The 57,671-nt window shown below is 33.7% G+C and carries 55 protein-coding genes (2 of these 55 running past the window's edge); 43 read left to right on the top strand and 12 right to left on the bottom strand.

Features of this window, described 5'->3' with window-relative positions; all coding sequences use genetic code 11:
* The 13 genes from Q2T46_RS05690 to hisIE form a co-directional block, all read left to right on the top strand.
* Positions 1 to 3,125, top strand: partial view of a GH36-type glycosyl hydrolase domain-containing protein gene (locus tag Q2T46_RS05690; protein ID WP_311062357.1) — the 3' portion only. The gene continues 5,434 nt to the left of window position 1, outside the view; the window shows 3,125 of its 8,559 coding nt (coding positions 5,435-8,559); its start codon lies off the left edge, out of view; the stop codon is at positions 3,123 to 3,125.
* A 132-nt stretch (positions 3,126 to 3,257) separates the two neighbouring features.
* Entirely contained in the window at positions 3,258 to 3,638 is a 381-nt protein-coding gene (locus tag Q2T46_RS05685) for a GntR family transcriptional regulator (RefSeq protein ID WP_303263890.1), read from the top strand.
* 13 nt (positions 3,639 to 3,651) lie between these two features.
* Positions 3,652 to 4,755: a DUF1648 domain-containing protein gene (locus Q2T46_RS05680; RefSeq protein ID WP_303263891.1), complete on the top strand. Its 1,104-nt coding sequence runs from the start codon at positions 3,652 to 3,654 to the stop codon at positions 4,753 to 4,755.
* A 22-nt stretch (positions 4,756 to 4,777) separates the two neighbouring features.
* Positions 4,778 to 5,548 (top strand): YhfC family intramembrane metalloprotease, encoded by a 771-nt coding sequence (locus Q2T46_RS05675; protein WP_303263892.1) that lies wholly within the window; start codon positions 4,778 to 4,780, stop codon positions 5,546 to 5,548.
* Between the two features lie 179 nt (positions 5,549 to 5,727).
* Positions 5,728 to 6,888, top strand: a complete 1,161-nt coding sequence (gene hisZ / locus Q2T46_RS05670) for an ATP phosphoribosyltransferase regulatory subunit (protein ID WP_303263893.1) — start codon at positions 5,728 to 5,730, stop codon at positions 6,886 to 6,888.
* The gene (gene hisG, locus Q2T46_RS05665) at positions 6,881 to 7,513 is read left to right on the top strand and encodes an ATP phosphoribosyltransferase (protein WP_303263894.1); all 633 of its coding nucleotides are present in this window, start codon (positions 6,881 to 6,883) and stop codon (positions 7,511 to 7,513) included. The genes hisZ and hisG overlap by 8 nt, the downstream gene beginning before the upstream one ends.
* A 63-nt stretch (positions 7,514 to 7,576) precedes the next feature.
* Positions 7,577 to 8,863 carry a histidinol dehydrogenase gene (gene hisD / locus Q2T46_RS05660; RefSeq protein ID WP_303263895.1) on the top strand — a complete coding sequence of 429 codons (1,287 nt, stop codon included), beginning with the start codon at positions 7,577 to 7,579 and terminating at the stop codon, positions 8,861 to 8,863.
* Positions 8,860 to 9,915: a histidinol-phosphate transaminase gene (gene hisC, locus Q2T46_RS05655; RefSeq protein WP_303263896.1), complete on the top strand. Its 1,056-nt coding sequence runs from the start codon at positions 8,860 to 8,862 to the stop codon at positions 9,913 to 9,915. The genes hisD and hisC overlap by 4 nt, the downstream gene beginning before the upstream one ends.
* The gene (gene hisB / locus Q2T46_RS05650) at positions 9,912 to 10,496 is read left to right on the top strand and encodes an imidazoleglycerol-phosphate dehydratase HisB (RefSeq protein WP_303263897.1); all 585 of its coding nucleotides are present in this window, start codon (positions 9,912 to 9,914) and stop codon (positions 10,494 to 10,496) included. Before hisC ends, hisB begins: the two co-directional genes overlap by 4 nt.
* 19 nt (positions 10,497 to 10,515) lie before the next feature.
* Positions 10,516 to 11,118, top strand: coding sequence for an imidazole glycerol phosphate synthase subunit HisH (gene hisH, locus Q2T46_RS05645; protein ID WP_303265801.1), 603 nt, complete (start codon positions 10,516 to 10,518; stop codon positions 11,116 to 11,118).
* A gap of 26 nt (positions 11,119 to 11,144) precedes the next feature.
* Positions 11,145 to 11,852 (top strand): 1-(5-phosphoribosyl)-5-[(5-phosphoribosylamino)methylideneamino]imidazole-4-carboxamide isomerase, encoded by a 708-nt coding sequence (hisA, locus tag Q2T46_RS05640; RefSeq protein ID WP_303263898.1) that lies wholly within the window; start codon positions 11,145 to 11,147, stop codon positions 11,850 to 11,852.
* Positions 11,852 to 12,616, top strand: a complete 765-nt coding sequence (gene hisF, locus Q2T46_RS05635; RefSeq protein WP_303263899.1) for an imidazole glycerol phosphate synthase subunit HisF — start codon at positions 11,852 to 11,854, stop codon at positions 12,614 to 12,616. Before hisA ends, hisF begins: the two co-directional genes overlap by 1 nt.
* 17 nt (positions 12,617 to 12,633) lie before the next feature.
* The gene (gene hisIE / locus Q2T46_RS05630) at positions 12,634 to 13,302 is read left to right on the top strand and encodes a bifunctional phosphoribosyl-AMP cyclohydrolase/phosphoribosyl-ATP diphosphatase HisIE (RefSeq protein WP_303263900.1); all 669 of its coding nucleotides are present in this window, start codon (positions 12,634 to 12,636) and stop codon (positions 13,300 to 13,302) included.
* A gap of 16 nt (positions 13,303 to 13,318) precedes the next feature.
* Here hisIE and Q2T46_RS05625 read toward each other — a convergent pair whose 3' ends face one another.
* Positions 13,319 to 14,749: a PIG-L deacetylase family protein gene (locus tag Q2T46_RS05625; RefSeq protein WP_303263901.1), complete on the bottom strand. Its 1,431-nt coding sequence runs from the start codon at positions 14,747 to 14,749 to the stop codon at positions 13,319 to 13,321.
* A gap of 150 nt (positions 14,750 to 14,899) precedes the next feature.
* Between Q2T46_RS05625 and Q2T46_RS05620 the strand changes: the two genes are divergently transcribed.
* Together Q2T46_RS05620 and glyA are read left to right on the top strand one after the other, a co-directional pair.
* On the top strand, positions 14,900 to 15,835 hold the full coding sequence (locus Q2T46_RS05620; RefSeq protein WP_303263902.1) for a dipeptidase: 936 nt from the start codon (positions 14,900 to 14,902) through the stop codon (positions 15,833 to 15,835).
* A 306-nt stretch (positions 15,836 to 16,141) separates the two neighbouring features.
* A complete protein-coding gene (glyA, locus tag Q2T46_RS05615; RefSeq protein ID WP_303263903.1) occupies positions 16,142 to 17,374 on the top strand; it encodes a serine hydroxymethyltransferase in 1,233 nt (410 codons plus the stop codon).
* A gap of 24 nt (positions 17,375 to 17,398) precedes the next feature.
* Here glyA and Q2T46_RS05610 read toward each other — a convergent pair whose 3' ends face one another.
* Positions 17,399 to 18,484, bottom strand: coding sequence for a GerAB/ArcD/ProY family transporter (locus Q2T46_RS05610; protein WP_303263904.1), 1,086 nt, complete (start codon positions 18,482 to 18,484; stop codon positions 17,399 to 17,401).
* Between the two features lie 60 nt (positions 18,485 to 18,544).
* Positions 18,545 to 19,477 (bottom strand): Na/Pi cotransporter family protein, encoded by a 933-nt coding sequence (locus Q2T46_RS05605; RefSeq protein WP_303263905.1) that lies wholly within the window; start codon positions 19,475 to 19,477, stop codon positions 18,545 to 18,547.
* A 131-nt stretch (positions 19,478 to 19,608) separates the two neighbouring features.
* On the opposite strand from Q2T46_RS05605, the gene Q2T46_RS05600 reads away from it, so the two are divergent.
* From Q2T46_RS05600 to Q2T46_RS05555, 10 genes are all read left to right on the top strand, one after another.
* The gene (locus Q2T46_RS05600; RefSeq protein ID WP_303263906.1) at positions 19,609 to 21,954 is read left to right on the top strand and encodes a sugar phosphate nucleotidyltransferase; all 2,346 of its coding nucleotides are present in this window, start codon (positions 19,609 to 19,611) and stop codon (positions 21,952 to 21,954) included.
* Positions 21,955 to 22,062: 108 nt separating this feature from the next.
* A complete protein-coding gene (locus tag Q2T46_RS05595; protein ID WP_303263907.1) occupies positions 22,063 to 22,332 on the top strand; it encodes a hypothetical protein in 270 nt (89 codons plus the stop codon).
* Positions 22,329 to 22,901 (top strand): CRISPR-associated protein Cas4, encoded by a 573-nt coding sequence (gene cas4 / locus Q2T46_RS05590; protein WP_303263908.1) that lies wholly within the window; start codon positions 22,329 to 22,331, stop codon positions 22,899 to 22,901. Before Q2T46_RS05595 ends, cas4 begins: the two co-directional genes overlap by 4 nt.
* Before the next feature lie 67 nt (positions 22,902 to 22,968).
* Complete coding sequence (gene pdaA, locus Q2T46_RS05585) at positions 22,969 to 23,919, top strand: delta-lactam-biosynthetic de-N-acetylase (protein ID WP_303263909.1); 951 nt, start codon at positions 22,969 to 22,971, stop codon at positions 23,917 to 23,919.
* A gap of 14 nt (positions 23,920 to 23,933) precedes the next feature.
* Positions 23,934 to 24,968: a lysylphosphatidylglycerol synthase transmembrane domain-containing protein gene (locus Q2T46_RS05580; RefSeq protein ID WP_303263910.1), complete on the top strand. Its 1,035-nt coding sequence runs from the start codon at positions 23,934 to 23,936 to the stop codon at positions 24,966 to 24,968.
* A gap of 87 nt (positions 24,969 to 25,055) precedes the next feature.
* On the top strand, positions 25,056 to 25,343 hold the full coding sequence (locus Q2T46_RS05575) for a helix-turn-helix transcriptional regulator (protein ID WP_303263911.1): 288 nt from the start codon (positions 25,056 to 25,058) through the stop codon (positions 25,341 to 25,343).
* Positions 25,344 to 25,494: 151 nt separating this feature from the next.
* On the top strand, positions 25,495 to 25,701 hold the full coding sequence (locus Q2T46_RS05570; RefSeq protein ID WP_014758088.1) for a ferredoxin family protein: 207 nt from the start codon (positions 25,495 to 25,497) through the stop codon (positions 25,699 to 25,701).
* Positions 25,702 to 25,766: 65 nt separating this feature from the next.
* Positions 25,767 to 26,138, top strand: a complete 372-nt coding sequence (locus Q2T46_RS05565; protein WP_303263912.1) for a heterodisulfide reductase subunit A-like protein — start codon at positions 25,767 to 25,769, stop codon at positions 26,136 to 26,138.
* A gap of 279 nt (positions 26,139 to 26,417) precedes the next feature.
* Positions 26,418 to 27,503 (top strand): glycosyltransferase family 2 protein, encoded by a 1,086-nt coding sequence (locus Q2T46_RS05560; protein WP_311062356.1) that lies wholly within the window; start codon positions 26,418 to 26,420, stop codon positions 27,501 to 27,503.
* A 13-nt stretch (positions 27,504 to 27,516) separates the two neighbouring features.
* Entirely contained in the window at positions 27,517 to 28,152 is a 636-nt protein-coding gene (locus Q2T46_RS05555) for a glycerol-3-phosphate acyltransferase (protein ID WP_303263913.1), read from the top strand.
* 51 nt (positions 28,153 to 28,203) lie between these two features.
* Here the strand turns inward: Q2T46_RS05555 and Q2T46_RS05550 are convergent, their stop codons facing one another.
* The 3 genes from Q2T46_RS05550 to Q2T46_RS05540 are packed head-to-tail and all read right to left on the bottom strand — an operon-like array spanning position 28,204 to position 30,046.
* On the bottom strand, positions 28,204 to 28,614 hold the full coding sequence (locus tag Q2T46_RS05550; RefSeq protein WP_303263914.1) for an arsenate reductase ArsC: 411 nt from the start codon (positions 28,612 to 28,614) through the stop codon (positions 28,204 to 28,206).
* 3 nt (positions 28,615 to 28,617) lie between these two features.
* Complete coding sequence (gene arsB / locus Q2T46_RS05545) at positions 28,618 to 29,685, bottom strand: ACR3 family arsenite efflux transporter (RefSeq protein ID WP_303263915.1); 1,068 nt, start codon at positions 29,683 to 29,685, stop codon at positions 28,618 to 28,620.
* Position 29,686: 1 nt separating this feature from the next.
* Positions 29,687 to 30,046: a metalloregulator ArsR/SmtB family transcription factor gene (locus Q2T46_RS05540; protein WP_303263916.1), complete on the bottom strand. Its 360-nt coding sequence runs from the start codon at positions 30,044 to 30,046 to the stop codon at positions 29,687 to 29,689.
* A 204-nt stretch (positions 30,047 to 30,250) separates the two neighbouring features.
* Here Q2T46_RS05540 and Q2T46_RS05535 point away from each other — a divergent pair, with 204 nt between their 5' ends.
* The 16 genes from Q2T46_RS05535 (at position 30,251) to Q2T46_RS05460 (ending at position 48,920) form a co-directional block, all read left to right on the top strand.
* Complete coding sequence (locus Q2T46_RS05535) at positions 30,251 to 30,820, top strand: glycerol-3-phosphate responsive antiterminator (protein WP_303263917.1); 570 nt, start codon at positions 30,251 to 30,253, stop codon at positions 30,818 to 30,820.
* A gap of 77 nt (positions 30,821 to 30,897) precedes the next feature.
* Positions 30,898 to 31,632, top strand: a complete 735-nt coding sequence (locus tag Q2T46_RS05530; RefSeq protein ID WP_399388255.1) for an MIP/aquaporin family protein — start codon at positions 30,898 to 30,900, stop codon at positions 31,630 to 31,632.
* Between the two features lie 46 nt (positions 31,633 to 31,678).
* Positions 31,679 to 33,169, top strand: a complete 1,491-nt coding sequence (gene glpK, locus Q2T46_RS05525) for a glycerol kinase GlpK (protein WP_303263918.1) — start codon at positions 31,679 to 31,681, stop codon at positions 33,167 to 33,169.
* Positions 33,170 to 33,363: 194 nt separating this feature from the next.
* Complete coding sequence (locus tag Q2T46_RS05520; protein ID WP_303265804.1) at positions 33,364 to 34,845, top strand: NAD(P)/FAD-dependent oxidoreductase; 1,482 nt, start codon at positions 33,364 to 33,366, stop codon at positions 34,843 to 34,845.
* A gap of 3 nt (positions 34,846 to 34,848) precedes the next feature.
* Entirely contained in the window at positions 34,849 to 36,117 is a 1,269-nt protein-coding gene (locus tag Q2T46_RS05515; RefSeq protein WP_303265805.1) for an NAD(P)/FAD-dependent oxidoreductase, read from the top strand.
* 1 nt (position 36,118) lies between these two features.
* Entirely contained in the window at positions 36,119 to 36,484 is a 366-nt protein-coding gene (locus Q2T46_RS05510; RefSeq protein ID WP_303263919.1) for a DUF1667 domain-containing protein, read from the top strand.
* Positions 36,485 to 36,586: 102 nt separating this feature from the next.
* Positions 36,587 to 38,218 carry a sigma 54-interacting transcriptional regulator gene (locus Q2T46_RS05505; protein ID WP_303263920.1) on the top strand — a complete coding sequence of 544 codons (1,632 nt, stop codon included), beginning with the start codon at positions 36,587 to 36,589 and terminating at the stop codon, positions 38,216 to 38,218.
* Between the two features lie 173 nt (positions 38,219 to 38,391).
* Positions 38,392 to 39,393 (top strand): dihydroxyacetone kinase subunit DhaK, encoded by a 1,002-nt coding sequence (gene dhaK, locus Q2T46_RS05500; RefSeq protein ID WP_303263921.1) that lies wholly within the window; start codon positions 38,392 to 38,394, stop codon positions 39,391 to 39,393.
* 26 nt (positions 39,394 to 39,419) lie between these two features.
* On the top strand, positions 39,420 to 40,058 hold the full coding sequence (gene dhaL / locus Q2T46_RS05495) for a dihydroxyacetone kinase subunit DhaL (protein WP_311062408.1): 639 nt from the start codon (positions 39,420 to 39,422) through the stop codon (positions 40,056 to 40,058).
* A 22-nt stretch (positions 40,059 to 40,080) separates the two neighbouring features.
* On the top strand, positions 40,081 to 40,473 hold the full coding sequence (gene dhaM / locus Q2T46_RS05490) for a dihydroxyacetone kinase phosphoryl donor subunit DhaM (RefSeq protein WP_303263923.1): 393 nt from the start codon (positions 40,081 to 40,083) through the stop codon (positions 40,471 to 40,473).
* A 155-nt stretch (positions 40,474 to 40,628) separates the two neighbouring features.
* On the top strand, positions 40,629 to 42,497 hold the full coding sequence (locus Q2T46_RS05485; RefSeq protein WP_303263924.1) for an MBL fold metallo-hydrolase: 1,869 nt from the start codon (positions 40,629 to 40,631) through the stop codon (positions 42,495 to 42,497).
* Positions 42,498 to 42,578: 81 nt separating this feature from the next.
* Complete coding sequence (locus Q2T46_RS05480) at positions 42,579 to 44,198, top strand: Hsp70 family protein (RefSeq protein WP_303263925.1); 1,620 nt, start codon at positions 42,579 to 42,581, stop codon at positions 44,196 to 44,198.
* On the top strand, positions 44,185 to 45,765 hold the full coding sequence (locus tag Q2T46_RS05475; protein ID WP_303263926.1) for a HEAT repeat domain-containing protein: 1,581 nt from the start codon (positions 44,185 to 44,187) through the stop codon (positions 45,763 to 45,765). The genes Q2T46_RS05480 and Q2T46_RS05475 overlap by 14 nt, the downstream gene beginning before the upstream one ends.
* Entirely contained in the window at positions 45,762 to 46,727 is a 966-nt protein-coding gene (locus tag Q2T46_RS05470; protein WP_311062355.1) for a hypothetical protein, read from the top strand. Before Q2T46_RS05475 ends, Q2T46_RS05470 begins: the two co-directional genes overlap by 4 nt.
* 15 nt (positions 46,728 to 46,742) lie before the next feature.
* Positions 46,743 to 48,233 (top strand): hypothetical protein, encoded by a 1,491-nt coding sequence (locus Q2T46_RS05465; RefSeq protein WP_209453677.1) that lies wholly within the window; start codon positions 46,743 to 46,745, stop codon positions 48,231 to 48,233.
* 3 nt (positions 48,234 to 48,236) lie between these two features.
* On the top strand, positions 48,237 to 48,920 hold the full coding sequence (locus Q2T46_RS05460) for a TIGR01906 family membrane protein (RefSeq protein WP_303263927.1): 684 nt from the start codon (positions 48,237 to 48,239) through the stop codon (positions 48,918 to 48,920).
* An 11-nt stretch (positions 48,921 to 48,931) separates the two neighbouring features.
* On the opposite strand, the gene Q2T46_RS05455 is transcribed toward Q2T46_RS05460, so the two are convergent.
* Positions 48,932 to 50,344 carry an ATP-dependent metallopeptidase FtsH/Yme1/Tma family protein gene (locus Q2T46_RS05455; RefSeq protein ID WP_399388547.1) on the bottom strand — a complete coding sequence of 471 codons (1,413 nt, stop codon included), beginning with the start codon at positions 50,342 to 50,344 and terminating at the stop codon, positions 48,932 to 48,934.
* Between the two features lie 237 nt (positions 50,345 to 50,581).
* On the opposite strand from Q2T46_RS05455, the gene Q2T46_RS05450 reads away from it, so the two are divergent.
* Positions 50,582 to 51,568 (top strand): acyl-CoA dehydratase activase, encoded by a 987-nt coding sequence (locus tag Q2T46_RS05450; protein ID WP_209453680.1) that lies wholly within the window; start codon positions 50,582 to 50,584, stop codon positions 51,566 to 51,568.
* 38 nt (positions 51,569 to 51,606) lie between these two features.
* Here Q2T46_RS05450 and Q2T46_RS05445 read toward each other — a convergent pair whose 3' ends face one another.
* Positions 51,607 to 53,361: a cell division protein FtsA gene (locus tag Q2T46_RS05445; protein WP_303263929.1), complete on the bottom strand. Its 1,755-nt coding sequence runs from the start codon at positions 53,359 to 53,361 to the stop codon at positions 51,607 to 51,609.
* A 141-nt stretch (positions 53,362 to 53,502) separates the two neighbouring features.
* Here Q2T46_RS05445 and Q2T46_RS05440 point away from each other — a divergent pair, with 141 nt between their 5' ends.
* Complete coding sequence (locus tag Q2T46_RS05440) at positions 53,503 to 54,507, top strand: YafY family protein (protein ID WP_209453682.1); 1,005 nt, start codon at positions 53,503 to 53,505, stop codon at positions 54,505 to 54,507.
* Positions 54,508 to 54,511: 4 nt separating this feature from the next.
* Here Q2T46_RS05440 and Q2T46_RS05435 read toward each other — a convergent pair whose 3' ends face one another.
* The 4 genes in view from Q2T46_RS05435 to Q2T46_RS05420 are tightly spaced (at most 12 nt apart) and all read right to left on the bottom strand, a layout consistent with a single transcriptional unit that may run on beyond the window.
* Positions 54,512 to 55,405 carry a DUF4340 domain-containing protein gene (locus Q2T46_RS05435; RefSeq protein WP_303263930.1) on the bottom strand — a complete coding sequence of 298 codons (894 nt, stop codon included), beginning with the start codon at positions 55,403 to 55,405 and terminating at the stop codon, positions 54,512 to 54,514.
* Positions 55,402 to 56,784, bottom strand: a complete 1,383-nt coding sequence (locus tag Q2T46_RS05430) for a GldG family protein (RefSeq protein ID WP_303263931.1) — start codon at positions 56,782 to 56,784, stop codon at positions 55,402 to 55,404. The genes Q2T46_RS05435 and Q2T46_RS05430 overlap by 4 nt, the downstream gene beginning before the upstream one ends.
* Before the next feature lie 12 nt (positions 56,785 to 56,796).
* Positions 56,797 to 57,504, bottom strand: coding sequence for an ABC transporter permease (locus Q2T46_RS05425; RefSeq protein ID WP_209453685.1), 708 nt, complete (start codon positions 57,502 to 57,504; stop codon positions 56,797 to 56,799).
* Positions 57,470 to 57,671 carry the 3' portion of an ABC transporter ATP-binding protein gene (locus Q2T46_RS05420; protein WP_303263932.1) on the bottom strand. It continues 782 nt past the right edge of the window, so only the last 202 of its 984 coding nucleotides appear in the window; its start codon lies off the right edge, out of view; it ends in the stop codon at positions 57,470 to 57,472. The genes Q2T46_RS05425 and Q2T46_RS05420 overlap by 35 nt, the downstream gene beginning before the upstream one ends.

Raw genomic sequence — 57,671 nt, 5'->3', positions numbered from 1 at the left:
GAGTAATTTTCATTACTGCTGTGGCAGAATCGAAATCTGAGGTTGTAAAACTAGCAAACAAGTATAAAAATGCCGGAGCTACCGAAAGGGCATTTGAAATGTCAGTATCCCGCGGTAAAGTGGAGTTAGACTATCTCAACTTAAAGTCAGACGAGTTAGGTCTTTTTCAGCAGATGCTGCCGCACATAATATATTTAAGTCCTGTTAGGATGAAAAAGGTAGATTACTTATTGAAAAATAGAAAAGGCCAATCTGGACTGTGGGCGTACGGTATATCCGGTGATATTCCAATAGTGCTTTTAGAAATCAGCAAAAAAGAGGAGATACCAATATTGAAGCAACTGCTGAAGGCTCATGAGTATTGGAGGATGAAAGGATTATATGTAGATTTGGTGATTTTAAATAATGATAAAGGCGGTTACATTGATGCATTAGGCGACAAGATTAAGGATGTAATAAGCGGCAGTTTTGCATACAACATAATAGGAGAATATGGTGGTGTATTTCTGCTTAATAAAAGCAATTTAAAAGATGAAGATTACATTTTATTAAATACTGTTGCAAGGCTTTCGCTTACCGCTGACATGCCTATTGAGAAGCAGCTTGAATATGATGCTGGTGAAAAAGATAGTAAATCCAAATTGCTTGATATAAAAATTGCAGAAAAAAATTACCCTGTTCCGCTGCCAGAAAATATACCACTGTATTACAGCAATGGATATGGTGGGTTTTCTATTGATGGACATAAATACGTGATAGATTTGGATGGTGACAAGGAGACGCCTATGCCGTGGATAAACGTAATTTCAAACTACAAATTTGGCTTTCAAGTTTCTGAGTCAGGCAGTGGCTACACCTGGTCAGAGAACAGTAGAGAATACAAGATTACACCATGGTCAAACGATCCTGTTTTAGATGAAAGCGGGGAAATCTTATACATCAGGGATGATTTAACAGGTGCATTTTGGACGATTACAGCCAAACCCATAAGAGATGGTGGACAGTATATTGCAGAGCATGGATTTGGACATACATTGTTTAAACATGTTTGCTCAGGAATAAGCCATGAAATGTTAGAGTTTGTACCAATGAATGATACTGTGAAAATATCGCTTGTAAAACTTAAAAATATTAGCGGCGAAAAAAGGATGTTAAGTCTATACTATTATGTAAAACCTGTATTGGGTGTCTTTGAAAATTTAACGTCGCCTTATATAGTGACGGAAATGAACAAAGACATGAATGCACTGCTTATAAAAAACGTGTTTAATGAAGATTTCCCTGACAGAATATCTTTTGTAAGTGCGTCTTATAAAATACAATCATATACGGGAGATATGTCGGAATTTCTGGGACCTGATTTTGACACCAAGCGACCAGAATCATTAAAAAGAGAATCTCTATCGAATAATGTTGGAGTTGGGTTTAGTCCATGTGCTGCAATACAAATTAATGTCGATTTAGAGGAAAATGAGGAAAAAGAGCTGGTATTTTTGCTGGGAACAGGCATGTCGACAGATGAGGTCAATCGCATAATAAATTATTACAAAAATCTGGATAATGTGAAAGAAGCTTTGAGTTATGTGGATACGTTTTGGAACAATTTTGTTGGAACCATACAGGTAAGCACGCCGGATAAGTCTATGGACCTGCTTTTAAATGGATGGCTCCTTTATCAGACCATATCCTGCAGAGTATGGGCAAGATCTGCATTTTATCAGGCAGGCGGCGCATATGGTTTTAGAGATCAGCTACAGGATACTATGAATGTAGTATATGTGGCACCGGAACTTACGAGGGCTCAAATATTAAATGCCTGTGCACATCAATTCAAAGAAGGAGATGTTCTCCATTGGTGGCATCCGGGTACAGATAGAGGCATAAGGACAAAATATTCAGACGATCTTCTCTGGTTGCCTTATGCTGTAGCGGATTACGTAAGCGTGACAGGTGACACGGAAATACTAAATGTTAAAATGCCTTTTTTGGACGAAGAACTGCTAAAGGATGAAGAAGACGAAAGGTATGGCAAACCAGTAGTATCAGATGAAGTTGCGACAGTTTATGAGCATTGTATAAGAGCCATAGAACATTCATTGAAATTTGGCCAGCATGGAATACCACTGATGGGTTCTGGCGACTGGAATGATGGAATGAATATGGTGGGCAACAAAGGAAAAGGTGAGAGCATATGGCTTGGGTGGTTTATGTATGTTACACTTAAAAAGTTTATACAAGTTTGTATTGAAAATAACGACTACGAGAGGGTTGAAAAATACAAAAAGGTTGCCGATGACATAATCAAATCAATTGAAGAAAATGGATGGGACGGAAGCTGGTATAGAAGGGCATACTTTGACAGCGGAATTCCGCTTGGTTCTAGTCAAAATAATGAATGCAAAATAGATTCAATAGCACAATCTTGGGCAGCAATATCTGGTGCAGCCAAATGGGAGAGGGTAAAAGAAGCGCTTGATGCACTGGAAAATTACTTGATAGATTATGACAATGCCATTATAAAGCTTCTGTCTCCACCTTTTGACAAAGGTGATCTAAACCCCGGCTACATTAAAGGATATGTGCCTGGTGTGAGAGAAAATGGAGGTCAGTATACACATGCAGCAATATGGGCTATAATGGCATATGCTGTAGTTGGCGATGGGGATAAAGCGTATAGGCTTTATTCCATGATAAATCCAATAAATCATTCCAGGACGCCTATTGAAAACTCCAAGTATAAAGTTGAGCCTTATGTCATGGCTGCCGATGTCTACGCAGTAGAACCAAACATAGGTAGAGGTGGTTGGACATGGTACACTGGTTCTTCTGGATGGATGTACAGAGTGGGAATTGAACACATCTTAGGATTTAAAAAAGAAAAAGATATGGTTGTTATAGATCCATGTGTGCCAAAGGATTGGACGAAATACAAAATAGAATATATATACAAAAATAATACTAAATATATAATACAGATAGAAAATCCCGAAAGAGTAAACAAGGGTGTACAGGAGATCAATGTTGATGGAAAGATAATGAATGATAATAAAATTGCTCTCAAGGATGACGGACAAACACATCACGTATCTGTGACGATGGGAACGAAAATATCAGTTAAAGCATAAAAATCAGCGGATGAAGTATATTCATCTGCTGATTTTTCTTATAGCATTTGATTAAAATAATTTTATTGACTTTTTGTAATATGTGTTATATTATAAATATAACACATATTACACGTGAGGTGAAGTTTAATATTGCTATTAAGAATAGAATTTGAATCAGATATACCTATATATATGCAAATAAAAAATCAGATAATAGAAGGGATAGCATTGGGCATGCTTAAAGAAGGTGATGAATTACCTTCTATACGACAGTTGGCAAGTGATTTTGGAATAAATCTTCACACGGTAAAAAAAGCATATGACATTTTGAAAGATGAAGGATTTTTAAGTGTTCACAGGAGAAAGGGCTATGTTGTAACTAAAAATGCTTCTGCCGATGACAATTTTATTGAAGAATTGAAAAAGAATCTTCAACCTATATTGGCGAATGCATACTCAAGAGGGATGGCGGAGGATGAAATATTAAAGATATGTAAAGAAATATTAGAACAGTTTAAAAATGGAATGTAGGAGGTTTACAGAAATGAATATGCTATATTATGTTAATCTTTTAATGCCATATTTCATATTAATTGTAATAGGAGTCATTACGCCATTCATTACTCGTAAAACTATTGTATTTGGTGTGCATGTTCCTAAGGATTTTTTAAATGATAAAGAGCTTCAGGAGATTAAAACTTTGTATATAATAAATTTTTTGACTGTAAGCTTAGTATTTATGATTCTTGTAGTCATAAGGATGAAAAATATAAATTTTGCTGTTGGTGGTATTTTTATTGAAGTAATCATAATGCTTGCAATGTATATGAAAGCTCACTATGAAGTATCTGCTTTGAAATCTAAAAAAGAGTGGAGTAAAGGGAAAAAAGAAATTGCGGTTGTGGATATGGACTTTAGGAAAGAAAAGATAGTTGTATCGCCTTTATGGTTTTTATTGTCAATAGCAATAATTATTTTAACTGTGGCTGTAGGAGTTTATATGTATCCCAATATACCACAAATGATACCTATGCATTTTAATTTCCGTGGCGAAGCTGATTCATTTGCAAAGAAGTCGATTATGTCGGTATTTTCAATCAGCATTGTACAACTGATTATGACGATTTTGATGTTTGTTTCATATAAAATGATAGAATTAGCAAAACAGCAGATAGATCCATCAGACCCAGAATTATCGAAAGAAAGAAATCTTAAGTTTAGAAGAATATGGTCTGGTTTTATTGTTTTTGCTTCTACCTTAATAAATGCCATTTTAATGGGTACAGCGTTTATTGTTTATGGAGTAATAAAAGACTGGCAAAGCAAAATAGCTGTTTTTTCTATATTGCCTGGGTTAATCATAACAATTGCTGCAATAGTTATATCTGTAATGACTGGTCAAGGAGGTGAAAGGATCAAAATAGATAGAGAAAATGATAAGATGAGTTCGGTGGATAGAGATGATGATAGATATTGGAAAGGAGGCTTAATTTATTATAACCCGGATGATCCGGCATTATTTGTTGAGAAGAGATTTGGCGTAGGCTGGACTGTCAATTTTGCAAGGCCGTCTATATGGGTCGGTATAATAGTTCTGATATTGATAATCGTGTCAATAAGTATGATAAACGTAAATGTGATGAAATAAAATTGTGAGGGAGAAATTTATTATGGTTAATGATTTAAAAGTAGCTTTCATTATTATTTCAATAATCTTCTCGATCTTGATTCCTGTCTTTGCTGTTGCTTACTCATATAAAAAGTTTAAAATTTCATTTAAGGCTTTGTTTACAGGTGCTTTGATTTTTATTGTATTTGCTTTGATTTTAGAATCAACACTTCACTCTTTTATATTCAAATATACTGCCATAACACATCATCCTTATGCGTATGCATTTTATGGTGCATGTGCTGCTGCTATATTTGAGGAATTTGGAAGGTTAATAGGTTTTAAGATTATACTTAAGAAGTATCGAAATTGGAAAGATGGTTTAAGTTATGGATTAGGACATGGCGGGGCAGAGGCTATCATTATCGGTGGAATTAGCAATATCAATAATTTGATATATTCACTCATGATAAATTCTGGTTCACTTGAAGCACTAAAAGCAAAATTACCGGTTGGAACAGTTGATCAAATAAAGAATGCAATAATTAATACGCCTTCATACATGTTTTTAATTAGCGGTTTTGAAAGATTGTTTGCTTTTACACTGCAAATAGCACTTTCGATTTTAGTTCTTTATAGCGTAAAAAGTGGCAGATATAAGTATTTTATATATGCACTGTTATTGCATTTTATAACGGATATATTCGCTGCATTATATCAAGCGAAAGTTCTTAAAAGTATTTTTGCTGTAGAGATTATTGTTTTTGTGATAGCTGTATTTTCATTTGTGTTTATTGTCAAATCAAAAAAGATGGCAGAGAAAATTTTATAGAAAAATTAATACTTTATTTACAATTTGTTCCATATGAAACAATTAATAGCTTCTGTCAGATGCAATTTTGATTAAAGTACTTGACACATGGACAAAAATAAATTATTATGTAAATAACAAGTCATTACTTTATCACTCTACAAAGATAAAGTAATTTAGATGGTTAGCGAGGTGCTTTGATGAAAAATTTACCTGATGGAGTACAGGATTTTTTGCCTGAGGAATTAAGATTTAAGCATAGCATAGAAAATATATTGAGAAGGACATTTGAATCGTCTGGATATGAAGAAATAATGCCTCCCACATTTGAATACATGGAAAATTTCAGTAATACTTCAGGCATTTTTTTTGACGAAAATAATCTTTATAGATTTTTCGATAAGAAAGGTGATCTTCTTGCATTAAGACCCGATGTTACAACACAAGTTGCAAGAATAGCAGCTACAAAGTACAATGAATATCCTCTTAAATTTTGTTACATCGCAAATGTATACAGATATGACAATCCACAAGTTGGCAGGATGAGGGAGTACACGCAAGCAGGAATAGAGCTTATTGGGAAAAATCATGAGTATTCCGATGCGGAATGTATATCTGTCGCGGTAGAAGCGCTGAAAAACATAGGTATAAAAGATTTTAAAGTTGACATAGGTCAGGCAGAGTTCTTTAAGTCATTGCTGGATGAATTAGGATTAGCTTGGAATGAAGAACAGGTTTTAAAAGAATTATTAGAGCAGAAAAATCAATCGGAGATAGAGTATTTTCTCAAAAACAACAAAATAACGGGCCGTAATTATGAATTAATAGTTAATCTGCCTCTGTTTTTTGGAGATATAGAGATAATAAAAAAGGCAAAAGATGTATATAAATTTGAAAAAGCTAATAAGACCTTAAATTATTTAGAAAGAGTCTATGATATTTTGAAAGACTTTGGAATGGACAAATATATAACATTTGATTTGGGCATGGTTCAAAGCATCGATTATTATACAGGACTTATATTTAGAGTATTTGTAAAAGATTTGGGATACGCAATTTGCGCAGGAGGTAGATACGATAATTTGCTTAAAAATTATGGAAAAGATTTGCCTGCAACTGGTTTTGCTATCAGTGTAGAGAGAGCTATGCTGGCAGTGCAAAATCAAAGCGAAAAATTCACTAGGAAGCCAAAAAGTGTAGCGATACTTTGTAATGATAGTAGCAGAAAAGAAGCCTACCATATAGCATTGAAATTGAGAAATGAAGGGAAGATAGCAGAGCTTGTAATCAAAGATAACGAAGATTATCTAAAGAAGAAAAGATTTGATGAGATTATTAAGGTAGGTGTACTTGATGGATAGTATAACAGTTGCGCTGCCGAAAGGAAGAATGGCAGATAAATCTTTCGAAATTTTTGCGACATGTGGTATATCGGACAATATTCAAAATGAAATGTCGCGAAAGCTTTTTATATGTGATTTTGAGAGAAATTTAAAGTTTATCCTTGTTAAACCTACAGATGTGCCGACATATGTTGAACATGGAGCAGCTGATATAGGCGTTTGCGGAAAAGATGTGCTTTTAGAGCTTAAAAGGGATTGCTATGAAGTGCTTGATTTAGGATTTGGAAAGTGCAAAATGGTCGTTGCTGGTCCCACCAATAAGAAGAATACTTTTTTAAGCAACAAAAGAGTTGCAACGAAATTTCCTTCAATAGCTGAAGAATTCTATAAGAAAAAAGGCGAAAATGTAGAAATCATTAAACTAAATGGCTCTGTCGAACTAGCTCCATTGGTAGGGTTATCTGAAGTAATTGTGGACATTGTAGAAACGGGTACAACACTAAGAGAGAATGGTCTTACTGTATATGAAGAAATATTTTCATCAAGTGCAAGGCTTATTGTGAATAAAGCCAGCATGAAGACAAAAAGCGATAGAATAAAAGAGATAATATATAAATTGAAACAAGCTACAGAAAGAAGCTAGATAAAAAGGCGTTAAAGAGTACAGGAGTATATGGAATTATATGTTTGAAGGGATTGATGCTAGATGATAAAAATCTACGATTTTAGCAATTCGATTGATAATACAGTCATTAAAAATTTGACAAATAGATCAAAGCTTGAGAATAAAGATGTAGAGGCGACTGTGTCTGAAATAATTTATAATGTTAAAATGGATGGAGACAGAGCTTTGTTTGATTATACATTAAAATACGACGGTGTAAAATTAGATGATAAAAACATAATGGTTGAAAAAAGAGAGATAGACGATGCTTACAGCAAAGTCGATAAGGAATTTATAAGTTCTTTAAGGAAAGCAATAAAAAATATTACAGAATATCATGAAAATCAAAGGCAAAAGACCTGGATGGATTTTAAAGGTGGTATAATATACGGTCAAAAGATAAGGCCGCTAGAAAAAGTAGGCATATATGTGCCTGGTGGTACTGCTTCATATCCTTCATCTGTTTTGATGAATAGCATTCCTGCAAAAGTGGCAGGTGTTGATGAGATAGTAATGGTTACGCCTGTGAAAGGTGGATTAAATCCATTTGTATTAGTGGCAGCTAATGAAGTTGGAATTGAAAAAATCTACAAGATAGGTGGTGCACAGGCAATTGCAGCATTGGCATTCGGTACTGAATTACTGCCTAAAGTAGATAAAATAGTTGGACCGGGAAATATATTTGTTGCAATGGCTAAAAGAGCTGTATATGGGTATGTAGATATTGACATGGTGGCAGGACCCAGCGAGGTTCTTATTGTAGCTGATGAAAGTGCAAATCCGTGTCATTTAGCAGCAGATCTATTGTCGCAAGCTGAACATGATGCTATGGCGTCTGCTGTTCTTGTTACTACTTCAAAGAGTATAGCAGAGAGTGTAAGAGAGGAAATAGATAGACAAATTCAATATCTTGATAGAAAAAATATAATCAATAAATCGATAAATGATTATGGAGCAATAATCATTGTTAATAATCTGGAAGATGCTTTAAATATTGCAAATGAGATAGCACCTGAGCATCTTGAACTTGCTGTAGATAATCCTTTTGAGATGATTGGAATGGTAAAAAACGCAGGGTCTGTCTTTTTAGGAGATAATTCACCGGAACCTCTTGGAGACTATATTGCAGGGCCAAATCATGTGCTGCCTACCAGCGGTACATCAAGGTTTTTTTCACCTCTGTCTGTGGATGATTTCGTAAAGAAGATGAGTATTCTGTATTATGATGAGAAGTCATTAAAAAATGTATCAGATGATATTGTGAGATTGGCAGAAGCGGAAGGGCTTACTGCACATGCCAATTCTATAAAAGTGAGGTTTAAAAAATGATCTATGATTTGCTGAGAGATGAGATAAAGGGTTTTAAAAATTATGAAGTTGCAAATATGGAATGCAAATATAAAATGGATGCCAATGAAGTTCCATTTGGACTTCCTGAATCGACGTTGGAAAACCTTCAAGAAATAGTGAAAAGCGCAAATGTCAATAGATATCCAGACCCTGTAAGCATAAAATTAAGAGATAAATTAGCAGAAAAATGCAGCGCATCAAAAGACAATATCTTAGTTGGAAACGGATCTGATGAAATTATACACGTTATAATGAATGCATTTGTTTCTTCAGATGATTTTGTCGTATATCCAGTGCCTTCTTTCAGTATGTATCAAGTATATTCAGAGATTGCAGGTGCAAATAAAGTAGAAATAAGTTTAGACGAAAATTATCGCTATGATGTAGGCAAATTCATAAAAGCAATTAAAGAATATACACCAAAATTAGTAATTTTATGCAATCCTAATAATCCGACAGGTACTACAATTAGTAGGAATGATATAATTAAGATACTGGAAGCAAACAAAGGCATTACAGTTATTGATGAGGCATACTATGAGTTTTATGGAGAAACTGTAATTGATTTAATTAATAAATATAAGAATATGATAGTTTTAAGGACACTTTCTAAAGCATACGGTCTTGCTGGACTGAGAGTGGGGTATGCTGTTTCAAATCCTGAGATGATAGGATGCCTTAACATGGTGAAATCCCCGTATAACGTAAATAGCATTTCACAAGCGATTGCATTAAGCGTATTGGAAGCAGATACTGTTAAAGATAGAGTTGAGTATATCAAAAATGAGAGAATGTTTTTGATGGATGGGTTAAGCGAAATAGATGGCTTGAAAGTATACAATTCCCAGGCTAACTTTTTACTCTTAAAGTTTGATAATGCTGATTATGTGTATAATAAGCTTTTAGAAAAAGGCATACTTGTAAGAAATTTTCCAGGTAATAATAAGCTGGATGATACTCTGCGGGTAACTATTGGTACAAGAGAAGCGAACATTTACTTGATAAAATGTCTTAAGGAGATATTATCATGAGAGAAGCAGAAGTCAATAGAAAGACGATGGAGACAGAAATATACGTAAAGATTAACATCGATGGAACTGGTAAATCTGATATTAATACGGGAATAGGATTTTTAGATCATATGTTAAATTTGTTTTCAAAGCATGGGCTTTTTGATCTGCAGGTAGAAGCGAAAGGAGATTTATATGTAGACTCACACCATACGGTGGAAGACATAGGGATAACATTAGGACAGGCATTTTTAAAGGCTCTTGGTGATAAAAAATCCATTAAGCGTTACGGACTTTCGTATATTCCAATGGATGAGGCCCTTATAAGGACAGTTGTGGACATAAGCGGAAGGCCATACTTGTATTATAATTTGAAGCTTAAAATGCAATCTTTGGGAAATTTTGAGACAGAGACAGTTGAAGATTTCTTTAGGGCATTTGCATATAATTCTTTAATAACTCTTCATATAGAGCAGCTTCATGGCAGGAATACACATCATATAATAGAAGGAGCCTTTAAAGCTCTTGGTTGCAGCTTAGATGAAGCAACTAAAATCGACGATAGGATTGAAGGTGTACCTTCTACAAAAGGCGTATTATGATTTAAGAGGTGATGTAATTTTGATAGGCATTATAGATTACGGAATGGGCAACTTAAGGAGTGTTGAAAAGGCATTTCAGTATATAGGACGTGAAGCGAAAATCATCGATGAAGTAAAAATGATAAGAGATGCTGATGCACTCGTACTGCCAGGAGTAGGGGCTTTTCCAGATGCAATGGAATTATTAAATGAAAAAGGGTTTACAAGTGCAATTAGAGAAGAAGCTGAGAAAGGGAAGATAATCTTAGGTATATGTCTTGGCATGCAGCTTTTGTTTGACAAAAGCTATGAAGTAAAAGAAGTAGACGGTTTGCACCTTTTAAAAGGAGAAATCAAAGAGATTAAGACTGATTTGAAAATTCCCCATATAGGATGGAATTCTCTTGTGATAAAGAAAGATAATCACCTTTTAAATGGTATAAAAGATGGTGACAATGTCTATTTTGTTCACTCCTATTACCTAACAAATGGGGATGAAGAAAATATTTGTGCCACAACGGAATATGGAATAGAAATACCTGCGGTTGTGTGCAAAGACAATATATTTTCATGCCAATTTCATCCAGAAAAAAGCGGTTATGTGGGACTTCGAATATTGAAAAATTTTGCCGAACTGATTTGATTTTATAATTATTGTGGAGGGATTTGATGATAGTAATACCTGCTATAGATATAATTGATGGAAAATGTGTAAGGCTTACAATGGGAGCTTATGAAACAAGCACAGTCTATTATCAAAATCCAGAAGATGCGTCTAAGGTCTGGAATGATTATGGAGCTAAAAGAATTCATGTAGTTGATTTAGACGGTGCCAAAGAAGGGCGACTTATAAATTCAAAATCTATAGAAAACATAAGAAGGTCTTTTTCAGGAGAAATTGAAGTTGGCGGTGGAATAAGGAATATTGAAACAGCTAAACATCTATTTGATTTAGGCATAGATTATATAATTTTAGGCAGTATAGCTGTATACGACAGAAACCTTGTCAAGGAGCTTGTCTTAAAATATGGAGATAAGATAATTGTGGGAATTGATGCAAAGGATGGATATGTTGCTACGAAAGGCTGGCTTAGTAGAAGCAATATAAAGGATGATGTGCTTGCATCAGATATGAAAGAAATAGGCATTGGTACGGTTATATATACTGATATTAGGAAAGACGGGATGATGGAAGGTCCCAATTTCGATTCCATTAAAAAGATTATTGAAACTCCTATAAATGTTATTGCATCTGGTGGAATCACGACTTTAGAGGATATATTAAAGTTAAAAGAAATTGGGGCGTATGGCGCAATAATTGGAAAAGCTCTTTATGCAAACAAAATAAATCTAAAAGATGTGCTGGAGGTTTTATAATGCTATCGAAGAGAATTATACCGTGTCTCGACGTCAAAGATGGAAGAGTTGTAAAGGGCATAAACTTTGTAAATCTCAGAGATGCTGGTGATCCTGTAGATGTGGCAGAGGAATACAACAGGGCAGGTGCTGATGAGATAGTTTTTCTTGATATAACAGCATCGTATGAGAAAAGAGATATAATGATTGATGTTGTCAAAAGGACTTCAGAGAAGGTATTTATACCGCTAACAGTTGGGGGCGGTATACGTACAGTAGATGACTTTAGAAGGATATTGAGGGCTGGCGCTGATAAGATATCAATAAATTCTGAGGCAGTCAAAAATCCTGATTTAATTAAAGACGCGTCAAAAAAGTTTGGAAACCAATGTGTTGTGGTGGCGATAGATGCAAAGAAAAGAGATGATAATTCAGGTTTTGATGTTTATATAAATGGTGGGCGTGTTAACACAGGATACGATGTCTTGGAATGGGCGAAAAAGGTAGAGAGTTTGGGTGCAGGTGAGATTTTGCTTACAAGCATGGATGCCGATGGCACAAAAAACGGCTACGATATACAGTTGACACGTATGGTGGCCGAGGAGGTAAATATACCAGTGATAGCATCTGGTGGTGCAGGAAGTAAGGAGCATTTTAAAGAAGTGTTTACAGAAGCAAAAGCAGATGCAGCATTGGCAGCATCACTATTTCACTATGGAGAGCTTAAGATAAGTGAACTTAAAAGTTATCTAAAAGAGAACAAAATACCCGTCAGAATGATATAAGTGAAAGGATTGTGTATATGAATATAGATGATTTAAAATTCGATGAAAAAGGTCTAATACCCGCTATAGTACAAGATTATGAGACTAAAGAAGTCCTTATGATGGCGTATATGAACAGAGAAAGCCTAGAAAAGAGCTTGGAAAGCAAGGAGACGTATTTCTTCTCAAGAAGCAGACAAAGTCTGTGGCATAAAGGGGAAACATCAGGTAATTTGCAGCACATTAAAGCCATCAAGTACGACTGCGATGGTGATACGCTTCTTATAGAGGTAGAACCTGAAGGACCTGCATGTCATACTGGTAATAATAGCTGTTTTTATAGGGACATTTTAAATGATTGTGATGAAAATGGAAAAAAGGAGTCAATTCTTAGCAACCTCTACAGAAGAATAGAAGGCAGAAAAGAAAATCCAGTTGAAGGGTCTTATACAAATTATCTTTTTGAAAAGGGTTTGAATAAGATTTTAAAAAAGATTGGAGAAGAAAATGCTGAAATAATAATTGCTTCAAAAGAAGATAAAAAAGAAGAAATAGTTTATGAAATAGCTGATTATGTTTATCATCTGATGGTTTTAATGGTAGAAAAGGGAATAAGCCTTAATGACGTATATAAAGAAATTTCAAAAAGATACTATAAAACGGAAGAATTCAGGGAACAGCATAAAAAGCGAAAAGAGATAAAATAAAAGAGGCATTGCAAAACTAACCTAAATTAGCTTGCAATGTCTCCTTTTTCTGAAGTTTATACATATTCCACGGTATTTTATCTATCAATCTGTTTTTATATATTGAATCAGCACCCATAAATATATAATTTAGGTTTTGAGTATTCGGTATATTTATTTTTATCCATACTATATTTTTTTTAGATATTGGATTTGAAATTGGAATGTTATAGATGGAATTTTTTGCTTTTTTGTATTCGTAAAGCCTTCCTCCTACTAATCCAATATCTATTCTTTTTATACTGCCTTTGTAAAATAATCTCATATCCAAATGATATGTTACTTTTTTTGATATTGGCGCCAGAGATTGTATTCCTACATACAGCTCATTGTCTTTATAACAAAATGCGGCCAATTCTGTTATGTCGGCACTTCTATATATTTCCTGGTTTAAAATACCGCCGGCAGGTATCTTTATCAACATGTATGGCAGTCCTTGCTGCTTAAAATCAGGCAGTGTTTCAGTATTTTTTATCAGCAACACAGGCTTAGTTCCGAAAAGTTCATTTTGCCTTACAAATCCCATTAAAAATGGCTCCATGACTGCAATTTGTGATTTGTATTTTTTAATTGCAATTTCTTTCTTATGAATCTCGCTTGACGTCAACTTAAATATCTGCCAGTTTGTATTGCTATCTGCCATATCAACCGGAGGAAGCAGCGGTTTATTTGGTTCTAAAAGCCACGGAACGGGCCATTGAGGATGATGCACTAAAAACATGTGCTGTCTCACATTTAGGTTCATTGCAGTTATTGCATATCTTACAAAATTGCTGACAGCCCAATGGTCTGGGTGAATATCATCAGCTAGTGGATAGTATATATCTGTGGGATTAAAAGATTTTATGATTTCTTGTATGGAATTTTCTAAATTGATTCCTGTGTATGCAATACCGGGTTTATATGCGTTTTTGTATGGAGAATATGCTTTTTGAATACCGCCACTTACTCTAGGACGTGTATTATCCCAAAAGTCGCTCCATAGAAATCTTGTACTGCCATCAGCAAAGCCAAGGAAAATCACATCGCTTTTTGGTAGACCTAATTCAGCCATTGCAGCGATGCTTTCGTTTTGTCTTTGGGTGCCAAGTTTGTAAAAGTCTGCTGGCGTTGTGTTAACATGCCCTGTATATACTGCAGCAGCCTTTTTGTAGCTATCCCCGTTTGTTACAATTACTACTTTAACAGGAATATTTTGACTTACAGCTCTCTGAATGACGCCAGCCGTTCCCAAAGATTCATCGTCGGGGTGTGGTACGATCACAAGTATTCTCTGGCCGGGGTTATCAAATTCGGGTTCTGGTTTTTTTTCAATAAGGTTTGCAAAAGTTGTTTTTAAATTCATTACATATGATACCATTAACGCTAATATAATTATAAAAACTATAAAAAATTTCTTCCTTTTCATTGTTTTACCCCTCCAATTATGTCATAATTGTAGCATATATTTATTAATAATTTGTTACAAAATTGCGATTTGATGTGATAAATTTTTTGTAATGTATAACCATAAGCGTAAAATATTAATCAGGTAAAATTCATTATAGGAGGCAATAATATGTTTGTTGATTTTCACTGTGATACGCTTTATTTGATGGAAAAAGACGGAAGAGACATAACAAAGAAAAATGATAAAGGCCATATAGATTTGGTAAGGTTAAAAGAAGGAATGGTACATCTTCAGGTTTTTGCTACTTTTGTTGAACCAGAGTTTATGAGAAAAGATGCTGCAGCAAAAACATTAAAAATGATTGACAAACTTTATCAAACCATGGAAAAAACCAATAAAATAAAATTAATCTTAAATGGAAAAGACATTAATGAAGCTAAAGATAAAAACATATTAGGAGCACTGCTGTCAATAGAGGGTGGTGAAGCATTAGAAGGAGACTTATCACTTTTAAGGATGTTTTACAAACTTGGTGTAAGAGCCATGACACTCACGTGGAGTTTGAGAAATGATTTAGGGGATGGAATTTTAGGAAGCGATAATTACGGGCTTACAGCTTTTGGAAAAGATGTCGTAAAAGAAATGAATAGATTAGGCATGATTGTAGATGTATCTCATCTTAATGAAAGAGGATTTTGGGATGTGGTTGATATATGTGAAAAACCTCTAATTGCGTCACACTCAGACTGTAGAACACTTTGCAATCATCCAAGGAACTTAAGCGATGAGCAGGTAAAAGCAATAGCCGATAAAGGTGGTGTTATCGGCATAAATTTCTGCCCAAATTTTCTAAGAGATGATGGTAATGCATCAGTAGAGGATGTTTTGGATCATATAGAGCATATCGTCAGTTTGGTAGGCGTTGAACATGTGGGGTTTGGCTCAGATTTTGATGGCATAGAAAAAACACCTTTTGGTCTTGACGACGCATCATGTTTTCCTAAAATTTTAGATGGACTAAAGATAAGAGGCTTCAAGGATGATGAGATTGATTTAATATCACATGGTAATTTCGAAAGGTTGATAAAAGAAATCCTAAGGTAAATATTTTTTTAATAAAAAATAGCCCCTATAATTAATTGGGGCTTGCATATGTTAAAGGGGGAGTCATTGTTTTGACCAAGAATACATTATACATTTAATTCAAATAAAAATCAAGAGTATATTAAAAAATTATTTAAGATGTAAAATTTAGCTATTAAATAAATTTTTAGTATAATGAATTGGTTATAAATTTAAAACTTGTGTCAACTTTTATACATTTTTGTTGAAGAATTTGATTTCAATATTTATAATAAAAATATAGCACTTTATTGTAGTAGAGTAAAATAAAAAATTGGAGGTAAGGTAATGAATATCGATGTTATTAGAGAGACAGACCCTGAAATAGCCGATGCTATCGTAAAGGAGATAGGAAGGCAGAAAAATAAAATTGAATTGATTGCATCGGAGAATTTTGTGAGTCCGGCAGTTATGGAAGCAATGGGTTCACCGCTTACAAATAAGTATGCTGAAGGTTATCCCGGCAAGCGATATTATGGTGGCTGTGAATTTGTAGATGTAGTTGAAGATTTGGCGAGAGAAAGATTGAAAAAACTGTTTGGTGCAGAACATGCCAACGTGCAGCCTCATTCAGGTGCTCAGGCAAACATGGCGGCGTATTTTGCATTGATAAAACCGGGAGATACGATATTAGGCATGAATTTGGCGCATGGTGGCCATTTGACACACGGCAGCAAAGTAAACTTTTCTGGTAAGCTTTATAATATAATACCTTATGGAGTGAAAGAAGATACTGGCTTTATAGACTACGATGAGCTTGAGAGGCTTGCTAAAGAGTACAGGCCAAAGCTTATCGTTGCTGGTGCAAGTGCATATCCAAGGATAATAGATTTTAAAAAGTTTAAAGAAATTGCAGATTCTGTAGGAGCATATCTCATGGTGGATATGGCTCATATAGCTGGGCTTGTTGCGGCAGGTCTTCATCCAAATCCTGTTGAATATTCAGATGTTGTCACATCCACTACACATAAGACATTGCGGGGGCCAAGAGGCGGAATAATACTGTCGAAAGAAGTTCACGCAAAGGCGATTGACAAATCAGTTTTCCCTGGTGTACAGGGAGGACCGTTGATGCATGTCATTGCTGCGAAAGCTGTATGCTTTAATGAAGCATTGAAACCTGAGTTTAAAGAATATCAAAAGAGAATAGTAAAGAATGCCAAGGCATTGGCAGAAGGTTTGTTGGATAGAAATGTAAATTTAGTCTCAGGCGGCACAGACAATCATTTGATGCTTCTTGACCTAAGAGGTACAGGTGTTACTGGTAAAGACTTGGAAAGGCGCCTTGATTACGTCGGCATAACAGCCAATAAAAATGCCATACCAAATGATCCATTAGGTCCTAATGTTACATCGGGTTTAAGGCTTGGTACTCCTGCAGTTACAACGCGAGGTATGAACGAAAATGATATGGATGAAATTGCTGATATAATATATAATGTATTAAAAGATGAAAATTATGTTGACACTGCTAAAAGCAGAGTAAAGAAGTTACTTGATAAATATCCTCTTTATGAATAAGCCTGCATTTGTAGGCTTTTTTTGTTATTGTTGTTTTTGAGGCTTTTTTATAAATGATAGTATTAATACTATTAGAGGAATAATTATCTGAAGAGGGACGTGTATATACACTGTAGTCAATTTAAGCCCTATCAAAATGTGAAGAGGATATGAATCGGCTATCAATATAGATAAGGCGTATATAATAGTGCCTACAGGTATAAGCAAAAATTTATATTCTTTTAAATTAAATATAGATTGTATTGTTTTTATTGCAGCATATGCAAAGACCGTGATTTTTATAACTCCACCTATTACAATTTCTACAGCATAGAAAGGATCAAGATTTCTAAATGATCCAAATTTCATGGATAAAACCAGTTGGTAAAAAGGAAAGTTTGCCCGTGTTGTTTCTGCAACTCCAAGTGCCGATAATATTTCCACTGTATTTATTGTAAGCCAAAGTCCTGTAGTAGCAACCAGAGCCATACAATATTTGCTTAGATCCTTTTTTAAATGGAGATCTGGAAAAATCATCATAAAAGTGATGAGTTCGCCGAATGGAAATGTGAGTATATGAGGAAATGCTGCTTTGATAACGGGCAGAAATCCGTTTCCAAATATAGGCAATAATTTATTAACGCTTATACCATTTATGGTAAATATACCTAAAAATTGTATAACAGCAAGAAATACAAAAACTGGCAGCATCATATGAGCAGATTTTATTGTAACGCTAATGTCAAACATGAGATAATACAGCACTACAATTAATATGGCTATTGAAATAGCAGATATAGGTGTCTGCCTGTAAATAGTACTAATGTTCAGTTCATCAAAGTCCCTTGTGACGCGGGCAGCAATATATAAAAAGTATATAGCGTAGATTGCTGAAAGTGCTTTACCTACAATTTTTCCAAATACTCCTTCCAATATTTGTGGAAGGTTTGCATTGTACTTTTTAAATAAAGTCAAATACATGTATACAAGTGGAAATGCAGCCAATGTTGCAATTATCATGGCTATCCATGCATCTTGTTTTGCTGATATACCTAATACGAACAATATTGCACTCCCTAATTCAAACACTAACATAGCAGAAAAAAGTTCTGTGTATGTTATTTTCTTCATTTGTTTCACATCCTGGCTTACAATTCTTATTATTATATTATGGAGATTTTAATATTTTAATCATTTAGCATCACTTCCTATCAATATTTCAATGAATGAAAATAAATATTTCATTATGGGAAGCACTAAGATTGTTGAAATGATATTAAAAAACATATGACCGTTTGCAATTTGGCGCGAGATATTATTTGGAGTCATATATTTCAAAATAGCATAGTAGTAGTGTGTTAAAGAGAGAAAAATTATTGTCCCTATGATGTTAAAAAATATGTTGAAAATGGCGATTTTTTTACCCTCTCTATTTGTTGCCAAGCTCATTAAAAAGGCTTCTGAGCACGTACCTATATTAAGACCATATATTATGAAAATGGCATTGTAAACAGGTAATATCTTGGCTGTTGCCAGAGCCTGCAGCATGGCAATGCAGAAAGTGCTTGACTGCATTATAAGCGCCATAACTATTCCGATGAAAATGCCGTAAACGGGATTTTCAGTAATCGAAATATATTTATTTATCTCAGAAAAATTCCTTAACGGAGTTACAGCCATGTCTATTATTTTTAATCCTGCGAAGATAATGCCGAGACCTAAAAGTATATTGCCTATAAATTTAAGCAGCTTCTTCTTTTGAAATCGCAAAATTGAACCGAAAAAAATTGCATAAGGTATCAGACTATAAAGGTCAAAAGCGTAAAGCTGGACGGCAACGGTTGTACCGATATTTGCTCCCATTATTATACCTGCTGCGGTGTACAAATTTAAAAGACCTGCGTCTGCCATGCTTACAGCAACTATTGTAGTCATGCTGCTACTTTGCATTATTATAGACAATATAAATCCTATAAATATCGATAGATAGATATTTCTTGTATATTTATCAATTAATATTTTGACTCTTTCTTTTGAAATAATCTTAAGCGATGTTGTCAATAATACTAATCCCAATATAAAAATTCCAATGCCTAAAGATACGAAAATGATTATATTAAACATGTTAACCTCCTATGCTTTTTTAATACATATTTATTTTGATTTAGAAATATTACTACTGAATCTGACATTGTATAAAATGATTTTTTTTCTGGATACTAATTAATAGTTGAATATTCATAGAAGGTGATGTTATGAAAGCGATAATAATGGCTGGTGGTGAAGGAAGCAGGTTAAGACCGCTTACATGCAGTATACCGAAGCCTATGGTTCCTATAGCTGGAAAGCCGGCTATTTGGCATATTATAAATCATATAGGAAGATACGGTATAAATGATTTAGGCGTTACGCTTTTTTATTTGCCTGATAAGATAAAAAACTATTTGTGTGAACAGTATGGTGATAAAATAAAATACTATGTTGAAGATAAACCACTTGGAACAGCAGGTAGTGTAAAGAATGCTGCTGATTTTCTTGATGATACATTTGTCGTAATAAGTGGTGACGTCATAACGGATATAGATTTAAGAAAAGCACATGACTTCCATAAAAATTCTGGCTCCAAGGTTACGCTGGTGCTGACGAGAGTCAATATACCACTGGAATACGGTGTTGTGATAACAGATGAAAATGGCAGGATTGTAAAGTTTCTTGAAAAGCCTTCGTGGGGAGAAGTATTTAGCGATACTGTAAATACTGGTATCTATATCATTGAACCTGAAATTTTAGATTTGATTCCTGAAGACAAGCAATTTGATTTCAGCAAAGATTTATTTCCGATGCTTCTTGAGAAGAAAATTCCTATGTATGGTTTTGTAAGCGATAACTATTGGTGCGATATAGGTAGTGGCGTACAATATCTAAAGAGCCATCTTGATCTTTTGAGGGGATATGTCGATCTGGGGTTTAAAGAAAAAGTTAATAAAGATGGTATTATCTACAGCAAAAATGTAATTGTGTCAGAGAATGCAAAACTTGTGCCGCCTTTGATAATTGGCGATAATACTGTGATAGATGATAATGTCGTAATTGGTCCATATGCCATAATAGGAAATGGAAATTACATCGGCCATGGGACAACTTTAAAAAACAGTATACTATGGGACGATGTAAAAATTGGTGCAAATAACGAAATAAGAGGGACAATTTTTTGTAGTGGAGCAATAACAGAAAATAATGTTAGAACATTTGATAATTCCATAATAGGTGAAAAATCGAAACTGCAATCATTTAGCGAGGTTAAACCAAATACAAAAATATGGCCTAATAGAGTTATCACAACCGGCAATGTTGTTGAAAAAGATGTAGTGTGGGGCAGCAATGATGATACATCGCTATTTGGCGAAAGAGGAATAAAGGGAAATCTCTATGACAATCTAATGCCGGACAACCTGGTGAAAATTGGTGAAGTTATAGGAAATGTGTTTGAAGGAGACATATTGGTTGGGTGCGTTGATGAGGCTAAATCGAAATTAGCTTACGACCTTATAAAAGATGGTATTAAGGCATCCGGCAGGAAAGTATATGCAGCTTTCTCTACAATATTACCGGCCATGAGGTACTCTATTAAAAAGAATGGATATAAGGCAGGCGTCTTTATAAGAAACGTAGATAGAGATACAATAAATATAATTATAATGGATGAAAATGGATGCGATATAGATAAAAATATAGAAAAGAAGATTGCTAACAAATACAAAATCAATGATTACAAAATATCCCTTGTAATAAATGACGAAGTTCCAAAGGATGTAAATAAAGAATATGCTGAGTTTTTATCGTTGCACCGAGAATCATTCGGAAATCTAAACATAAAATATTTGAATCAAACAACAAAAAATATTTTGACTATACTAAATCAAAGATATGTTGAGGGCTCGGCAGCAGCAAATTACGACATTGGCATAAAAATCTCTGATGATGGAGAAAATGTAGAGCTGTACGATGACGAGGGGCACATGTTTGATGAGGATGAATTGAATTATTTAAGAATATTGATAGGCAAAGAAAACGGAAAAAATAAGTTTGTCATTCCTTTTAATAGCTCACAATTTTTAAATGAAGTATCAGAAGAGCTTAACATCGAAACAAAATTCAGCAAAATATCGCAGCCGGAAAAGATGAAAAAGATGTTTGAAATTGAAAAAGACAAAAATGATCGAAGCTCGCAATTTAATTTAAGCTTTGATGGAATAAATTTTACGCTTAAGCTGATTGAGTATTTAAACAAAAATAAGCTAAAACTGTCAGATATAAAAAAGTCCATACCCAAAAGAGTAAAATTAAACAAAGTAATAAATTGTGACTGGAAAGACAAAGGATTGATAATAAGAAAGTTCTACGAGAAAAAAGATGAAAAATCAATGTTTCTAGATGGAATAAGATTTAATTACGGTGATGCTTGGGTTTTATTAGTTCCAGATTCAGAGCTGCCTGCATGCAGAATATATTCTGAAGCTCCAACAAGAGAACAGGCAGAATCACTGTTAAATGAATATGCTGAGTACGTAAGCAAGATAATTGAGTTTAAAGGCAATTAATAAAAAATTAATCTACAAAACATTGCAGATAAATCTAAAAATTGATATAGTTAATATTGTGGAATAATCTGCAATGTTTTTTATTATACACATGAAATTGGTGATAATATGTCAAACAAGTACATTTCGGCTTCTGAAATAAATCAATATTTGTATTGCCCTTATCAGTGGTACTATGAGAAAAAGTACGGACATAAATATATAAATGAGTTGCGGGAGAAAAGTGGAGTGAAATCGGAGCTTAGCAATTTTAAAAAAGGTATAGAATATCATGAGAAATACTATAAAGATATTGTAAGGTTAAAATACAAGAAAATAGCTATAGCCATATTAATTATTGCGGCTTTGGTAGCTATTGGGATAGAGCTTTTAAAATGATAGTGTTAAATTTTATCTTTACGCTTTTAATACTTTATGTCATCTTGAAGGAGATTGCAGAAAAAAGACCGCCTTATAGAGAGATGAGAAGGGCAATAGGCTTTAAGAGGGGAAAATTGATATACATAGATAAGCAGGAAGAAGTAAAAAAGGACGGTGTTATGTACAGCAAGCTTTTAAAATCTTCAAAATATGGAATAAGCGGAAAACCGGACTACATTTATGATATAGGAAATGAACTAATTCCATTAGAGTTAAAAAGTTCTAAAGCCGAAGGACATTCACCATTTTTAAAAGATGTCATGCAATTGACAGCTTATTTTTTGATAATAGAAGAAGAATTCGGGAAAAAAGTAAGAAGAGGTCGAATCATCTATCAAAATACAATGTTTGAAGTGTATAATACGAAAGGGCTTAGAAGAGAACTGATTAAAGTTGTTAAAGAGATGAGGCTTTTAGAAGAAGAAAAGTTTTTCCCTGATGTAGAAGGCGATTTTCTAAAGTGCAGATTTTGCCCTTGCAGAGATACGGTATGTGAGATATACAAAGGAAGCAAAGTAAAAATCTGATAAGAATACAAAGGTTTTTATTGCAAAAAATACAGAGGAAGATATTTTTTGAAATGAGGATGGTAATATGCTAAAGAAGATAGGCATTTTATTTTTTATTTCAATACTTGTGTTTTCGACTGCATCTTGCAGTTTTATAAAGACGAAAAAGCCTTTAAACGATGAGAAAAAGTCTGTTCAAAAGCCTAATATTAATGTTAAACCCAGCAGTAATAATGTAAGTGAAGTTTCAAAAGATAAATCAACACAGAATAAAAATACAAATACGGCTGCTAATAACAGTACAGTAGATAATGATGTTTACAATTCTCAGATAAATACAGAAGGGCTTGATAATACGCTGTATGGCTGGGGTATGAGGGTATTGCCCGACCACAAGACGCCTGAAATTACCTCAAAAGCCATGAACCTCATAAAAAAGTATGATGGCATATTTACAGGTGATACTACAAAAAAGGATATATACCTGACATTTGATGAAGGATATGAAAACGGCTATACTCCAAAAATTCTTGATATATTGAAGGCAAATAATGTAAAGGCAGCTTTTTTTGTAACTGGACCGTATATTAAGGAGCATGGAGATCTAGTGAAGAGAATGGTAGCTGAAGGTCACATAGTGGGGAATCACACTGTAAACCATCCGAGCCTTCCAAAGATTTCCGATGAAAAAGTTAAAAGTGAAATAACTGGACTTGCTGAGATGTTTAAGAGCCTTACAGGAAAAGATATGCATTACTTCAGGCCGCCAATGGGAGAGTACAGTGAAAGAACATTGTATATAACAAAATCACTTGGTTATAAAACTGTATTTTGGAGTCTTGCTCTTGCTGACTGGCAGCCACTGCCTGGAGGTCCTGAGGAAAGTTACAACACGGTAATGAGTCGAATTCACCCGGGAGCTGTCATATTGTTGCATGCTGTTTCAAAAGATGATACGATGGCCCTCGACAGAATACTGAAAGATTTAAAAGCGCAGGGATATGTATTCAAGACGCTGGACGATTTAAGCAAATAAGTGGAGGGATTATTTTGAATCATATACTGGAAAGGAAGAATTTCTATATGATGGCCATTGCGTTCATTTTAAGCTTTGGCGCAATAGCCATCATAATGAAATTTTCAGGTTATCAAGGATTAAAAGATGTTATGAATATAAATCCAATATATATCGGAATCATGCTTCTTTTTGTTTTTTTGAGTTTATTAGTAGATACTTACAGAATTAGGGGTTTACTTTTGGCGCTTGGAGAGGATTTAAGTGTAGGTTATCTATTTAAATTCAATTTGGCGACTTTTTTCTTCAGCTATATAACACCATTTGGCTCAGGTGCACTGCCGATTACCATATATCTTTTGAATAAGAAAAAAATTCCACCAAATAAAAGTTTAATGATTTTTACAGCTAAGATTTTGTTTTCAGGAATTTTTTTTGGGACGATTCCACCGATACTGCTGATTTTCTTTAGAAAACAGTTAGAACTTACACATGCCTTATCGATATTTGCTATATTGGTTTCATTTATACTACTGATTTTATTGATAGGCCTTGTTTATATAATATTGAGACCGGCTTTTTTAATCTCTGTAGTAAATTTAATTGCTGGTATAAGATTTTTTTCAGGTGAAAGGTATAAGAAATTTTTTGAGAATACAAAAACTGAAATTATTGAATACAATCACAGGTTTAATGAACTTTTTATGGTAAGCTCTGGAGGCAAGCTTTTAATATCGCAGCTTTTATATGCTATGCTTTTTTGGACTTTGTTTTACAGCATCGCGCCAATTCTCATGATAGCTATGAACATAAAGTTCAACCTTTTAGCTGTCATATCAAGGCAAATTATATTTTACGACATTCTTGCTTATAATGTAATACCCAGTGGTGCAGGATTTGTTGAAGTTGGCTTTGCCAGCATATTTTCAAATATTGTACCACATCATTTGTTGGGAGTATTTATAGGTATATGGAGATTTTTCACATACTACGTATATTTGATTGCATCGGGAATTGGATTTTTCTTGATGATGAGAAAAGATATAGACAAACCGTTAAATGCTGAATGATTATTTTAAGCTATTGATTGCCTTAAAAATTCTTTTTCTTGACTTTATTCGAAAAATCGAATATAATTACTTGGGAAGGGTGATAACATGGTAACAATTGATTTGTATGACAAGACGGCTGAATACTTTAAAGCATTGTCACATCCGACAAGGATCAAGATAATTGAGCTTCTAAGCAGAAATGAGATGTGTGTCTGTGAGATGATGGCTGTTTTGAATCTTGATCAATCTCATATCTCAAGGCACTTAATGGTGTTAAGGGCAAATGGGATAGTAAAAGATTCAAGGGAAGGAACAAAGATTTATTATACTCTGACAAATAAGGACATCGTTAAAATAATAGAGGAAGTTAAAGGGATTTTAGTTGGGGAATAAGTTATATTTTATTCAATATATTCGCGAAACCGAATAAAAAAATATATTCTCTGATATATTTTTTAGAATTAGATTAGTTATATTTTTATCTATTTAATTTGAAAAACCGAATAAAGTAATAAAAGTAGCGACATGAAGGGGGGTGAAAGACATGGCTAAAAATTGGTATCCAATTATTGACCACGATAAATGCATACAGTGCTATCAGTGTGTTAATTTCTGCAAACACGATGTTTACACAATAGGTGATGATGGTTTTCCACTTGTAATAAATCCTGACAACTGCGTAGAATTTTGCAGAGGTTGCCAGAAGATATGCGATAACGATGCTATATCTTATTTTGGCGACAATAAGTAAGCTTAATTTATAATCTCGCTTAAGAATTTTAGAAAAAATTATAAATTTTTGGAAGGAATGATAAAATGAGTAAAAAGGGATTACTTTTATGTGTATGCCAGGGCACATGTCCTTCATTTCAGGATATGGACACATTCGAAGTTTTAAACACATTGAGAAGGGAAAACATATTTGAGTGGGTAGGACTTCATCCACAGCTTTGCGCAGAGGATGGGGACAGGTATTTACGTGAATTGCTGAAAGGTGCAGACATAGATGAGTTATATGTTGCTGCATGCGATCCAGTAATGCAGAGAAAAATGTACAGGGATGCGTTTGATGCTGCTGGATTCGACAGAAATAAGCATATCGGCATAGAAATAAGAAATATGAACACGGAGCAAGTAATTAGTGAGATCAAAAAAGCTGTTAATGAAAAAGGACAATCAGAAAAATAATTTTGTATACTTATTATATTAGCAAGGAGTTTTAAAAAAGTCTCCCATCCTTTATAGATGGGGGATTATTGCTATTGTTTGTCGTATAAATATATGTCATAATAGTATCAAGAGAAAAAAGCGTTATTTTTGTCTTGTTTATTAAATAAATTTATTATGAGGAATGCTTTTAAGACATAGACTTGATACAAAAAAGTGGAATTATTAGTTAAAGATTTATGTGGGCCTAATTTTCTTAAACATTTTTGATGTCAAACTGGGCGAGGGATGTGATGCAAATTGATAGTTGGTGTTTTTTTGCTGTTAGGAATCGCTTCTGGTTTTATTCTGTTCAAAAATGTAAGATTGTCCCTGGAAAATCAACCTTTACAGAGGCAGTACAAAGTTTCTGTCATAATCCCTGCAAGAAATGAAGAGAAAAATCTCCCATATATACTTGAGTCTCTAAAAAAGCAGACGTATATGCCTTATGAAGTAATCGTAGTTGATGATTTTTCCTCAGATAGGACTTTTGAGATTGCAGAAAGTTATGGTATTAAAGTTATAAGAAATACAGAAATGCCTGATGGTTGGACAGGGAAGACGTGGGCTTTGTGGAATGGATACAAAAATTCTACAGGTGATGTACTTGCATTCATCGATGCTGATGTTAGGCTATCTTCCCGTGCTTTAGAATCATTGGTGAAAGCGAGGGAGAAGGCAAATGGAGCCATATCTGTTGTACCATATCATTGCCCTGAGAAATTTTATGAAAAGCTTTCATTGATACCATGTATTTTGGGGATTTTTGCATTTACATCGCCGTTTGAAAAGTATAATCCACAAAAAGGAATGTATGGCTCTTGCATTGTCGTATCTCGTGAAGATTATGAGAAGGTAAATGGACATTACAGCATAAAAGGAGAAGTGCTGGATGACTTAAGTTTAGGACGAAAATTTACTATGAATGGTGTAAATGTTCAAAATTATATTGGCTATGACCTTGTATCATTTAGGATGTATCCTTACGGCATCAAAAGCGAAATACAAGGTTTTGGAAAGAGTGCAATCTTAAGCACATCGAGGCTTTATAGCATTACGATTGTACTTATTGCAGTTTGGTTTATTGGGTTATTGTCGGTAGAGCTTATTACACCGTTTCTTATTATATATAATAGTCCTTTGTCTACTTTATTTATGTTCTTTTACATTATCTACACATTGCAGATTATCTATATTAATAAGTGGACAGGATATTATGGAATAATTGTTTCATTATTTCACGTTCTTTCATCGTTGTTGTTTATTTGTATTATGCTTTATTCATTGTATCAAGTTTTCTTTTTAGGATACGTCACATGGAAGGGGAGAAAAATTAAAATATAAGGGGGGAATTATATTGGTAGCACTTTTTGCCTTAATAGGATTCCTAAGCGGTTCAATGATGTTTTCATACTGGTTAGGACTATTGGCTTTAAAAGACATACGTCATTACGGAGATGGAAATCCTGGCGCTTTTAACTTGTGGCATGTGGCTGGATACAAATTTGGCATTTTAGGAGTAGCCCTTGACTTTTTAAAAGGATATTTTCCACTTTCGGTACTGATATCAAAAGGGTATATTAGCGATGTTGAGATAGCTCCTGTTGCTGTTGCAGCTATATTAGGACACGTTTTTTCACCATTTTTAAAATGGCGTGGTGGCAAAGGAATAGCGGTAACGTTTGGCGTATGGAGTGCGGTGACAAGATTTAATGTGTCTATTGCATATGCTGTTATACTGGCAATACTGTATGCAATAGCAATAATTTTAAACAAAGGCAAATCCACTTCATCAGAAGTTGATGGATTTATGGTTGTTGTAGGAATGTTGATATTGGTATTATATTTATATTATAAATCATTTCCTATGTACATCTACGATATATGGTTTGCTAATCTTATGATTATTACATACACAAATAAGGAAAAACTTTATAAGTTTTATAAAGATGTTTATGAGAAACGTCATGAAAAAAACGCTGTTACGAGATAAGCCAGCAAACTAAAGCTTGCTGGCTTAAATAAAAGGCATTGTGGATATGCGTTAATTTAAGTTTATTTCGTTGTTTTTAATTCTTTTAATAAGTTCTTTAACCTTTGATTCGATTATATCTCTCGCTTTTCTAAAATCATCTAATGGCTTACCATCAGGATCATCTAAACCCCAGTCTTCTTTTAACTTGCAAGGTATATACGGGCATTCTACATTACATCCCATCGTAATCAAGATGTCTACTTTTGGTGGTATCTCATCTAAAAGCTTTGGCTTGTGACTGCTTATGTCAATACCTACTTCTTTCATGACTTCCACTGCATTCGGATTTACACTTTCAGCAAGTTTTGTACCAGCGCTGTAAACTTCCAATACATCGGATCCGTAGTACTTTGCAAAACCTTCTGCCATCTGACTTCTACATGAATTTGCTACACAAATAAATGCTACTTTTACCTTCATAATCTAATCCTCCCTCTTAATATTGTGATTAAAGTATTTTTGCTTTAATCTAAGTGACAAATTTACTAAACTAATCATTACTGGCACTTCTATCAAAGGACCAATTACTGCTGCAAAAGCTTGCCCTGATGCAATACCAAATATAGCGACAGAAACAGCAATTGCTAATTCAAAGTTGTTGCTTGCTGCTGTAAATGATAGTGTTACTGTTTGTTCATAATTAAATCTTGACTTATATGATATATAGAAGCTTATTAAAAACATTATAACAAAGTAAAAAACAAGTGGAATTGCAATCCTTATAACATCCATCGGCAATGCTACGATGTATTTTCCCTTTAGCATAAACATAATGATTATTGTATAAAGAAGTGCAATCAAAGCTAATGGAGAAATTTTTGGTATAAATATTTTTTCATACCATTCCCTGCCTTTTGTTTTTAAAAAAGAAAATCTCGTAATAAATCCCGCTGCAAAAGGTATTCCTAGATACAATAATACACTTTCAGCAACTTCTTTAATTGATACACTTACTGTTTCGTTAGTCCATGATAAACCTAACAATGATGGTATTACGTTGATGAAAATATAAATGTATATTGAATACATAAATATTTGAAAAATTGAGTTCAGAGCAACTAAAGCTGCTGCGTATTCATTGTCACCTTTTGCTAATCCATTCCACACAATAACCATAGCAATACATCTTGCCAAACCTATTATAATAATTCCCATAGCGTATGAAGGTTTATCTGGTAAAAATATAAGTGCTAGAAGGAACATTAATATTGGACCGACGATCCAGTTTTGTATAAGTGAAAATGCAAATACCCTCTTGTTTTTTGATACTTTGCTTATTTCTTCATACCTAACTTTTGCAAGTAGAGGATACATCATAAGTATGAGACCTATTGCAATAGGCCATGATATAGTGCCAGTGCTCATCTTGCTTAGTATATTTGAAACATTTGGGAATACATATCCTAAAGACACACCTAATGCCATTGCCATAAATATCCACAGTGTTAAATATCTATCTAAAAACGTCAAACCATTTTTATTTTTACTCAATCTATTCACATCCTTTTGTTAATTGCTCGCATGATATATTGCTTTCTTTATGCTTCTTATAATTTTCGTTGTCTTTTACAAATTGTGGATAATTTCTTAATGTGCTTATGAGATAATCATACAATAATTTATTTTCTTTTATAAAATTATCATCGATTTTGTAATAAGCCCACTGTGCCTTTTTTTCACATGTTATGACGCCTTCGCTTTTTAGCTTATTGAGATGGCGTGAGACATTTGATTGAGTCATATTCAATATAGTTTCAATATCACATACACATAATGTGTCTTGTGACAAAAGGTTAAATATTCTCAATCTGTTTTCATCACATAATGCCTTAAATATACCAGTAATATTCACTAGCTATCCTCCTTATGATTATATTCAATTATACTCATATTATATCTTAACAAATAAAAACTGTCAAATTGATATTGATATTAAATACCATGTGAAATCATAAAATTGATAATATATATCAACTTGTAGATTATATTTATGCTAAAATAAATGAAGATGTGTTGGCATACAATTTGCATTTATAAAACGATAGGAGGAATTGAAGTGGATAATTACATTATAGAAAAGATTACAGGTTTTCCGATTATTGCGGCTGTTAGAAATGTTGATGATTTATCTGATGTTTACACTTCAAATTGTGAAGTAATATTTTTGCTGACAAGCAATATATTATTATTAAAAGATACAATAGGTGATATAAAAAAACACAATAAAACTGTCTTTGTTCATTTCGATTTGGTGGAAGGTCTTGGTAAGGATTATAAAGCAGTAGAATATTTAAAAGAAATTGTCAAGCCTGATGGTATTATTTCTACACGCAATAATATTCTTATATATGCTAAAGAGCTTGGAATGCCATGTATTGAGCGCATTTTTCTACTGGATACTCAAGCACTTAAAACAGGTTTAAATTCAATAAAGCAAATTGAACCAACTGCAATAGAGGTGATGCCAGGCGTTGCACATAATGTAACAAGAGAGCTTGCTATGGAGATATATCATCCAATTATTGCTGGTGGTTTGGTTAAAACAAAAGAAGACGTTATAAATGCTCTTTCTTCTGGTGCTGTGGCAGTTTCTACAAGTGAAAAAAGTCTTTGGTTTATAGATTGAAAGGAGGCGAACTGATATTAAATAGGAATTTAAACCTAAATTAGAGACATAAAAGAGAATTTAATGGAGGGGTTTTTATGGAAATATCAGTGCTTGGGAAGATTTTGTCTGAATTTTTTGGTACTATGATACTTATTCTTCTTGGCGATGGTGTTGTTGCAAACGTTGTACTAAATAAGACAAAAGGTCAAAACAGTGGATGGATTGTCATAACAACTGGCTGGGCCTTTGCCGTTGCTGTACCTGTTTATATTACAGGATGGATAGGTGGAGCCCATTTTAATCCAGCAGTGACAATAGGACTGGCTGCTATAGGAAAATTTCCATGGGCACAGGTGCCTGGTTACATCATAGCTCAATTTCTAGGCGCATTTGTAGGGGCTTTGTTGGTTTATGTGGCATACAGAGATCACTTCCATGCGACAGAAGACAAGGATTCAAAACTTGGTGTATTTTGCACAATTCCAGCTATCAGAAATCTATTTTACAATTTCTTGACAGAGGTTATAGGAACTGCGATGTTGCTAGTTGGAATACTAGGTATAACGAATGAGCACAATCAAGTTGGGGCATTAGGTGCATTTTTAGTAGGTATTTTAATTTGGGTTATTGGTCTTACACTTGGTGGTCCAACAGGTTATGCAATAAATCCAGCAAGGGATTTAGGACCGAGGCTTGCGCACACTGTTTTGCCAATACCAGATAAGAGAGATTCCGATTGGGGATATGGGCTTATAGTTCCTTTGTTTGGACCTATTGTAGGAGGATTAGTAGGAGCATTGATTTATCAAGGATTTATTAATATGCTATAAAATTATAAGAGGGATGAAAATTTAATAAATATAGGGGGAACATAACATGTCAAAATATATAATGGCATTAGATCAGGGAACAACAAGTTCAAGGGCAATAATCTTCGATCACAGCGGAAACATAGTTACATCATTAAACAAGGAGTTTACACAGATTTACCCTAATCCAGGATGGGTAGAGCATGACCCGATGGAGATTTTAGATTCACAGATAGAAGTAGCAAAAGCGGTACTTGAAAAAACCGGCATTAAAGCAGAAGACATTGCAGCAATAGGCATAACTAATCAAAGAGAAACAACCGTCGTATGGGACAAAAACACTGGTAAACCTATATACAATGCGATAGTGTGGCAGTGCAGGAGGACTGCACCTATATGCGATGAAATTAAGAACAACGGGTTTGACAAAGAGATCTTAAAAAAGACAGGACTCATAGTTGATGCATATTTTTCAGGGACAAAAATCAAATGGATACTGGATAACGTAGAAGGTGCAAGAGAAAGAGCAGAAAATGGAGATCTCTATTTTGGTAATATAGATAGCTGGCTTATATGGAATCTAACCGGCGGTAAAGCCCACGTGACTGACTATTCCAATGCATCACGTACAATGCTTTTTAACATATATGAATTGAAGTGGGATAAAGATATATTAGAATATCTAGGCATTCCAGAGTCGATGCTGCCAAATGTTAAGCCTTCCAGCTACGTATACGGATATACAGACAAGAGTATTTTCGGTGTTGAAATCCCTATAGCAGGTGACGCAGGGGACCAGCAGGCAGCACTATTTGGGCAGACTTGTTATGAAAAAGGCATGGCTAAAAACACTTATGGAACAGGATGCTTTATGCTGATGAATACAGGTGAAAAAGCTGTTCCATCTAAAAACGGACTGCTCACTACAATTGCATGGGGAATTGAGGGTAAAGTAGAATATGCACTAGAAGGAAGCATATTCATAGCCGGAGCTGCTATACAATGGCTGAGAGATGAGCTTAAGATAATAGAAAATTCGCCGCAGAGCGAGGAGTATGCATTAAAAGTTGAAGATACAAACGGTGTATATGTAGTGCCTGCGTTTGTTGGACTGGGTGCTCCTTACTGGGATATGTATGCAAGAGGTGCGATTTTAGGCATAACCAGGGGTGTGAAAAGAGAGCATATTATAAGGGCTACTCTTGAATCGTTAGCTTATCAGACAAGAGACGTTTTGGAAGCAATGCAGGAAGATTCAGGGATAAAATTGAGTGCATTAAAAGTTGACGGCGGTGCGTCTACAAACAATTTCTTGATGCAGTTCCAGTCAGATATATTAGATGTACCTGTGGATAGACCTACTGTTATAGAGACAACTGCTCTTGGTGCATCATATCTTGCAGGTATTGCTACAGGCTTCTGGAACGGCAGAGAAGAAGTTGCTAAAAACTGGGGCGTTGACAGGCATTTCGAGCCTAATATGGATATAATGACAAGAGAAAAACTTTATTCAGGATGGAAAAAAGCTGTAGAAAGGTCTATGAAATGGGCAGAATGAAAATATTACAAAAATAGATCAAGAATTTTTGCTGCAAAACTTAAAATTTGTAGTATAATAAGATTAAGGAACATAAGATACAATTGAATATTAGTATGGCGGAGAATAGGAGAGCCATATATAGCCCGGGAAACTGGCTATATATGGCTTTGTCTTTTTTTAAGATTAATTTGATAGCTGAAAGGGATGGTAAAATGTACGATGTCATAATAATAGGCGGTGGTGTAGTAGGATCTGCTATTGCCAGGGAATTGTCAAAATACGACATTAAAGTTCTACTTATAGAAAAAGAAGATGATGTTGCATCAGGAGGAGCATCAAAAGCCAATAGTGCTATACTTCACGCTGGATATGATCCAGTGCCTGGTACATTGAAAGCTAAACTAAATGTAAGAGGAAATGAGATGTTTGACGAACTATGCAAAGATTTAGATGTTCCCATGAAGAGAGTTGGGTCACTTGTTGCTGCATTTTCACAAGATGAAGTTGAAAGCCTTTATAAGCTTTACGATAGAGGGCTAAAAAATGGTGTAAAGAAAATGTCTATAATTTCAGCAGATATGGTAAAAGAAATAGAGCCTAACATCAACGATACAATCGTTGCTGCTTTATACGCAAAGACAGCAGGCATAATCTGTCCTTATGGATTTGTGATAGCGCTAGCGGAAAATGCTGCACAAAATGGTGTCGAATTTATATTTAATCAAGAGGTCATGTCTGTAAACAAAGAAGATGATATTTTTAGAGTAAAAACACAAGATAGAGAGTATTTTTGCAAATACTTAATAAATGCGGCGGGACTTTATGCAGATACTATAAATAACATGGTAAGTGATAAACACTTCTCAATTCATCCGAGAAAAGGTGAATATTTGATTTTAGACAAAGAAGAAGGTTATTTAGCAAATACTGTTATATTCCAGGTTCCTACAAAGATGGGAAAGGGAATACTTGTATCTCCTACAGTCGATGGAAATCTTTTAATAGGGCCTACGTCTGAAGACATAAACAATAAGGAATTTCGGAAGACGACAGCCAAAGGTCTAGAAAAAGCCATAAAAGGAGCTAAGAAGAGCGTTGAGAAATTCAATGAAAGGAAGACGATAACACAGTTTACCGGAGTAAGAGCTGTACCAGATGTGGAAGGGGAGGACTTTATAATAGGTGAATCAGATGTTAAAGGATTTATAAATGTAGCAGGCATAGAATCGCCTGGCTTTACATCATCACCTGCAATCGCAGAGATGGTAAGAGAGATTCTAAAAGAGGCAGGACTTAATATGGTTGAAAAAGATGATTTTAATCCTAAGAGAAAGCCTGTAATACGCTTTAATGAATTGACAGATGTAGAGAGGAATGAGCTTATAAAAAATAATCCTGCCTACGGAAAAATTATTTGCAGATGTGAAACAGTAACTGAAGGTGAAATAATTGATGCAATAAGAAGACCTGTTGGCGCAAAAAGCATTGACGGTGTAAAAAGGCGCGTCAGAGCTGGTATGGGCAGATGTCAAGGAGGATTTTGCAGCCCAAGAGTGCTTGAAATACTTTCAAGAGAGCTTAATATAGACCCTCTTGATGTTACGAAATTTGGAGGAAAGTCTAATATTTTAACGGCAAAATCAAAAGAATATGTTATTAACGCTTGCAAGGAAATATTAAAAAGAGGGGTGTAGATGATGATGGAATACGACATAGTAATAATTGGTGCAGGTCCTGCAGGACTTGGAGCAGCGGTTGAAGCGTATGAGAAAGGTGTAAAAGATATTTTGATAATAGAAAGAGATAGTTATCCAGGTGGCATACTGCAGCAATGCATACACAATGGATTCGGACTTATTGAATTCAAAGAAGAATTGACGGGACCGGAATATGCAGAAAGATTTATAGAAAAAGTAAATGAATATGGAATAAAGATTATGCTTAATACAATGGTATTAAATATATCGAGCGAAAAAATAGTTAAAGCAGTCAACCAGGAAAAGGGCGTTATGGAGATTAAAGCGAAAGCGATAATACTTGCAATGGGCTGTAGAGAAAGACCTAGAGGGGCAATCAGCATACCTGGCACAAGGCCTGCAGGAATATTTACGGCTGGAACAGCTCAAAGATATGTAAACATGGAAGGATATATGCCTGGAAAAGAAATCGTAATTTTAGGTTCTGGTGATATTGGCCTTATAATGGCCAGAAGATTTACATTAGAAGGTGCTATAGTTAAAGCAGTTGTTGAACTTATGCCTTATTCCAGCGGACTTACTAGAAACATTGTTCAGTGTTTAGATGACTTTGGCATACCACTTCTTTTAAGTCACACTGTAATAGAGATACACGGAAAAGACCGTGTGAAAGGTGTAACAATAGCCCAGGTGGATGCGAACAGGAAGCCTATTTTAAGGACTGCTAAATATATAAGCTGCGATACTTTGATATTATCAGTAGGTTTAATTCCTGAGAATGAACTGTCAAAAAGCGCTGGTGTATTGCTGGATCCTGTTACTGGAGGACCAATTGTAAATGAAAGCATGGAGACTAACATTGAAGGCATATTTGCTTGTGGCAACGTATTACAAGTTCACGATCTTGTAGACAATGTAACAAAGGAGTCCAGAATTGCTGCAGATTCAGCAGTAAAATATATTAAAGGATTGTTAAAACAAGAAGGTAAATTTATAAATGCAAAAGCAGGTTCAGGTATTAGATATGTGGTGCCACAAATAGTAAATTATGATAATATAGATGATAAAGTTAAGTTTCACATGAGACCAATAGATGTATTCAAAAATGCTTATATAAGTGTAAAATCAGGTGGCAGAGAGATAATGAGAAGGAAAATGCAGAGGATGACACCAGGAGAGATGATTTTAATAGAGATTAAGAAGGATAAATTTTTAGACAATGACCTACATCCTGTAGACGATATAACATTTGAAGTAGAGGTGGTTTAAGATGGAAAAGCGGGAATTAACATGTATTGTCTGTCCAAACGGATGTCAATTGGTTGTAGAGGTGGAAGGAAAAGAAATCGTCAGCATAACAGGATATGAATGTAAAAGAGGATTAAAATATGCAGAAGATGAAATATTAGCGCCTAAAAGGACTTTAACCACCACGGTAAAAGCTGAAGGTGGACATCTGCCTTTGGTATCTGTAAGAACAAAAGAGCCGATTCCGAAAGAACTTTTAAATAAGGCTGTTTTGGAATTGTCAATGATTACAGTTAAACCTCCCATCAAAGTAGGAGATGTGATAGTGAAAAATATCTTAAATACCGGTGTTGATGTAATTGCTACAAGAGCTTTGTATGCCGAATAGAAATAATAAGTGATATTTTAAGGTTCATCAGTATAAAATAAAAGAGTCAGAGAGTGTACATTTTATTTGTCTATTAATTGTTAAAAGGAAGGAATGCAAAGTATGGAGAAAATTTGTGAGAAAATAAAGTCTCCGATTAATATACATTCGCAAATATCTGCAATGATAGTTAGAAAAGTAAATGATGTATGTAAAAAAAACAATGTAAAAGTGATGTTTAGAAAGTCTGGAAGTGCAAGGCTTGTACCTGCAAACAGTATGCTTTCAATGATAACATTTTTTGCATCAGAAGGCGATGATATTGAGATAATTGTTGAAGGCGATAATTGCATTTCTTCGGTGAAAAAGATTAAAAAAATATTTTTAGAGGATTTAAAGCAGATAAATGACGAAAGCGGCACGTATGAGCTTTTAAAAAATACATCTATTGCATACGAAGAAATATTTAATTCTATCGCAGTTGGGATTATTGCAACAGATGAAAACGGAATTATCACTATATTTAATAAAGCTTCTGAGAAAATAACGGGCTTCAGTTTAGACAAAGCAATTGGGAAGAATATCAATGAAGTTATACCAGATGTAGATGTTAACCAAGTTTTAAATAATGGTAGTGAATTTTTAAATAAAAAATACGTTATAGGCGAAAAAACTCTATTTGTCAATATTACTCCAATCTATGCTGGTGGCAAGATAACCGGATCTTTAGTCGTCTTTCAGGATTTTCCTCAGATTGAGTACCTTGAAGGGGAACTTAAAAGAAGCAGAAAGCTTGATAAGGCGTTTGATATTATTGTTGGCAACAGCGGCAAATTAAAAGACGCATTGACGATTGCATCAAAAGCTGCTGAGACAGATTCAACTGTCATAATAAGAGGGGAAAGCGGTACAGGTAAGGAATTAGTTGCAAATGCGATACATTATTCAAGCAAAAGGCGTGACAAACCTTTCATAAGAGTAAATTGTGCCGCTATTCCAAGCGCATTGCTGGAAAGTGAATTGTTTGGACATGAAAAAGGAGCATTTACAGGTGCCATAACGCAAAAAATAGGCAAGTTTGAGTTGGCTGATGGAGGAAGTATCTTTTTAGATGAAATAGGAGATATTCCAATCGAAATTCAGGTTAAGCTTTTAAGGGTTTTGCAGGATAAGGAGTTTGAAAGAGTTGGAGGAATTAGGACTATAAAAGTAGATGTCAGAATAATAGCGGCAACTAATAAGAATTTGGAAGAGGCCATGAAAAATGGAACTTTTAGAGAAGATCTTTATTACAGGTTAAATGTAATTCCTATATTTTTGCCATCACTAAGGGATAGAAAAGAGGATATTCCAGTTTTGGTGGAGCATTTTATTAAGAAGTTGAACAAGAAACTTGGGAAAAATGTCCAGTTTGTTACTAATAAAGCGATAAAAGCCTTGATAAAATATGATTGGCCGGGAAATATAAGGGAACTTGAAAATTTGATTGAGAGATGCATCACATTAAGCGATAAAGAGTATATTGATTTTGACGATTTGCCGTCATATATTAAGAATGTTAAAGATAGCAAAGATGATGAAGTTATATATTTGGGAGATAATTATGATATTGAAAAGATGGAAAATTATGAGTATAAGATAATTAAAGCGGCATTGTCCAGATACAAAAGCTTTAATAAAGCTGGAAAAGCTCTGGGGTTGACGCATAAAACCGTTGCAGCAAAAGCAAGGAAATTTCACCTTGTTGAAAATTAATATCAAATTATACCATAGCTTGATACTTATTACCAAGCTTAAAATGATTTATTTATCATAAATATGGTATAAATGGCGGTATGCGAATATTCATTTCAGCATACCTTATTTTTTTATTGGCACATGATTTGCATTAAATAATTGTGAAAATTTAAAATATGGGGGTTAATATTATGAAAAAACTTATCAATAATCCTGACGAAGTAGTAAAGGAAATGATATCTGGTCTTCTTTACGCATTTCCATCTTATTTGAGAAAGCTTGATAATGTGGATGTTGTGGTAAGAAAAGCATCTCCTGTTGAGGGGAAAGTTGGACTAGTAAGCGGAGGAGGCAGCGGTCATGAACCTGCACATGCGGGATATGTAGGCAAAGGCATGTTGGATGCAGCGTGCTTAGGCGCTGTTTTTACGTCTCCAACGCCAGATCAAGTTTATGAAGCTATAAAGGCTGTAGACGGTGGCAAAGGTGTTTTGCTTATAATCAAAAACTACACAGGTGATGTAATGAATTTTGAGATGGCTAAAGAGATGGCTGAAATGGATGGAATAAAGGTTTCAGAAGTGATTGTGGATGATGATGTGGCTGTTGAAAACAGCACATATACACAAGGTAGAAGAGGTATTGCAGGCACTGTTTTCGTCCACAAGATAGCTGGAGCGAAAGCTGAAGAAGGAGCAGAGCTTAAAGAAGTCAAAGAAGTTGCAGAAAAGGTGATAAAAAATTTACGTTCTATGGGCATGGCATTTACACCATGTACTGTACCTGCAGCAGGAAAACCTAGTTTCACGCTTGATGAAGATGAAATAGAGATAGGGATTGGTATACACGGCGAACCTGGAACACATAGGGAAAAAATAAAAGGAGCAAAAGAGATAGTTGCAGAACTTATGGATAAAATTGTTGCTGATTTGCCGTTTAACGATGGTGACGAAGTTGCTTTGATGGTAAATGGACTTGGAGCAACGCCTCTTTCAGAGCTTTTTATAGCAAACAAGGAAGTAAATGAATACCTTTTGGGAAAAAATATCAATGTCTATAAAACTTTTGTCGGCGAATACATGACGTCCCTTGAGATGAGCGGATTCTCAATATCGCTTTTAAAACTTGATGATGAGCTTAAATCACTTTTAGATGCGTCAGCAGATACACCTGCATTTAAGCAATTTAAATAGAAAATTAGTTGGAAGGGATGATAAAATTGATACTTACAACAAACGATGTTTTAAATATTATAAGCAATATATCAGAAGTCATTGAAGCGAATAAGCAGTATCTTACAGATTTAGATGCTGCCATTGGTGATGCTGATCATGGAATCAATCTTGACAGAGGATTTAAAGCTGTTAAAGAAAAGATGCCGCAATTTTCAGATAAAGATATAGGTACAATACTTAAAAACGTTGGAATGGTCTTAGTTTCTACTGTCGGTGGAGCTTCTGGACCACTCTATGGTACATTTTTTATGAGAATGGGTAATGCAGTGTCAGGCAAAAGCACAATAGATGATAATGAAATTGTCGCGATGTTTGAGGCAGGTCTTTCTGGAATAAAAGAAAGAGGGAAGGCGCAAGCTGGGGACAAAACGATGATAGATGCAATTGAGCCTGCATTAAATGAATTAAAAAAGTCTCTGGAAGATGGACTTAAATTTAATGAAGCGTTAAATATAGCTGTAAATGCGTCATACAATGGCGTTGAGATGACTAAAAAGATTGCAGCCCGTAGAGGAAGAGCTAGCTACCTTGGTGATAGAAGTATAGGACATCAGGATCCAGGTGCCACATCAGCGTATTTGATGATAAAAACTGCGGCTGAGTATATGGATAAGTTGCAATAATAAAGAAAGGATTTGATCACTAATGGTAGGAATAGTTATTGTATCCCATTCAAAGAAGGTAGCAGACGGTTTGTATGAATTAGCAGACCAAATGACTGGGGGAAAAATCAAAATAGGCAAGTCAGGCGGGACAAAAGATGGGCGATTAGGCACAAATGTAGACGAAATCGTAGAAGAAATAAAAAAGTGCGAAAGCGGTGACGGCGTTTTAATCTTAGTTGATTTAGGAAGCTCTGTCATGAGTGCTCAAATGGCGTTAGAATTTCTTGACGAAGAATACGCGGGAAAAGTTGAGATAGCAGATGCGCCTCTCGTTGAAGGAACTATTGCTGCAAGTGTAGAAGCTTCAATAGGCAGTGATATATTAAAGGTTAAAGCAGTAGCAGAAGCAGCTAAAAACCTTGTAAAGATTTAATGGCCTGGACAAAAACCAGGCTTATTTTTTGTGTAGAAATTTTTATAAAAAGATATTAAAATATAATATATATAGAGGGGGTGTGACAAATTCATGATGATATAATTTTTGAATACGATAACAAATTAAAAAAGTATTTTGAAGATGGGAGGTATATGGATGCGTATAAATATATTTTTAAACAAAAAAATCTTGTAAGTGACCTCGATAGAAATATTTATTCATATCTTATATTATGGCAGATAAAAGTAGAAGTTTATCTTGATATTATTGACGACGCAAAGGAGCATTTTTTAAATATATATGATAGCATAGCTTTATCTCAAAGCAACATAATTTTATTTATTGAATGTGTGCTCTTACTGGATGAGTTTGAAATGTCGTTAAAAAAAGATGGCATTTACAACCAATTGATGAATTACGATGGTGAAAATTCTTGGATAAATTTATATATTTTTATGTTAAGCTTGAAAAATAAAAGAAGGAATTATTCAATTAAGGACGAACTACTATATATGATAGAAAAAAATACTGATAGATATTTTCTGTCATTGATACATACCATATTGGCTGAGATATACAAAGATGAAGGGAATGAAATATGGAAAGTTGAATTAAAAAAAGCTAAAGAATTGAATCATCGCAATTTAAGAATGATTAGGTTGGAAATACAATGGGGTATTAAAAATGATGATGATTTAAAAAAGGGCAAGTACTACAGATTCTATCCAGATGATAAGGATATTTTAAATAAGTATTATGAAATATATAAGAATAAAATCCAGCCCAATAATGATTTTAATTTGTTTAAATTTAATTTATTGGAAGGAGGAAGCACAGGTGGCAGTAGTTACTTAATAACGTACAATGGAATTAACATATTATTAGATTGCGGTATCAATCTTAAAGATGGTAAAGTATATTACGATGAATTTAAAAAGCTTGATTTGGATATCAAAGATATTGACATGCTGGTTGTTACTCATTGCCATTTAGATCACTGTGGGAGTATTGTAAACCTTATAAAAAATGGTTTGAATTGCCCTATAATCATGTCGTATGAGACGAAGTATATATTAAATGGCTTTTTCACAAAAAGCAGCAATATGCAGGACTTAAATATAAATGTTGATGATTATAAGTTATTAGATATAATCAATGATAAGATTTTAACTGATTATTACTACGATGCTGTAATAAAAGATAAAAAAGTTTCTTTGAAACTTATTCCATCTGGTCATATTTTGGGAGCTTGTGGAGTGTATATAGACATAGATGGATTTTCTGTATTCTATACAGGCGATTTTACAGTGAAGGATGTGGAGACAAATGTGGGGCTTTCTATACCTGATGGCATGAATGCAGATGTATTAATAACAGAAGCCACTTTTGGATATACATCTAGTTTTAGTGTATACGATAAAAAAATCCAAGATCGGTTGATTTTAGAAATGTTGTCGGAATTGACTGATCACGGTGTGGCATTTGTACCTGCGTTTGCTGTAGGAAAAGCTCAAGATTTACTGTTGCTTTTAAGAAAGACTTTTAATTATACGCCATATAATGTCTATGTTGACGGAGCACTGTCATATATAACGATGATGTATGAAAAAGTGAAAGGAGCTATTTATGGCAATGGTATCTTAAATGCAAATGACATAAAATTGTATGACAGCAAAAGGGAATTTATAAAAAAAGAGATAGGGCTGGGAAATTGTTTGGTAATGACTAGTTCGGATAATCTTACAGAAGGTAGTACTTCCTTTATCTACGGTAGAGAATTGATGTCTTTAGACAATGCGATATTATTAAATATAAGCAGCAATATAAAAAAACCCATATCTATGATGCAGGAAAATATCCCAATTATTAATCATGGGATAATACAAGACATTATTGAAGTGTTTTTGAAACTTGCACCAAAAAAAGTTTACATCGTTCACAGAGGTGCTAAATCTAATAAATCATTTAACATAGAAAAGGTATTAAGTTGGTTTAAAGATGTAGATGTTATGGCACCTTAAATATTATTTTTTATGTTAATTATTTGTTTGTATGTAATGCTTAGAAATTTGATTTTGTACTCAGGGAGTTAAGGAGGAAAAATGAAACCATACATTGGCATTGATCTTGGAACTACTAACACGGTGGCAGCAGGCGGTAATTTGACAGAGGATGGCAATTTTGAGATAAATATTTTAGACATGGAGCAAATCTGTGATGATACTGGATGTTTAATATTAAAAAAAACGTTGCCATCCTGTTTATATGTAGATGAATTTGGGAAAGAATACATTGGCGAGTTTGCCAGGAAGATGAAAAATTTAGAATATGATCGCGTAATATACAACAGCAAAAATTATATTGGTAATCGAAATCATGTATGGCAGATAGGTAGTAACAAATATACTCCAGAAGATGTTGCAGGCAAGATTTTAACTGTTGTAAAAAAGAACATTGAAAGGATTTATAATACGGCGATAGATGGAGCAGTCATAACTGTTCCAGCTTCTTTTAACCATGATCAAATTAAATCAACAAAAAATGCTGCCAAATTAGCTGGATTTATAGAAGATAAGCTTATCTTTATATCAGAGCCGACGGCGGCTTTGTTGGAGCTTATATACGAGGAAAAATTAAATGATCGAAGTCAAAAAAAATACGATTTTTCAACGCCAAAAAAAGTGCTTGTATTTGACCTTGGTGGTGGGACTTGTGATGTTTCAATCATGAATGTAGAAATTTTAGATGATGATTATAAAGTAGAAGAGCTGGCTATTTCGCCTCATATACAGCTTGGCGGTGTCGATTTCGATATATGTGGTGTTTTATATTTATTGCACAAATATTCGATTTTAAACAATATTGATTATAATTCGATTTCATCAGATGTAGATGCCAAAAGATATATATTTAGTATATTATCACTGGAAATTGAAAAAGCAAAGATGGTGTTTTCATCTGAAACAAGTAGTTTAATTGACAAAGATAATGAGGATATAGTGTATAAAAATTCCATTGAAAATTTTTATAATGGCAAAACATTTGATTTTGAAATAAGCAAAAAGGAATATGATGAATGTATAAAACCACTGTTGACAAAAGGTGGAAATTTAGGCTTTAATATTATAGATCCGATAATTGATACTCTTAATAAAGCGAATTTAAACAAGGAAGACATTGATGAGGTGTTTTTAGTTGGAGGAATGACTGCATATAGTTCTGTAAGAAGAGCAGTTGAAAGCTTTTTTGGAAAGAAGTCCATTAATTACCTTGACCCTATGTATTCAGTGGCAAAAGGTGCGGCTTTATACAATTATTATAGTGAAAATAGAAAGAGAAGTGAAAAAGGTAAAATCATAATATATCCAGTAGTGGCTGAGAATATTTACTTGGATGTAAAAAATGATTTACCTGTTTTGCTGGTAAGTCAGGGAACAAAAGCGCCTTACGAAAGAGTCTATGATAATATTGTTAAAGTAGATAATGCAACAGGAATAAAACTGGATATTTTATCTGGGAAAAGTATTTATGATCCGAAGATGAAAAGGCTTAAATCTATGCAATTGACATTTACTGATATTATAAAGCCTGGTACACCTATATCTATAAAAGTGACTTTTGATAAGAATAGGATTTTGCATTTAGAAGCATGGGTAACTGGCAATGACAAACAAAGAATAGATGTCACATTCGATAAAGAGGTGTTATATGATGGCTGTTAATTGGAGAAATTTGCTTCAAGAAAACAGAGATTTGTTTTTTAATATACACAATGACGATATTAAGGAAGGAAAAAGTTTTTTGGGTGCTGCTGCTAATACAGAAAAAACGGAAATGGTAAAAGAGCATGTTTTTGAATATTATATATCCGATATAAATGCGCAACTAGTTTATGAAAAAACTATTAAATTGAGAATGGTAAATGAGAAAGATCTTAATTTGATGGAAGTAGAAATAATAGACCTATTAAAAAGCATACTAGAGGATGGTCAAAATCCCATTGAGATGTTTTTGTACTGCACAAAAGCGCTTAATTTGAGTGATAAAAATGTGTATCAATCGATTTTAAGAATTTTGGTTTCTGTGTGTAATCTAAGCAAAGCTGGGAGAGATGCGCTTATTAGTGTGCTGAAAAATTGGACATGGGATTTGCAGATGAAGATTGCGATAGAAGCAATAAGGACAATCAAGGAGAAATCTGCTTTTGATGTACTTTTAATGCTTCTCAACGATGAAAGCCTTAAAGTTTTAGCAGCGGATTGTTTAATAGATATTGGAGATGAAAGATGCATAAGACCTGTTTTAAACATGGTAAATACATTTAATGGGTTTAGCGTAAATGAAAGAAATGTAGCATTTAGATTGATAGATAAACTTTCTCACTTTGGTGAGGAAGCCTTGTCAGAAATAATAAAATGCTATATGAACAATGAGAATAAAAGCCTTAATACAGTGTATTCTAATGTAATATCTCGCTCAAAGGATATGGCAATTGAAAGTTTATCAAAGATGCTATACAATGAAGACTACAATCAAAAAGCAGCTATAACATTGGGAAAAATGAGAATTGGCAGTGCTACAGATTGCCTTATTGAGGCATTAAATTCCCCATTAATAGAAAATAAGATGAATATTATAATAGGATTAGGATATACAAAAGACAAAAAGTCGATAAAGTATTTAGTAAATATGCTGAATGATGAAAATTTAAACAGTGAAATTAAAGCATGTATAATTACTTCACTTGCAAATTTGGAAGCTTTTGAGGCAAAGGATATAATAAAAAAGTATATAGATGATAAGGAATTAAGAATAAATACTATGTCTGCTTTGGTACAACTTGGTGAAATGAGGTACTTAGGAGGATTATTTGAATACTTGATATCTTCTAATAAATCTCACAGTGACACTTTGTGTGCTATAAAAGAGCTAAAAAGGCTTAAAGGGTTTAAAGACAGCAGGATAAGCAAAGAGATAACAAATGGGATAAAATACTTAATTAGAAATGATGATGGTTATGCATGCTTAAATGCATTAAGGATTTTAGATGCAAATATTGATGATGGAATGGCTGAAGAATTGATTTTGAAATTAAAGACGACAAAGAAAGAAGAAATACAATACACTATTTATAAGATATTAGGTAAAAATACAGGTATTCTTAGCAATGTCATAAATGAAAGGATTTTTATTGATGCATCTTTAAATGAAAGCACAAGAATTAGGTATTTGGCGCAGAAGATTATTGAGAAAAATTATAAAGGTAGAGATAAACTTATAAAGGCATGAAGGGAAGATGTATTTTGATGAACAAAAAAGGTGTAGATATTACAAAATGTTTAGATATATTTTTATACACATTGCCGTATAACGTATTGATTAAACCTTTTAAGACAGATAAAAACCTTCAAAAAAAACTTGCTGGTTTTAGATTGAATGAAAAATCAAGTCCACCTACGAAAATTGTGCCTATATTGAGGCAGGAAATATTAAAAGGAAATTTTAACTATGAGGATTTTGTAAAAGAATGGAAGATGTTACATGGGGACCTGTATGAAAAGATATGCAGCATGGAATCAAATGAAATAGACAAGCAAATTGATGAACTTTGTGATGTGTATGGAAATGATAATGTTGTTTCAGCTCTTCTTATTGACAACAGGGAGGATCTAGGTGATATAATAAATAAAGCCATAAAGCCAGAAGCTGTACAAAAACAAGATAGCATCAAACGAAGTCCTCAAAAAGAAAATGGTGATATTTGTAAAAAGCTTAAAAAACTTGAAAAAGAAGTAGAAAAATTGTATGATAAATTGATAAAAGAAGAAAAAAAGAATATAATTGAGGTGGACAATTTAAAAAAAGCATTGGAAAATAAGGAAAAGGAAATAGTCTCTTTAAACAAAAAATTAGAAGATTTAAAGCAGGAAAAAAAGCGCTTAGAGTTGATTTTAGAACACATTGGCCTGGAATTTGATAAGCATATTATAAAGCTTATTAACGAAAATGTGTCAAAAGACAAGAAAAATGAAAATTTAAAGGTATCTTTGAATAAGACATTAATGGATTTGCATCAAGATAACCAGGAGATTAAGAAGTGTTTTTTGGAAGTGAAGGAAATTTTAAGCCAGTTAGAAAAGAAAATTGGGATTGCTGATGTTGGCGTGCTTGAAGAACAATCAGCAGTAAGTTTAGAAGATAATGATTATTCACTGTTAGATGATTTGTCTAAGATGTTAAAAAATTCATAATTGCGAGGTGTAACAATGCATCATGATGAAATCCGAAAAATTAAAAAAATTTTAGCTGAAGATAGCAATGACGATTTAAATATTTCTAATGCTCTTAAAGAAATATTTAAGAAACAAAAAAACATTATTATTACTATTTGTGTTTTAGAACTTATTTACGAATCAGTTTATCTTTATGATATTATTTTGAAACGAAATGGTGTTTTAAAGTTTATGAAGTCTTTAAATGATGACTTATATGATACTATTGAAAGTTTCAGAGATGTAGTTGATAGGATTAGATATTATAAACAAATGGATTTAAAAATAAGAGAAAATATTATAAAAACGCTTGAAGATAAAAAGGAAAATTTGGAATCAGATTTAGAAGTTTTGTATGGGTATTTTGTAGAAGCTAGATATTGCAGTGATGTATTTAATGATAAGCTTAAGACTTTTAACCAGAACGATTTTGATGTTAGCATTGAGGAATTCTACAATAATATCAAAGAGTTTGTATTTGAAAATGAAGAAGAAAAATTCGAAAGGATTCAGGAAGTAATATCTTCAATTCCTTTTGCACTGTCTAAAAAGAGATTTTTTGATTATATGAAAAGTGGTTTGATTCATGAATACAATGGTTATGACAAGCTTATACAAAATATTTTTGAGATTGAGGAAAATTTTTACGGGAAATTGGTAGAAGGTTATGGCGAAAAATTTGCTGAAATTGCCAATAAAATAGAAGAGCTTCAGACAATAGACTTGAAAAATGCTAAAAAAGACGATTTAGAGCTGTATTTAAAGGAAACAATTGTCCTTTTAGGCAAGATACAGGATATAAGGGAAATGGTTTATTCTCTAATAAGGATCGTAAATAGGCTTTTGATATTTTATAAGTCAGATAGAAAGATAGAAGATACGCTGCAGGAAGAGCCTAAAATAAAAATTTTTTTAGATGTATATGGTAGTATATATTCAGAGAAATATACAAAGAAAAAAGTAAAAGATTTTTTAAGAACATTAAATGAGTGTATATCTAATTGGTATTTTGAGTTGTACAATTACAATAGATTGTTGAATGACATGAATTATTTTGAAAATGATATAGAAAACTTCATAGATGAAGATATTTTAAATGATATAGAGATTCTAGCTGAGTACGAAAACCTAATGAATGATGATGGTGATGATTTCGATGATATGCAAGGGGAAGCAATAGAAGGCAGTATTGTTGAAGAAGAAATTAATAATCTTATTTCTATGATAGATGATATTAGCAGGAACATGAATCCAGATTATCGGAAGATTCGCATGAGGAGGCTTTTGGGAATCATTCCGGTTCCAGGTAATTTTGAAAATGAGTTTTTTAACTATTTGAAGAGCTCATTGGAGTTTGATACAACATCAAATGTTAAGGCTGCTATAATGGAAAGTGTTGACAAAAGAATCAAATTATACAAGGATATGAAAAACAGCAAACATCTTTATGAAGCACTTTTAAAAAACGTCAAGGAAGGATTGTAATAAATGAAGATTATAAATAAAATTATATCTGTTTTGATGGTTATATTTTTATTTTTGATTGTTTTACTATCGAATTTACAATACTTGGCGTTTGATAAAAATTTTTATATTCACGAATTCAATAAATACGGCATAGAAGATGTAACAGGAATGGATAGTTCACAGTTAAACAAAGTAGCAGCCAGAATTCAAGATTATCTTTTTGGAAAAGTAGACAGTCTTCAATTAAATGCTGTAATAGATGGTCAGAATCAAAAGGTATTTAACGAAAAAGAATTAGACCACATGAGAGATGTCAGAGAACTTTTTAAGAATGGTTTTTTAATAAAAAATGTAATGATATTTTTGTACATCTTGACTGCTTTGTATTTGTACATTAAAAAAGAAGACATATTTAACTATACATACCGTGGTATGGTATTTGTGATTTTATTTTTAATTGCAGCAGTGGCTGTCGTTTCACTGGATTTTAATAGGTGGTTTATATATTTTCATCTTCTTTTTTTTAACAACAATTTATGGCAGTTGGATGTGACTCGCGACAGACTTATACAGATGCTGCCGGAAGGCTTTTTTAGTGATATTTCATACCTTACAATTCGAAATTCAGTTATCGTATATATAATCATAGGATTTGTGTCGTATTTAGTAAAAGGGAAAGATCATGATAAAATAGGCCTAAACTAAAGGCCTATTTTTCATACACACATTTGCTTTTCGTCATTCATTAATTCATCAATTTCTTCTTTTGTTATAATTTCATTTGACAAAAGTCTTTCTGCAATAAGAATTATTTTATCCTTTTTCTCTATAAGGATCTTTTTTGCATTTGTATAGCAATAGTTGATGATTTTATTGACTTCTGCGTCTATTTTGTCAGTTGATTTTACCATTCTAATGTCGTATATCCTATTTCCCAATTCACTCATGCCGTAATTGCATACCATCTGATATGAGATATTTGTGGCTTCCTTTAAATCATTTTCTGCACCTGTAGATACTTCATTAAACATTATCTCCTCTGCAGCACGACCGCCTAAAAGCATTGTTATCTTGTTTTTTAAATCTGTTTTTGTCATTAAAAAAGCGTCATCTTTTGGAAAATTGAGGACATATCCTAATGCTTCTCCACGAGGTACTATTGAAATCTTTTCGACTGTGCTGGCGTTTAATATCTTGCCGATTATAGCATGACCGGCTTCATGATGTGCTGCAATTTTGCGCTCTTTTTCTAAGATTTCTTGATTTTTCTTTTGCAAACCTGCAACAACTCTTTCTATAGCTTCATCAAATTCTTCTCTTCCTATTCTTTGCTTATGCCTTATTACTGCTAAAATCGCTGCTTCATTGCAAATCGATGATAAATGGGCACCTGTCATGCCGTGGGTCTTTTTAGCCAAGTCCTCCAGTGATATGTCGTTATCTAAAGGCTTGTTTCTCGTATGTACTTTTAAAATTTCTAGTCGGGCTTTTACGTTTGGATTTCCTATATGAATCGTTCTGTCAAATCTTCCAGGGCGTAGAAGCGCTTCATCCAGCATATCCAGCCTATTTGTCGCACCTATTACGATAATGCCGTCGTTGCTGTTGAAGCCATCCATTTCAACTAATAGCTGATTTAATGTCTGATCTTTTTCAGAATTATTGTCGTTGTTTCGCTTGCTACCAACCGCATCTATTTCATCTATGAAGATGATGCTGGGAGTAGACTTTTTAGCCCTTGCGAATAATGCTCTTATGCGGCTGGCTCCAACACCTACATATTTTTCAACAAATTCTGAACCTGATGCCGATATAAATGTAGAATTTGTTTCTCCAGCCAAAGCTGTAGCAAGCAATGTCTTGCCAGTACCTGGAGGACCATAGAAAAGTATTCCCTTTGGGATTTTAGCACCCATTCTATCGTATTTTTCAGTGTTGTTTATAAAATCGATGATAATTTTAAGCTCGTCTATAACCTCGTCAAGTCCTGCTACATCTCTAAAAGTAATGTTGACTTTTTTGTTGGACTCTTTTTCTTTAGGTGGAAGTTCGTTTTTTAAGTTTACAGGCAGCATCTCAGATACGTTATTTTTGTATAGTATATACCCTATCAGAAAAAGAGATAGCATTGAAATTATGATAAGCACCGGATTCGCTTTTGAGGTATAGGATATTGACAAAATAATGTTTATTACCAGTGATAAAGTTAATAATATTATATATAAGTTTTTTTTCATTGCCATCGCCCCCAGTGATTTACTAAAAATAGTTTTTACGTACAATCGCAAATTATACGTAGAAAGAAACGATGATGAATTAAGGTTTATATGGAAAAGAAGTAAAAATTTTCAAAGGAGGTTATCTAGATGGATGTGTACATGGGAATTGATGTTGGATCTGTGAGTACAGATGTGGCTTTGATTGATTCAAACAACGAGGTGATAGATTCTGTTTATATTAGGACTCAAGGGCAGCCTATAAAGGCAGTACAGAAAGCTATGGTTATGTTGAGAGATAGGACTCACACAGATATATCTGTAAAAGGAGTTGGTACAACAGGCAGTGCAAGGCAGTTAACAGGGCTCATGGTTGGCGCTGACATTGTAAAAAATGAAATAACTGCACATGCCATTGCATCATCAAATTTAATTAAAGATGTACACACTGTTTTTGAAATAGGTGGTCAAGATTCAAAGATAATAATATTGAGGGATGGAATTGTAGTAGATTTTGCAATGAATACGGTTTGTGCGGCAGGTACAGGTTCATTTCTTGACCAGCAGGCGTACAGGCTCAATATACCAATAGAAGAATTTGGCGATCTTGCACTAAAATCAGTTAGTCCTGTTAGAATTGCTGGCAGATGTGGCGTATTTGCTGAGTCTGATATGATACATAAGCAGCAGATGGGATACGCGCTGCCAGACATAATAAGCGGTTTATGTGAAGCTTTGGTGAGAAACTATTTAAACAATGTTGGAAAAGGTAAGGACATAAAAGAACCGATAGTGTTCCAAGGAGGTGTTGCTGCAAATAAAGGCATAAAAGCGGCATTTGAAAAAGCTTTGGGCATGAAAGTATATGTTCCTAAATATTATGGTGTAATGGGAGCGATAGGTGCAGCTATTCTTGCCAAAGAGGCTGTAAAGAAAAAAGGCTTTAGCCAGTTTAAAGGTTTTGAAATTGCTGATCTTGATTATAAAGCACAGGGGTTTGAATGTACCGGCTGCTCAAACGGATGTGAGGTTGTGGAGTTTATTAAAGATGATGAAGTTATATCCCGCTGGGGTGATAAATGCGGCAAGTGGTCAAACTCTACAAGCAAGAATATTTTTTCAAAAAGTGTATCTTAACTATAAAAGATTATAAGGATCGTCTTTGATCCTTATAATCAGACTATTATCTCTATTTTATCGCCCTTTTTGAGAATGTCTGTGTATGAAGCCTTTCTTCCGTTTAAAATCATCTCAGGAATTTTATTTTTGGGCATCTGGAAATCGATAAAATTAAATATATCAATGAATATATATTGTTCCTTTCCAGTAAGGATTGTTTTATCTCCATTTATGTAAACAAAAAATTCTTCTTGATTTTCTACAATTATTTTTACGTCATCACCATTTTTCACAATGTAGTCATCATCTACGATAGATCCGTTGACTGTGATTTTTGATGCGCCGTATTTATCTTTAAGCTCTTTTACTGTAATAGAAGCGTCTTTGCCATTTATGCCACTTACAACGACTATTTTATCGCCGTTTTCCACTTTTGATTTGAGATTTGATGCGATTCCATTTTTTAAAATCTTGGCAGGTGTTCCTACTTCACCATCTATAACGATATTTTTTCCGTTAAGTGTAAATGACAGATTTTTTCCTGGTCGTGCAATTAACTTTTTAGAGTCAAAATTGGTTTTTAGAAGCACATCCATTATGGTCATTTCCTTCACATTTAATAGTTCTAATTTTTCATCATTAAAATAGATGGTTATAAAATCTTTTTTTCTGTCAATCATTGATGAATAAGCGATACCAATAGGTGTGATGTATTCCGGGCCTTTTAATTTTTTGCTTTTGTATTCTACGACGTTGATGGAGCTTGCATCTCTTACAGATACTCTTTCTAACGGTATAGATAGATTTTTAGCAATTTCTTCTGCAATATTGGGAAGATTGCTGCTGCCGCCTACTAAGAATACAGCAGATGGACTTTTTCCATTGTATTTTAGAATTTCATCGCAGATTTTTTTTGAAAGATTTTTAACTACAGGTTCTATTATCTTAAGCACGTCAGTTCTTGATACTTTATGTTCAATTCCTATTACGTCTTTAAATTTTACTTCTTTTTTTGAGGTCGTTTTTATTTTTTCGGCAGTGTTAAAATCAGTAAGGAAATGCTGTTGTATCGTTTCAGTCACTTCATCACCGGCAAATGGGACCATTGAATATGCTATTATATTTCCTTCTTTTGAAATAGCTATATCAGAAGTGCCTGCGCCAATATCTATAAGCGCTATATTTAGCATCCTGATTTGAGGCATTATTGCGACTCCGATTGCTGCTATCGGCTCTAATGTAAGGTATGTAACATTTAAATCTGCTTTCTTTGCAACAGAGTATAAACTTTCTACTACATCATATGGCAAAAATGTGGCAATTATCTCTACTGAGATTTCTCTGCCTGTATGGTCTTTTAGGTTAGTTATAGGGAGGCCATCTAAATAGAAGCTAGTTATAGAGTATCCTACCATGTGATATTTTACCGTATAGCCTTCATGCGATATCTCTTCTTTTGCAGTGTTTAGTGCAGACAAAACTAGATTATCTATGTCACTGTCTTTTATTATGTAATTTTCATCTATGCTTTTTTCGACTCTAACAATTTTGGTTTTTAAAGACCTTCCGGCAGCAGCCAGACTAACATTTTTAAGGCTTACTCCTAGCTTTTTTTCAAGCTTTTCTTTTATTTTACACGCAACAGACGATACTTTTTCTATGTCGTGAATTTGACCGTCAAACATTACTCTGTCGCTATGCTCCATTTGCTCGACTGCAAGTATTTTTAATTTGTCATTTTCTGCCACACCTACAATGCCTACAACAACTCTTGTTCCAATGTCAAGTGAAAAAATCAAGTTATCGTTCATCAAAATTCCCCCGAAAAATATATCGTAAAACAAAAAATATATTTTAATAAATTTTAGAAAGTTGTATAATTCAATTAAGATTACTTTTATATTATACAATTTTTTGATTTGTCTTAAAAGTAATTTTTGTGGGGTGTTAAAATGATTAAAAATGGTGATTCTACTCAATTAGAAAGGCAGTGGAAGATATTATCAATTTTATCATGGGAAAACAATGGAATGACAATAAACCAGATATATCAGAGATTGGCTAAAAATTTTGGAGAAGAGGTATCTACAAAGACGATAAAAAGAGATTTAGATGATTTAACTATGGTATTTCCAATTTACGAAGAAGGGGAAGGCAGGGGAACGACTTATACTTTAGAAAAGTATAAGATACATGATTTTATATTTACTGTACAAGAACTTTTTGCATTATTTTTCACTAGAGAAATAATTAGAAAATATGATACATCTGAAATAGGTAAAATGGCTCTTAATTTCATAGAGAGAATAATATCGTACATACCTTCTATATACGATGACTACATTGATAGGCTGTATAGGACTTTTTTGATACAAAAGGATATAGATTCTGATAAAAATGTAACGTTAGACATGTTAGAGACTATCAACGATGCAATAATATATAAAAAATCTATCAAAATGAGGTATTATTCTTTTACATCTGATACAGAGACTGAAAGGGAAGTAGATCCGTATTTGATTTACGAAAAAGATGGTCATTATTATCTGACGGGATTTTGCAAATTACATAATGAAATAAGGGATTTTAGAATATCCAGAATGAAAGAGATAAAATTACTTGGTAAAAGCTTTGAAATATCCCCTGATTTTGATAAGAGCAAGTATTACAAATACACGTGGAATATTTTAAAAGGAAACACAAAATACAGGGTGAAAATAAGATTTACAGGGAATGCAGCCAGGCTTGTCAAAGAGTATGAAGGATATAAGGCAGATGAAATTGTAGAAAATGACGATGGTTCAATTTTATTTGTCAAGGTAGTTTCGCAGCTAGATGAGATTAAAAGATGGGTTTTAGGCTTTGGATGTGAAGCAGAAGTTATAAGTCCCGATGAGTTTAAAGACATGATCAATGATGAGATAATCAAGATGGCAAAAAAAATAAGGAGTAAATGACTCCTTATTTCATTATGCTTTTTATATCGTTCATTAAGCTGCTTAATTGGTCCTTTGTTATATATAGGCCAATTTGATTGTTGTTCTTCTGGATGTAGTAATTATTATTGTCATTTGTCAGAAATTTGACTTCCTCATTTTTACTGCCATCTGATATGGTAAGTGTGAAGCTAGAACTATTTCCGCTGATTTTTTTATTTGGATCTATTCCTGTCGGACTCAGTAAGACTATATCATTGAGAAGGCTTTCTGATTTGTCACTGCTTATTTCTTTACCATTGTAAGCCCACTTTCCGCTTTTATTTTTTTCCATATAACGGGTTCCGGAAGAGTCTGTATAAGTTACTTTTGATATTTTGTCTTTAGATATCGTGTATATATCTTTATTTAAATAATTGAATAGTGTATCACTACTTGTAAGTTGAAAATTCTCTATCGAGCTTGCGTCTACAACGTATATATACTGCGAATTTGACAATTTGGCATAGTACGAATTGCCAACTGGTGATTTATTTCCAACAATCAATTCTTCTGTATTGCCATTGCTGGATGACGCAGTAATAATAAAATTTGATTTGTCCAATCCATATTTCTTTAAATCTGTGTCGGTAAATTTTCTATTGTATTTTAATTGTGTAAGTGAATTGAATAAATCGCTGGCATATGTGCTATCTGCAGCATAACTTATCGGTTTGATAATTTTATAGGTGCTGCCATTTTTTACAATAGCCATTTCATTATTAGAATCTTTTATATCTATAGAAGACAATTTATTTTTGCTTATGCTTATGATGTTTGTCGATGGTGCAGGCTTCTTTGTAGCTTTGCTGTAGTAGTAATATCCCACAAATATGCCAAGTATTACAAACATTATTATAGTGTTTCTAAAAGTCTTCATAAAGCTCTCCTCCTGAAGAAGACAAACCCACCTATTATCCAGATGACTAATGGAATTACAATTACAGTTACAATAAACATTGCATTAGCTTGTTTTCCAGTCATGAATACAGTAGCATAGTCAAGAGGTTTTGGACTTATAGATATCTGTGTTGTCTTGTTTGTAAGCCAATTGGCACTGTTCATAAGAAGGTCTCTGTTGCCTTCCAAACCAATAACTTTATCAGTTGCCATAAGGTCATTGCCAAGTACGACAACTTTCATACCTGTCTTACTGTCAGAAATAGTAACACCAAGTGTTAGAGGACCTTTTATGTCATTGTCGTCAAATGATGCTTGTTTGCTGTTGAAATTTGTTTCCCCCCACGCTTTATCACTAGTTGTCAAAAATGATTGAATCGATATATTGCTGCTATTTGATTCTTTGTAAGTTATGCTTCTGGAACTTGGTGCAACTGACGCTAAATTAGCAGATTCTAGTTTATCGGTTATGTCATGGTATCCGTACTCTGGAACAGGTGATAAAGCATCCATGAAATAGTTCCTTGAAGGATCAACAACTATGTCGTTATCGATTTTTACATTCCAGTTTGCTAGAATATTGTTAATTGATTTTTCAGTAAGAGGACCATTTTCAGCTCCCATCATAATGAATGCTTTTCCGCCTTTTTTCAGGTAATCCATGATTGCATTTATTTCTTGGTCGTTGTAATCCATTTGTGGATTGGCTATTATTATAAGGCCTGTATCTTTTGGTATACCGCCGGATTGGCCAATGTTTAGATCATTTACGTTGTAGCCTTCACCTTGCAGCGCTGTTTTAAATGTTGTTAGAGAGTTTGTACTGTTTACTTCATTGTGGCCTTGAATGATATAAGCGTTTGTCTTGTTGACTTCTGTAACATTAATTATCGCTTGGGTAAATTGCTGTTCACCGTTAAAAATCGTCTGACCTGTTTCTTGTGATTGGGTAAATATATCATATGAATTAACTATTTGTCTTTTACTGTCATCTTTGCTGTTTAGAAACAGTGTAGTGTCATAAGCAGTTATTCCATATTTTTGTACTAATGAAGGATTCTTATCAGGATCTATAAATTGAACTTTTATCTTTTTTGATAATCCGGTGTATTCATTTAAAATATTCTGTACTTGTGTCTTTGCACTATCATTCTGGAAAAACGCATAGACTGTCACATCAGTTTTTAGATTTTTCAAAACTTGCTTTGTTTTATCGGAGAGAGTGTACTGCTTTGATTTGGTAAGATCCCATTTTATAGGCTTTTGGGCTAATATTAAGTTGCCGAAAATTAATATGCCCAATAAAATGACGATTGCTAAAATCGTATTGCTTCCGTATTTTAACCTGATTTTATTCAATAGAATTACCTCCTAACTCCAGCGTCTTTTATCAACAACCATGATAGTTACAAAAATGAAGAAGATTATTACGCTCAAGTAAAATACAATGTCATTTAAGCTTAATACACCGTTTTGAAAGTTATTGAATCTTTGTAGCAGCGAAATGTTTTCCACAATAGTTTTAGCTGTTCCCTGGAATACATCACCTAGCCAGCTAATAATCCAAAATAATAAAAGAATCGAAAAACCTATGACACCGGCAATAAGCTGATTTTCTGTTAAGGATGATGCAAAAATACCTATTGCTATGAATGCTGCTCCCATTAAGAAAGATCCTATATAACCTGTAAGAATAGGTCCAAAGTCTGGTGTGCTGTATATTTTAAGATATAAAGGATATATCAGGGAAATCACCAATGATAGAGCATAGACAGTCAGTGATGCAAAGTATTTACCCAAAACCATGTCTGTTATTTTCAGCGGCGCTGTCATGAGAAGCTGATCAGTTCCATTTTTCATTTCTTCTGATATCAATCTCATCGTCAAAATTGGGCTTATAAACATGAAGACAAAAACCATGTTGCTAAAAACGGGAGACATAAGTGCATATTGTGTTGAGAGGACAAATGTTGCAAAGAAATATCCTGATATAAGCAGCAAAAAACCTACCAGCACATATGCAAGAGGCGATAGAAAGTATGACTTAAGCTCCCTTTTGTATATTGTCAGAATTTTCATCACTATTTACCTCCTCATCTGTTGTAAGCTGCAGGAAGACTTCCTCTAGGCTGTAGTTTACAGGCCTAAATTCTATAATAGGCATATTTTGTTTTGCAAAAGAAAAGAAAATCTCTTTTCTCAAGTCGTTGTTTACGTCTGTTTCAACATCGATGTCGATACAATTT

It is taken from the genome of Thermoanaerobacterium sp. CMT5567-10 (assembly GCF_030534315.2).
Taxonomy (GTDB): Bacteria; Bacillota; Thermoanaerobacteria; order Thermoanaerobacterales; family Thermoanaerobacteraceae; genus Thermoanaerobacterium.
Note: the sequence above shows the minus strand (reverse complement) of the source record. Positions and strands in the feature narration are given on the sequence as shown.

Excerpts from the sequence above, each read along its gene's own strand:
- Q2T46_RS05485 (WP_303263924.1), top strand. The coding sequence starts at position 40,629 with ATGGATGCGTATAAATATATTTTTAAACAAAAAAATCTTGTAAGTGAC.
- Q2T46_RS05515 (WP_303265805.1), top strand. The coding sequence starts at position 34,849 with ATGATGGAATACGACATAGTAATAATTGGTGCAGGTCCTGCAGGACTT.
- Q2T46_RS05610 (WP_303263904.1), bottom strand. The coding sequence starts at position 18,484 with ATGAAGAAAATAACATACACAGAACTTTTTTCTGCTATGTTAGTGTTT.
- Q2T46_RS05470 (WP_311062355.1), top strand. The coding sequence starts at position 45,762 with ATGAAGGGAAGATGTATTTTGATGAACAAAAAAGGTGTAGATATTACA.
- Q2T46_RS05575 (WP_303263911.1), top strand. The coding sequence starts at position 25,056 with ATGGTAACAATTGATTTGTATGACAAGACGGCTGAATACTTTAAAGCA.
- Q2T46_RS05455 (WP_399388547.1), bottom strand. The coding sequence starts at position 50,344 with ATGCTATCTCTTTTTCTGATAGGGTATATACTATACAAAAATAACGTA.
- Q2T46_RS05520 (WP_303265804.1), top strand. The coding sequence starts at position 33,364 with ATGTACGATGTCATAATAATAGGCGGTGGTGTAGTAGGATCTGCTATT.
- Q2T46_RS05595 (WP_303263907.1), top strand. The coding sequence starts at position 22,063 with ATGTCAAACAAGTACATTTCGGCTTCTGAAATAAATCAATATTTGTAT.
- Q2T46_RS05475 (WP_303263926.1), top strand. The coding sequence starts at position 44,185 with ATGATGGCTGTTAATTGGAGAAATTTGCTTCAAGAAAACAGAGATTTG.
- pdaA (WP_303263909.1), top strand. The coding sequence starts at position 22,969 with ATGCTAAAGAAGATAGGCATTTTATTTTTTATTTCAATACTTGTGTTT.
- dhaK (WP_303263921.1), top strand. The coding sequence starts at position 38,392 with ATGAAAAAACTTATCAATAATCCTGACGAAGTAGTAAAGGAAATGATA.
- dhaM (WP_303263923.1), top strand. The coding sequence starts at position 40,081 with ATGGTAGGAATAGTTATTGTATCCCATTCAAAGAAGGTAGCAGACGGT.
- hisD (WP_303263895.1), top strand. The coding sequence starts at position 7,577 with ATGATAAAAATCTACGATTTTAGCAATTCGATTGATAATACAGTCATT.
- Q2T46_RS05505 (WP_303263920.1), top strand. The coding sequence starts at position 36,587 with ATGGAGAAAATTTGTGAGAAAATAAAGTCTCCGATTAATATACATTCG.
- Q2T46_RS05450 (WP_209453680.1), top strand. The coding sequence starts at position 50,582 with ATGGATGTGTACATGGGAATTGATGTTGGATCTGTGAGTACAGATGTG.
- Q2T46_RS05680 (WP_303263891.1), top strand. The coding sequence starts at position 3,652 with ATGAATATGCTATATTATGTTAATCTTTTAATGCCATATTTCATATTA.
- glpK (WP_303263918.1), top strand. The coding sequence starts at position 31,679 with ATGTCAAAATATATAATGGCATTAGATCAGGGAACAACAAGTTCAAGG.
- Q2T46_RS05465 (WP_209453677.1), top strand. The coding sequence starts at position 46,743 with ATGCATCATGATGAAATCCGAAAAATTAAAAAAATTTTAGCTGAAGAT.
- Q2T46_RS05530 (WP_399388255.1), top strand. The coding sequence starts at position 30,898 with ATGGAAATATCAGTGCTTGGGAAGATTTTGTCTGAATTTTTTGGTACT.
- Q2T46_RS05445 (WP_303263929.1), bottom strand. The coding sequence starts at position 53,361 with ATGAACGATAACTTGATTTTTTCACTTGACATTGGAACAAGAGTTGTT.
- Q2T46_RS05570 (WP_014758088.1), top strand. The coding sequence starts at position 25,495 with ATGGCTAAAAATTGGTATCCAATTATTGACCACGATAAATGCATACAG.
- Q2T46_RS05435 (WP_303263930.1), bottom strand. The coding sequence starts at position 55,405 with ATGAAGACTTTTAGAAACACTATAATAATGTTTGTAATACTTGGCATA.
- Q2T46_RS05675 (WP_303263892.1), top strand. The coding sequence starts at position 4,778 with ATGGTTAATGATTTAAAAGTAGCTTTCATTATTATTTCAATAATCTTC.
- hisF (WP_303263899.1), top strand. The coding sequence starts at position 11,852 with ATGCTATCGAAGAGAATTATACCGTGTCTCGACGTCAAAGATGGAAGA.
- hisB (WP_303263897.1), top strand. The coding sequence starts at position 9,912 with ATGAGAGAAGCAGAAGTCAATAGAAAGACGATGGAGACAGAAATATAC.
- cas4 (WP_303263908.1), top strand. The coding sequence starts at position 22,329 with ATGATAGTGTTAAATTTTATCTTTACGCTTTTAATACTTTATGTCATC.
- Q2T46_RS05600 (WP_303263906.1), top strand. The coding sequence starts at position 19,609 with ATGAAAGCGATAATAATGGCTGGTGGTGAAGGAAGCAGGTTAAGACCG.
- hisIE (WP_303263900.1), top strand. The coding sequence starts at position 12,634 with ATGAATATAGATGATTTAAAATTCGATGAAAAAGGTCTAATACCCGCT.
- Q2T46_RS05565 (WP_303263912.1), top strand. The coding sequence starts at position 25,767 with ATGAGTAAAAAGGGATTACTTTTATGTGTATGCCAGGGCACATGTCCT.
- Q2T46_RS05550 (WP_303263914.1), bottom strand. The coding sequence starts at position 28,614 with ATGAAGGTAAAAGTAGCATTTATTTGTGTAGCAAATTCATGTAGAAGT.
- Q2T46_RS05510 (WP_303263919.1), top strand. The coding sequence starts at position 36,119 with ATGGAAAAGCGGGAATTAACATGTATTGTCTGTCCAAACGGATGTCAA.
- Q2T46_RS05480 (WP_303263925.1), top strand. The coding sequence starts at position 42,579 with ATGAAACCATACATTGGCATTGATCTTGGAACTACTAACACGGTGGCA.
- Q2T46_RS05425 (WP_209453685.1), bottom strand. The coding sequence starts at position 57,504 with ATGAAAATTCTGACAATATACAAAAGGGAGCTTAAGTCATACTTTCTA.
- Q2T46_RS05625 (WP_303263901.1), bottom strand. The coding sequence starts at position 14,749 with ATGAAAAGGAAGAAATTTTTTATAGTTTTTATAATTATATTAGCGTTA.
- hisG (WP_303263894.1), top strand. The coding sequence starts at position 6,881 with ATGGATAGTATAACAGTTGCGCTGCCGAAAGGAAGAATGGCAGATAAA.
- Q2T46_RS05460 (WP_303263927.1), top strand. The coding sequence starts at position 48,237 with ATGAAGATTATAAATAAAATTATATCTGTTTTGATGGTTATATTTTTA.
- hisZ (WP_303263893.1), top strand. The coding sequence starts at position 5,728 with ATGAAAAATTTACCTGATGGAGTACAGGATTTTTTGCCTGAGGAATTA.
- glyA (WP_303263903.1), top strand. The coding sequence starts at position 16,142 with ATGAATATCGATGTTATTAGAGAGACAGACCCTGAAATAGCCGATGCT.
- Q2T46_RS05605 (WP_303263905.1), bottom strand. The coding sequence starts at position 19,477 with ATGTTTAATATAATCATTTTCGTATCTTTAGGCATTGGAATTTTTATA.
- Q2T46_RS05620 (WP_303263902.1), top strand. The coding sequence starts at position 14,900 with ATGTTTGTTGATTTTCACTGTGATACGCTTTATTTGATGGAAAAAGAC.
- hisC (WP_303263896.1), top strand. The coding sequence starts at position 8,860 with ATGATCTATGATTTGCTGAGAGATGAGATAAAGGGTTTTAAAAATTAT.
- hisA (WP_303263898.1), top strand. The coding sequence starts at position 11,145 with ATGATAGTAATACCTGCTATAGATATAATTGATGGAAAATGTGTAAGG.
- Q2T46_RS05440 (WP_209453682.1), top strand. The coding sequence starts at position 53,503 with ATGATTAAAAATGGTGATTCTACTCAATTAGAAAGGCAGTGGAAGATA.